The sequence below is a fragment of the Bradyrhizobium hipponense genome (assembly GCF_008123965.1).
Taxonomy (GTDB): domain Bacteria; phylum Pseudomonadota; class Alphaproteobacteria; order Rhizobiales; family Xanthobacteraceae; genus Bradyrhizobium; species Bradyrhizobium hipponense.
The window spans coordinates 1-57,671 of the sequence record NZ_VSTH01000052.1 but is presented as its reverse complement, the minus strand read 5'-3'; the positions used below and the strand labels follow the sequence as shown (position 1 = coordinate 57,671).

The window sequence follows — 57,671 nt, the reverse complement described above, 5'->3', positions numbered from 1 at the left end:
CGGCTTCCTGTAGTACCGCGATGGCCCAGCAGCGCGGCGTCCGGACCGGCGGCAGTCTCTCTTTATTCATCGGCATCGAACCACTCCTGCCGAGCGAATCTCTTTCGGCCGCCCGTGTATTCTCGGCGGGTAGCACGGAGCAGGGGTTCCGAATTGCCAAAGCAGGACTTGTGCACGTGTTCCTTGGCGGGCATTTCGCCTCCGATAGCCAAGACGCGCCTCTCCCGCGGTCGAGCCGTCGGGCTTGACCTTTTCCGATAGAAAGATGCGTTTGCGGATCATTTGATGGTTGAATGGTATGCAAACGGATCAATTAGTTGACAGCTTTGACCTGAAAAGATACCTTTGCGTTCCCTTGCTGGAAGAAAGATACGAAAACAGATCATGGAACGGAACTCAGAAGCGACCCATCACCTAGGACGGCTTCTCCGGGACGCGAGGAAACAAGCGGGCCTGACTCAACAGCAGGTGGCCGAACGCGCAGGCATTTCCAGGCCACGTTACCGGGATATCGAGCAAGGCGATGCTGCTGCGCGGGCAAACACGCTTATCAACGTCGCGCGAGCGCTCGGCATGGAGTTGATGCTGATCCCACAAGCAATGGTCCCTGGCGTCAACGCTCTGCTTCGCCCTTCCGACGACGAAGACCGACCGGCATTCACAACCGACGCGGATGATGAGTACCCAATTCCGCGCCCCTAATACCATCCAGTCGCTGGACGTGTTCCTTCAAGACCTCAAGGTCGGAACGGTCGTACGTACGCCAGGCGATTTTAACGCCTTCAGTCTCGACCCAGCCTATCGAGCCATGGAAGGGCCTCCGATCTTGAGCCTCTCGTTGCGCTCCGCCGATGGAGGCCTTCGCAAGGACCCGAAGCCTGCAGCGCACATGCTGCCGGCGTTCTTCGCAAACATGTTGCCCGAGGACAAGCTCCGCGAGGCGATGGAAAAACACCATGCGGGATTCGTGAGGCAGGGAAACGACTTCGATCTATTGGCGGCGCTCGGCACGGACTTGCCAGGCGCGGTGCGCGTCGTACCGAGCGACGGCAGCACTACGATAGCGGCTCGAGAAAATCCACGCGAGATCAAAGCTCGGTTTTCCTTGGCGGGAGTTCAGATGAAGCTTTCCGTGATGAAGAACACGGGCAAGGGGAGCGGGCTGACTTTGCCAATCGGCGACGAGCAAGGTCAGTACATCGCAAAATATCCTTCGACCAATCTGGTAGGATTGTCGGAAAACGAGTTCGTCATCTTAGCGTTGTCCGCCGCGCTCGGAATGGATGTACCGGAACGCGAGCTTGTAGAAAAATCCGATTTCGAGGGAATACCCGAAGAGTTCAACACTCTGTCGACCGGCAAGGTCCTGCTGGTGAAACGTTTCGACCGAGGACCCGCAGGCACCCGAATTCACATCGAAGACTTCGCTCAAATCTTCGGCCGGCAGCCGTCCAAAAAATATGATGACGCTTCGTACCACGACATCGCCTCCGCGCTGAACGTGGCGGTGTCGACAGGCGCCGCACTAGAATTCGTTCGCCGAGTGGCCCTTGCCGCGCTTGTCGGCAACGGCGACATGCACTTGAAGAATTGGTCCACGATATATCCGGGCGACGGTTGCACTCCGGCGATCGCCCCCGTGTACGACGTCCTATCGACCACCGCATATTTTCCAAAGGACGATATGGCCTTGTCCTTGGGAGGAGAGAAATCGTTCAAGGCGCTTACTGCAAACCGCTGGCGAAAGTTTGCCAATCGGGCGCGGCTGCCCGAACCGGCGGTCATCTCGGCCGTCGAGGAAGTCGTGTCGTCGACGAACGATCATTGGTGGAATCTCCCGGAGCGGGATGTCGTCCCGACCGCCGTCCTCGAGAAGATCGATGCCAAAATCAGGGAGATGAGCTTGGTTCTAGATCCCGGCCACGCTCCGAAGTCTTTGCCTACTCGCTGAAGAGTCGCGCGCATTCAATTTGACGAGTTTCGGCGAAGAGCGGGGCCGGCTCGAAAAAATCCACTACGAACGCGGTGTGCGGGTCGACCGGCCCGTTCAGCACGACCTCGATCCGATAGGAATGACCGTGCATCCGATGACAGCGATGTGTCTGGGGGAGTTTTGGAAGTCGGTGCGCTGCCTCGAACTTAAATAAAGCCCGGCGGATAGTTCGCCCACTCGGCCAGATGGATGTGACGGGTACTCTGTCGGTGGTCAGGACGGCTGGCGTCCCAGTCGCAGTTGAACCACCCGAGGTCGTATCCCGCGTTGCAGAACACGGTGCTGCCCCGGGGCCGGTGGATGATAGACTTGACCCAGCGGCCGACGGCCGACCGCATCAACGAGCCGTCGCCGACGATGCCAGCCGACGTAGCGGTCGAGCGTCTCGACGGTCTGCCGGATGTCGCCGGTGATGATCCCGTCGAGATCGATGTCGGACGGCGAGCCGTCGCTCGATCCGAACGGCCGCCACACGTGCTGATGGAGGGCAAGAACATGAGTGACGGCATAGTCGACGTCAAGTGCGCGCGCGCCGAGACCGGAGGCGAGACCATTGCGGATCGAGGTGATGGTGACCAGCCGCGAGGAGGACCGTGCATCCGAGCGCGTTCGCTACTCGCTGCTGAAATCCCCCGGCCTCAGTCAGCATGTCGCGCATCGTCAGCATGGTGCCCGGGTCGTTACCGAACGCCGGGAGCTTCGCGCATTCGTGCCTGATGTTGCCCTTGGCCGTGATCATGGAGTACATGGCCCGCGCGTCCTCCAGCGATATCTGGGTCGATCACAAAAGTTATGCACAGCCCAAGGTTTCGCGCGCATCGCCAGACCTGTTCGTGGTAGAATGGGTTACGGCGGCGACCGCAGCACGCGTCAGGTCTCTTGCCACGCCTTTCGCGCTGGTACGAGAGGAACTTCGGTCCGGGCTTGGTCCTGGACTTCCTCGGACTCACTAGAACCTCCAGGTTGATTTCCCGGGCTTCGTGTCGTGCATTCGCATCACAGCCTCGTACTGCGGCTGCGGCTCGGTCAGGTAGCCGTTCGCCTCGTAGTAGTCGGACAGCGACGCGAGGAACGTAACGGTGCTCAGGTCGGTCTGCGCTCGGTCCGTGCCTTGAGATAGGTTCCGATGTTGCCGTCGTATATCTTCTAGGGCTCGGTCTTCGGCCTCCGCTTGCTAGGCGGAGTTCGGTAGTCGGACGAGGCGGGGGAGCCGTAGGACATGGGCGCCCGAGCCGCGAAGCCGGACACGACATCCTCCCACGTCTTGCCTGCGGAGCGTATCAGCTTGTTGGCCATGCGCATGGCGGCGATGGCCTCGCCGTCGTGGTTGGACTCCGTGAGCCTCAGAATCTTGAGCAGGCGCTCGCGGTCTATTATCATCCCCTCTTCCCCTCTTCGATGGCCATCGCGAGCCACGTCCTGATCTGCGCTAGGTTCTTGTGACCGACACCCGGAAGAAGCAGCATGTCCCGGTCGGACATCGCCGCCACCGTCTTCAGATCGATTAGCTCGATCTCGAGATGGCGCATGATGGCGTGACCGCCGCGCATCTGCCACAGCGGTATGAGCACCGGGCTGAAGAAGTCCAGAAGCACGCCAGTCGGCGCGCCGATAATCGGGATCGACAACTGCAGAGGCCCCGAGCGGTCAGTGACCAGACGACACGTGGCGCAAAATGCGCACGGAGATCGAGGAGGCTGGCGGCAACGCACAAGCAGATAGCGAGTATCTTCATCTGATGCCCGATGTTTGTGGGTTTGCACCTGAGTCTCCATTTCGAATGAGCCAGGCAGTACGCGACGGCCTGCCGCGTCTGGTCGACCTCGTCGGGGCCCGGTCCCGGCCGGCGTGCGGGTCGGCGACCATCCCGTGCAAGCGCTTGATGAATCTCATGCAGACGCTGGAGCGTCCACTACAAGATCCCGTAGATGCCAAAGCCAACTTAAGGCCCTGGGGTCCCGCCCTGTTCCCCGCCGAAGGAAGCAGAAGTGAACGCAAACGACGAGAAGCCAACAAGGGGCAGAGCGGCACAATATGACCGGCAGAACCTAGGTGGCCACGCCACGCACACCTCAATCGGGGTCCTCGCTATTCTGTTAAGGGCCCCAGACGGTTACGATAGACGGGAGGCGTATGCCTACGGAAAATCGACATGGCAAAAATCAGCTTGTGAAAAACGTCAACCGGTCGACGCGATCACGGCGATCGACCGGCGCAGACGAACTTACCCGCGGCCGTGCAAGATCGGATCCGGAGAGGGTTGCACTGAGTACGCGATTCAGCGAATTTGGAACAGCTCGCGACACGTTCATCCATGAATGAGCCGGACACGGAATTCGCCATCGACAGCGAGCGCAACGTGATGCCCAAGAAAAACAGCACGTCGATTTATCGGACCCGAATCTCTCGGCGTTATCCTGCGGCTCGCCATTCCATCTGTAGTTGGGTTATCGATTCATGCGCTGCAGCAGCTCGTCAACGCGATCTTTGTTGCCGCACTTGGCGCACTTGGCACGCAGGCGATCGCAGCTGTCAGCATGACCTTGCCGATCGTGGTCCTGCTCGCTGCAGCCGGACAGGGGATCGGGGTTGGAACAGCGTCGTTCATATCTCGTCATCTGGGCGCTCGTGAGTACTTAGAGGCGAGTCGAGGCGCAAGTACAGCACTCGCGCTCACGGCTCCGATCGGCATAGCTACCGTCGCTCTGCTTCCAAATCTGCCAGGGATATTCGCAACGCTCGGAGCAACTCCAACCATCATGCCCGTGGCGCTCGACTACGCGGGAACGCTTTTGTTTGGGTACACTCTCATGCTTCTAAATATCGTCAGCGGGTTTATTGTCAGAGCCGAAGGCCGTCCACGATTCAGCATCTGGGCGATGATGACCGCGTTCTTACTGAACGCTGTGCTTGATCCCGTCTTCATATTCTTGCTTGACCTTGGTGTGCGAGGCGCAGCCCACAGCAACGCTGGTATCGCAGATCGCTGCTATTGGAATCTATATCACGTATTTTACGAAGCTTGGAGGGACAGTTCTCGTCAGGATATCTCACCTATCGCTGCGAGAAGATCGCATCAGACAGCTCGCGTTGGTGGGCGCGCCGGCGACAATAGTATTTTATCTGCGCTTGCCGTTATGCTCTTGTACGGAGCTGCTGCGCCGTTCGGCGATGTTTCCATCGCCGCGGTTGGAATAGCTGTGCGAATCTTGATGGTCGGGGCACTATCACCGGGTTCTGTATAGGCGCTCAAGCTATCCTGGGGGCCGGTTGGGGCGCACGCGACTATGCCCGTATTCTGAAGGCAGCGAAGTTCATGCTCTTCGTGACGGTCGCATTCTCCGTGGTGTATTCTGCGGCCGTTGTCATTTTTGCAAGGCCTTTGGTGAGCCTATTTAGCGATAACGAGAAGGTCACGGAAATTGCCGTCTCGACCTGCATCGTGTTCCATCTCTTCTTTGGACTGTTTGGGATTCAGAGTTTCGTGACGGCAATGCTTCAGTCTTTTGGGAGAGCACGCCTCAGTGAAATTGTGTCCCTGGCGAGGCAGCTTCATACCGGCCGTACTGTTATTCCCGGTGGTCGCGGGTATTAACGGACTGTTAGCCAGTCAAGCAATCGCTGAGCTGGGCGCCGGAATGATCGCTCTGTTCGTCATGTTCTACCAGTTCGGTGAGCTCAGACGAGCGCTCCGGCGCCGTCCTTCAAGAGCGATCGGGATAGCGGGTTGACCTGAGAACGTATGTCATCGAAGCCCAGAGCATTGGGCGCAAGCCTCCTGGGAAGCTCGCGGCAAGATGCGCTGCCAGTGGGCACGGATTTGCCGCGCAATCCGCGCAACGTGCTGGCCGCGCTTGCATCGATGTCGGCGCGCCGCGGCTTGGCTGTCAGCATATGCCGGCTCCAGAACACGCACACCAGCACATATATCGAGCAGCGTAATAGCCTTTGAAGACGCCTCTCTCCTGATGCCCCGTGCATGGGGGGCATCGAAATCGAGAATGATCTGCGGCGGATCACTTGGGCGCCTCCAGGAACAGCTTCAGGGGCGCTCCACCACTCCAAGCTGATCTGGCACTACACTCTGTCGTCTTCAGGGCATTCCTTGAACCACCAAAAAATCCGGTTGCAAAAGAACGCCTCGCCCATGCGCGCTCCGATGCGCCTCAACAATGTGAGAAAAGCACGCTACGCTCAGGAGAGGTCCTTGCGGTACCCGCTGAGCTGTGCGTCATAAACAGAACGCTGCCATTGTAGCTCAGCGCTCGCTTGCAGGCAGCAGACCAATCAGCGCTTTAGCCTCGGACTTCAGAACTTCAATCGCAGCCTTCCGAGCATCTGCATCAAAGCGAGTCCGAATGGCGGAGACCGAGAGGGCGCCGCGCAATTGGCCATGTATGTCGATCACGGGCACAGCTGCGGCCGCGACCTCAGGATCCCGCTCGCCGATCGAGACGTAGAAGCCACGATCTCTGATCTTCTTTCCATCGGCTGATGCAGAATCGCGGTAGGCGGTAAGAACACGGCCGGCAGCGCCGCGGTCAATCGGCAATCGCTGACCCTCTTCGAGGTGATGCCGGACCGAACGCGGAGAATTGACGCGATAAAGACAAATGCGCTCGTCGCCCTCCGCGATGTAGAAGGATGCGGTCTCTCCAGTTGCCTCGACCAGACGATGGAGCGAGGGTCTGATCAGATCAGCAAGGTCGAGCCCGCGCTGATAGAGCGCCCCAAGGCGCCATAGCTCCGGTCCGGGTCGAAAAAGTCGGTCAGTACCCCGCACCAGGAATCCATCCGCCTCCAGAGATGCGGCAAGGCGAAGGACTGTGCTCTTGTAGAGGTCAGTCGCATCCGCAATCTCCGTCAGAGTCATCGCGGCGCGCTCGGGGTCGAACGCCTTAAGGATTGCCAGTGCCCGCGCCACCGCATCAACCCCTGTTCTTACCATCAAATTCTCCGGTTCTGTTGTGCAGAAGCTATAAATCGGAATCCGCTCCGGAGTCCAGCCAGCTAGTAGAAGCGCCATTCTGCCCACCAGAATACGATTGACTGCTCACTAGACGCGGTGCTACCGCAGTTTCGAAACATAGAACAAGTTCTATGGAGTGAAACAATGGACCGGCCGGGAGTTGCCGTGGACTTGCGCGACGTGATGGTTCGCTTCGGCGACTTCACGGCCGTGAAAAGCATGAACCTCCAGGTGGGCGAGACTGAATTCGTTGCAGTGGTGGGGCCGACCGGCTGCGGGAAATCGACCATTCTCAACACAGTCACCGGACTGCTGAAGCCCGCCGCGGGAGATGTTCGCATCTTCGGCAAGTCGCTTACGGGCCTGAACGATCAGTCCGGCTACATGCTGCAACAGGAAGGCTTGCTGCCCTGGAAGACGGCCCAGGACAATGTCGGCCTCAGGCTCGTGTTTCAGGGCAGCTCGATCGCGAAAGCGCGCGAGCAGGCAAAGCCCTGGCTCGCCAAGGTCGGATTGAAGGGATTCGAGGAGCGCTATCCGAATCAATTGTCCGGCGGCCAGCGCAAGCGCGTTGCGATGGCACAGACCCTAATCATGGAGCCCAAGATCGTTCTCATGGATGAGCCGTTCTCCGCGCTGGACGTTCACACACGCCGCCTCATGCACCGCATCCTGCTCGACCTCTGGCAGGCGGACCGGCGCTCGCTCGTCTTCATCGCCCATGATCTCGATGAGGCGATCACGATGGCGGACCGCGTCGTTGTGGTTGCCGACGTCAGGATTACGCTGCCTCGTCCACGCGACGTTTCGGCGCTGCAGACCACCGACGAATTCGTCGCGCTCTATCGTGAAATTTGGTCGCTGCTCGGCGCCGAAGTGGAGAAAAGCTATGCCACGCGGGGTAAGGTCGCTCTCACGCAGTTCGTCATCGTCCTTGGCGTGATCCTGATCTGGGAATTGGGCGTGCGGGCCGGACTGATCGATCCCTTCTTCTTTCCGGCACCGTCGACACTTGTAAGGATCGGGGAGTGGATGTCGACGGCGGACTTTTGGACCGATGTTGGCATAACATTGCTGGAGACGGTCCTGTCGTTCCTGGTTGGTATCGGGATCGGCACAGCACTTGGTATTTGGCTGGGCCTAAGCCCCTTCGCTGCCGAAGTCGTTCAGCCCTTCATCAAGATGTTCAATGCGATCCCGCGCATCTTGCTTGGACCTATTTTCGTCATCTGGTTCGGATTGGGCCCCACCTCCAAGGTTGCGCTCGGCGTGACGCTGGTTCTGTTCGTCGCATTCTTCAACACGTTCCAGGGCGTCCGCGAGGTCAATCCGGTCGTGCTGGCGAATGCCCGCCTCCTGCGTGCATCGAAGTCCTCCCTGCTACGGCACGTCTACCTGCCATCAGCCACGACCTGGATTCTGTCGAGCCTGCGGGTGTCCGTCGGCATGGCCGTTATGGGATCCGTAGTCGCCGAATATCTCGGCTCGTCCGCAGGATTGGGGCACTTAATTGCGCAGGCCGAAGGTGTCCTCGATGCGACCGGAGTGTTCGCAGGAATCATCGTCCTCTCCGCCTTCGTCGTTGCCCTCGACGCCATCGTCGACCGCGCGGAAAAGCGGCTCCTCGTCTGGCGGCCGGCGCTTGCCCAGGAAAGCTGATCGTACGCTCGCCCATCAATCATGGAGGTTCGCATGCACGTTTCCATAAGACTGATGCCGGTCGTGGCGCTGGCCGCTTTCTCGGTCATTTCGGCGCACGCCACCGAGCCCGAGAAAACAAAATTGAAGATCACCGTGGGGTCACAGATCCTGAACTATATGCCTCTCGAACTTGGCTTGAAGCTTGGCTCCTTTAGGGAAGAACGCCTTGACGTTACCGTCGAGAACTTCCAGGCTGGTGGCTCAAAGGCTCTGCAGGCCCTGATCGGCGGCTCCGTCGACGGGGCCATCGGCTTTTACGATCACACCATTCAGATGCAGGCGCAGGGCAAGCAAATTTCCTGCGTGTTCCTGCTCAATGACATTCCCGGCGTCCTGCTCGGTGTCCGCAGCGACCTCGCCGACAAGGTCAAAACCGGCGCCGACCTGAAGGGTCTCAGGCTCGGGATCACGGCGCCGGGGTCATCGACGGATACTATGGCGCGTTACTACATCAAGAAATCAGGATTGGGTCCACGCGATGTGAACATCATTGCGGTCGGCAGCGGCGCACCGGGCATGGTGGCGCTTGAGGCCAAGAACGTCGATGCCCTGGTCTATTTCGATCCTATCGCGACGCTTCTCGCGCGCACGAAGAGCGCGACAGCGTTGTTCGATGCGCGCACGATCGAAGGCTCAAAGCAGGCCTTCGGCGGATCCTATCCGACCGCGTGTCTCTACCTCCAGCAGTCCTTCATCGACAGAAATCCCGAAACGGTCCAGCGCCTGGTCAACGCCTTGCTCAAAACTCACCGCTGGATCAACGCAACGCCGACGGAGCAGCTCGTCGATACGATTCCTCCTGGTTACAAGACTGACAATCGCGAGGTGAACATCGAAATCATGAACGCGTCGAAAGCGCTGTTCTCGCCAACCGGGCAGATGGACATCGAGGCGGCCAAGGTCCCGCTAGCTGTCCTGAGCGACTTTGATCGAAGAATCGCTGCCGCAAAGATCGACCTGAGCAAAACCTTCACCAATCGCTTCGCGGAACGCGCCGCGCAACAACTGAAATAGCTGCCCGCAGACCAAGCCCTCACCTTCGGATCACCTAAAGGAAGGCTTTTTCAGATGTCTCTGCCGCTAACCGGCGTCCGCGTCCTGGACCTGTCGAACGTACTGGCCGGTCCGTTCTGCGGTTATCATCTCGCGCGTCTTGGCGCGGAGGTCATCAAAGTCGAAAACCCAAACGGCGGCGATCTCGCGCGGCGCCTCGGCGCCGATCCGCAAAGAGCAGAACGCCTGCAGGGACTCTCCTTCGTCGCGGTGAACGCCGGCAAGCAATCCGTGGCGCTGGACTTGAAGTCGGAATCGGGCCGCGAGGTATTCCTGCGACTCGTCAAGGAAGCCGATGTGGTGCTCGAAAACTTCCGGCCGAAGGTAATGGAACGGCTTAGCCTGGGCTTTGATGTGCTCAGCAGGCAGAACCCGCGTCTCGTCTACTGCGCGATCTCCGGCTTTGGGCAGAGCGGACCGTGGTCCGCCCGTCCAGCCTATGACCAGATCGTCCAGGGTCTGTCTGGTGCCATGAGCGTCACCGGCGATACGGCCTCGGCTCCCCTGCGCACGGGCTTTCCGATCTCAGACACGATTGCGGGACTGACTGCTGCCTTTGCCATTGCCGCGGCTCTGGTCGAACAGCGGCATAGCGGCCGCGGTCGGTTCATCGACGTGTCCCTGCTCGAAGCCACCGTTGCAGCGATGGGATGGGTGGTCTCCAACCACCTCAACGCTGGTGTCGAGCCGCAGCCCATCGGCAACGAGAACTTCACCGCGGCTCCCTCCGGCACGTTCCGCACCGCAACAGGCCCACTGAACATTTCCGCCAACGAGCAGAAGCAGTACCAAGCCCTATGCGACCTGATTGGCCGACCGAACCTGAAGACGGATCCACGCTTTGCTGGGCGCGAGATGCGCAAGGTCAATCGCGCAGCGCTGAACGCGGAGTTGAACAAGGCGTTGAGTTGCAAGCCCGCTGAAGAATGGGAGGCCCAAATGAATCTGGCTGGAGTCCCCGCAGGCTGCGTGCTGACGGTCTCGCAACTTTTGCAGCAGCCACAGCTCCTCGAGCGCGGATTCGTCGAGACTTTGGCCCCAGAACAAGACGGTGCGCAGCCGTTACGAATCACGCGGCCGGGGTTCCGGCTGGATGAGGAGTTTTCGGTGCCTTCACCACCTGCGACGCTCGGTGCAGACACCGAGCGATGGCTGCAGCGGCTCGGCTATTCGTATGCGGAGGTTGAGCAACTGGTCTCAAGCCGGGCTGTCGGGACGCCAAAGCAACGAGAGGCTGATTTCCTGCCCGTCCGCGTAGCCGCGGACGGACCGATATCATGATATCCGATGGCTTGCGGCGGTTGCCGATCGGCAGGTTGAATGGACGAACCGGAAATGAACGAAGAAGAATTGCGACAGCAAGCGGCCCGTTGGTGGCGAACCTCCATCTGCGATATCGCGCCCGGTCGCATCGCCTATCGAGGCTATCCAATCGAAGAGTTGATAGGCCGGATTTCCTTTCCCGCCATGATCTGGCTGATGTTGCGCGGCGATCTGCCGACGCCAGCGCAGGAGCGGTTGCTGCAAGCTGCGCTGGTTGCGTCCGTTGACCATGGTCCGCACGCGCCCTCCATCGCAATTGCCCAGATGGCGGTGAGCTGCGGCCTGCCCCTGAACGGTGCCATGGCCTCGGCGATCAATACGCTCGATGACGTGCATGGCGGAGCAGGGGAGCAGGCTATCGAACTCTACGAAGATGTGCTGCGACGGCGCGAAGGGCGAGAGATCGAGCAGGCCGCTGGCGCCGCAATCGACCATTTCACCGCAACACGCAGCAAATATCTGCCGGGCTTCGGCCACCGGTTTCATCCAGTCGATCCGCGCGCGGCGCCGCTGTTGGCGCTGGTGGATGCCGCAGCCGACGAGGGCCGTGTCGGCGGCGATTATGCCAAGGCCGCTCGCGCGATCGAGCGCGTGATGCAACAGCGCAAGAGCAAACTCATTCCGATGAACATTGATGGCGCGACCGCGGTCATCTACGGCGAGCTGGGCTTCGCCTCTCCGCTCGCGCGGGGGGTCTTCTGCTTGTCGCGCGCGGTCGGAATCCTAGCGCACGCCTGGGAGCAAGCTGGGCGCAAGGATCGCAACAAGGGCCCGATGCCCAAGCAGTTCGGCTACAACTACGAGGGCCAGCCGCGCCGCGGGCTGGAAGGCGCATCATGATGTATCTCGAAAAGCCGCCCAAGCTGATTGAGACCCGCATGTTCTCGTCGATGCCGCCGGAGTTTCGTCGCCCGGGTGTTTCCTCGGAATGGGCAGACGCGAACCGCGGGGACATCCAGTAGATTGTTTCATCGAGGGACCATCGTTTGACAAGTCCGGGAATCTCTATGTCGTCGACATCCCCTTCGGCCGCATTTTACGGATTTCACCGGATCGCGCCTGGTCTCTGATCATCGAATATAGCGGCGGCCTAATGGACTGAAGATCGCGCCGGATGGCCGGATATTGGTCGCCGACTACATGAACGGCCTCATGGAACTCGATCCGCAGCGGGTACTATCAGGCCCTTTCTGGGGCACCGCAATTCCGAGTCCTTCAGAGGCTGCAACGACCTGCATATCGCGACCAACGGCGACATCTATTTCACCGATCAGGGGCAAACTGGATTGCACGATCCGACCGGCCGAGGTTGCTTGATTTCCAACGGGCCGAGTCCGAACGGCCTGGTGCTCAGTCCGGACGAGACCGTGTTGTTCGTTGCAATGACGCGCGACAACAGCGTCTGGCGCGTGCCGCTGATGCGTGACGGCGGGGTTGCGAAGGTGGGACGCTTCAGCTTGTTCTTCGGGACGAGCGGTCCTGACGGACTGACGATGGATCAAAAAGGGCGGCTCTTTGTCGCGGATGCCTCCCTTGGCCAGGTCTTCGTCATGGCGCCGAACGGCGAAACGATCGCCCGCATCAAGTCCTGCGCTGGGGTGACCTGCACGAACCTCGTATTGTAGGCGGCAAACGGCACATTGCTCATTACGGAATCCTCTACCGGATCAGTGTTGATGGCTGATCTCGCTCACCTTCCTTGAACGTTCGCCAGCAGGAGTGACAAGGTCCTACCGAATCCTTTCACGACGGTCCGCCGAATTAAGATGCAGGCTTTTAGCCGGGCAGGTCTCGGCTCGCGGTCCACGAGCCTTGAGAAGACCATCGTATCGCTTCGCACAATGAAGAACGATTTGATGGCTGATATTTTGAACGTTGCCGCCAAGAAGGTCGAAGAGGTAACCGCTCGCAGTGGGAGTAAACACCGCATCAGCGTCGAGGTTCTCGATCATGCTCGGCCGCGACGCACGCGTTGGAGCGTTCGTTTTGAGAACCAACAAGCCGCAGGATCTGCTGCTTTGAAAGATTTTACTGATAGCACGCTAGCCCAGGAGCGCTTTAACTCTGTGGAGCAGAGATCGCAGTACTGTCACAGCCTCTTGCGCGCGCGCAATCCTGCAACCCGATATCCCCTCTCCTCGTAGAAACGGCGTACCCGTTCTAAGGCCGGATAGCCATCCGGAGGCAACGTAACCTCAATCATCTGCCAGCCTCGGCGCTTCGCCTCCGAATGTACCGCATCGAGCAGATGCCGACCGTGGTGAGAGCTTCGGAAATCGCGAGAAATCCATAGCTCCTGAAGCACACCGTACGCTCCGGCTGCTCTCACGGCCTGAACGGCCGAGACGGTAGCGACCCCTACAATCTGCCCCGTGGCTTGTTCCTCGATGACAAAAATGAAGCCGTCTTCGGGATCCCGAATCAGGCGCAACGCTGCCTGCTTCGTGCCTTCAAGGCTGAACTCTGGTCCGGGGCCACCTAATTCAGAAAGTAGCTTTTCGACCGCTTCTGCGATCGCGTTCTCATCTCCTGGCAGGCCTTTGCGCAAAGCCATGCCCCCGTGGGGCAGGCCTTGCGCTTCAGCGCGAACCCGAACACCCGTCACGTTAGTCCCTCGTGAAGAAATCCAGACTCAGGAGGATACAGAAAACGCAACTGAGAGCAACTATCAAGCTCGGTAGGGAATAGGACGTCCGCACTCGCTATAAGCAACAGAGGTGAGGTAATTGCAAGCTGTTGCCGTTCTCAGAATCGACTGCGGCTTGACCAGCTCCGAACTCATGATGGACTTCCTTCGATTGGAAACAAATCCACCAGACGGCACATTCGCGCGTGGGCAGGCCGGCCATGCCAGATCAAACATTCGTAAGAGTGATTGCCGATCGTCACTCACGAGCTACTTCATTCAGTAGTAGATCTTGCACCATGATGATCGCCGCGCCGTAGGGCGCATCAGCTCGGCGCGTCCGAACGTGAGAGTTCCCACACTCGCGTGCGTTACTCGTACAAAGTTGCGCGAAGCGCGACAGGTATCATAAGCGTGCGCCCGACAAAATCGTCTGAACAACATCGCGAAAGAATTTGCACGCTAATGCACTATCTTAAGCTTACCTCGAAGAATCGAAAGATATTGGGAAGCACGGCTTGTTTGGACCTCCGCTCCTCGTTTAAGGGACCGTCACGGAGCGGGAGTGGTTGCGATGGAGCATGGGCAGGCCGAACTGGTCGGAGGGAAACCTGTAATCTTCGGACAGCGTAAGGTGCGGCCGCGAGCGTGCGTGGCCGTCGGCAAGCGGCATCTGCGCGCCTTTCTACGGGATGTGCTGGAGGATATGGGGTTTGTTATCTGCGAATGCAGGACTGCTGACGAGCTGCCGCACGTACTTTGCACTGAGTTCCCTGATCTGATCCTGCTCGGCATTGGCTCGGATCGCATCGAGCCTGGACGATTGCTCGAGATACTCGTACGCGAAGAATTTGCAGGCAGAGTGCTGGTGTTCGGCGCCCGCGAGTCGATCGTCGTGACGGCAGTGCAGCAGGTTGGTGGGGAATATGGACTTGCTATGCTGCCGCCGCTGAGAACGCCGTTTGCAGCCGAGACGCTGCGCGATCGGGTCGCCATGCTCTTGCCCAGAGAGCCGGCGCCCCGACCCGCGGTCCATGTCGGAGAAGCCTTACACGCCGGCTGGCTTGAGCTCTGGTATGAGCCGACGTTTGACGCGTGTACCCTCAGCCGCCGGGGTGCCGAGGCGCTTGTGCGAATGCGGCACCCGACCTGGGGCGTTGTTCCACCGGCCTATTTCATCTCGGAGCCTCACGATCCACATTTTAGGGAGTTGTCGCAGTTCGTGATCGACCGCGCGATCAAAGATTGGCAGTATCTTCTGGAGCAGCAAACTTCGATCGATCTCTCCATCAATCTCCCGGCAGCATTCCTGATTGACCCGCAGGCGGTACGCGATCTTTGTCAACGCATGCCGTCGCACCCCGCTTTCGGCGGCTTGACGATCGAAATCGAGAGCGAGGAAGCCATCCAGAACCTAGATCTCCTGATCGAGGTCGCGCGTGAGGTTCGCTTTCACAACATTGGCCTTGCAATCGAAAATGTCGGCGACAATTGGCCGCAGCTGATGGGGGTGGAGAAATTCCCGTTCATGAAATTGAAAGTGGACCGGCAGTACGTCGCCGGTTGCGGAAATGGGCCCCTGAAGCGAACGGTGTGCCGCCATATCGTCGATCTAGCCAATGAATACAGTGTGCGCACCGTCGCCGAAGGTGTGGAGAGCCATGCCGACCTGATCGCTGTGACCGAACTCGGCTTCGACCTTGCGCAGGGCCACCTGTTCGGAAAGGCAATGCCGCTGAAGCAATTTGCACAGTCATCTTTCAGCACTGCTCCACTTCTTCCAAAATAGTTGCATGAGGAGTGGCTGAGCACAGTCAAGCAAAACGTAGCAGCGCTCGCCCACACCGCCATGCTTACTCGGCACCAGGCATGAGGCTGACTGCAATTCTCGGTCAGTTTGCAAAGCCAGTGTCGCTCGTCCCGGCGCGACTTCATTTCCCTCCGAAGCGACGCCGAAGCTTATTGTAGCACAAATCCGTTTTGGCAAGCCTCCAGCGAGTCAATCCGCGGAGGTAACGTTGCAGCCATGAGCGAGGCTTGCACAAAACCTCCAGTCAGGGCGTGTGCCGGACGTTTGCCGAGATCCGGCGTAGACGTGCGTCGGCTTGCGGCTTTTAGTCGCGGCGCCGGTTTCGGAATCGTCGAGCGTCGCTTGGCCCCGCGCTGCCGTGCCGGACAAACCGACGGAAGCTCGCAGCGCTCGAGTCGCGACTGGCTCTCGGAGTAGGGCCCGAGGGCTCTCATAGCTTGAAATTGAAGCGGCCTGTTGTGTCGCAGGTGCAACATGGTCTCAGACCCGGGACAGCACAATTGCGCAAATTGCCCGCCATTGAGCGCGTCTGTGTTTGGCACGGCATTTGAAGGGGATCGCCAATGGCATCGCTCGCCTAAGGAGTCGGAAGGCATGGCTTACAAGATCGTCGCTTCGCAATGCACCGTTTGTGGTGCATGTGAGTTCGAGTGTCCCAACGCGGCGATCAGCCTCAAGCGCGACATTTACGTTATCGATGCCAAAAAGTGTACGGAGTGCGAGGGCCATTCCGACACGCCGCAATGCGCGGTCGTCTGTCCGGTGCCTGACACCTGTGTCCCGTCTAAGACAGCATAAGCAGCCCGCGTCCATAAGGCTTCATCTATGTCGCGAACGAAGTAGTCTATGTCGACTCCGAGAAGCTCTCGAAGGGCTCTGTCGGAGGACACCGTCAAATTTATCTCGAATAAGGACAAGGCCGCTTCGATGCTCCAATGGCCGCGTTGAGGCTTGTCGTCGCTGGCTGACGAGCCGAGGCGAGGTGGACATGCAGAATATCTAAAACTACGTCACGCCGAAGCCGAAGAGACGGTCTCCTCGCGCGACGAGATCGTTCCGGAGATCCTGAAGACGTACGAGAAGCTCGGCCTCCGCTTGCCCGTGGTCACCTGCACGAGTGCATGGAGCGTAGGGTCATAGCGCGATCCCGCCGCCCGCGCTCTCGCCGCTTACTCCAGTTTCGCAACTCAGCATGCATCCTGAGGTCAGGAACTGTTCCTGCATATCGCCCGGCCAGCGTCCAGGCTCCACTTGCCAAGCGGCGACGGACGCATCGAAGGCGCGCGCCAAAGTCGCTCAGCACGTGAATACCTGCCGCACCGAGGAGATCATCTTGACCAACGTCACGGAGGCGATCGAGCTCATGGCTCGTCGCGGGGCCAGCCGAACACCAAGCAGTCCGACCTGATCATCCGTGCGATCCTAGAGTAATCCGTCATTGGCAATTCCTAAGCCCGTCGCGATCACACAGATATCGAAGCGGCCCGGGTTCGTTCCGGTCGCGGAGCTCATCCGGTTACCCGAACAGGGTATTGAACGCGAACGCATTCACAGGCGGAGCCTCCACAGATCCACGCGTGTTCACCAGACCGGGAGCAAGGACCGTCGTAGCCAACCTGGTCCAGCTCGCAATCACTTGGGCAATATCGCAGTGACAATCAGTAGGTTGACGCATCGATCCTCGTGCGCATAATGCCAGCCGTCGTGGTCTTCGGATTTCGTTTGATCCGGAGCTAAGAGGGAAGCCGGTGCAATGCCGGCGCTGCCCCCGCAACTGTAATCGGCGAGCCGCTGTCCAACGAAGTCACTGAAGCCATGCAGCTTCGGGAAGGCCGGACGGCAGCGACGACCCGCGAGCCAGGAGACCTGCCTCGACAAGATATCGTCCACGGGCGGGGTGTCCCGGTGTGCGCCAAGCAGCTATCGCTCACGCGACATTCGCTGCATGCGTCCGCCATGGCCTTTGCCCCAATCGTGGGGTCTAAGCTATGTCTATTCTTTCGCTTCCCGTTGCCACACTGGGGACGTCACGCATCGGCCCACGACGCGAACTCAAATTCGCGCTCGAGAGCTACTGGGCGGGAAAGTCCAGCGAAGCCGAGCTCCTCGAGGCCGGGAGTGGACTTCGTGCCGCTAATTGGGCACGGCAGAAATCCCGCGGTGCGACCGTTATTCCTTCGAATGACTTCTCGCTCTACGACCATGTGCTCGATACCAGCGTAATGGTCGGCGCCATTCCCGACGTCTGCGGCTGGACCGAAGGTCCTGTGTCGCTCAAGACCTACTTCACCATGGCGCGTGGCGCTCAGGACGGTGGTCACGCTCAGCATGGGCCTGGCGTAGCGGCACAGGAGATGACGAAGTGGTTCGATACCAACTACCACTACATGGTGCCGGAATTTCACCAGGAACAGATTTTTAAGCATTCCTCTCGGAAGCCGATCGAGGAGTAGGAGGAGGCGAGAAGCCTCGGCTACCAGACGCGCCCCGTCCTAGTTGGCCCAGTCACTTTCCTGAAGCTCGGCAAAAGCGTAAATCCCGCATTCAATCCGCTGTCGCTGCTTGATCGTCTCCTCCCAGTCTATGTCGATGTTCTCCGCGAACTAGCCTCGCGCGGTGCTGAATGGGTTCAGCTCGACGAGCCATGCCTAGTGATGGACGTCGACGAAGCATCTCGGGCGGCTGTCCGCCGAACCTATGCTCATTTCGCTAAGGCCGTGCCGGCCCTTAAAATCATGCTGGCCACATATTTCGGGGCCGTTGGCGACAATCTTGAAACAACCTTGGCCTTGCCCGTTGCCGGGCTTCATGTCGACCTGGTTCGGGCACCCGACGAGTCGGATGCGATTGTCGCCACAGCCCATAGAGATCTCGTAGTCTCGCTAGGCGTCGTTGATGGTCGCAACGCGTGGCGCTCCAATCTCCCGGCGCTGCTCGACCAACTTGATCCTATGGTCAAGAAACTGGGCAGGGACCGTGTTCAGATTGCTCCCTCCTGCTCGCTGCTTCATGTTCCGATCGACATTGAGCTAGAGACCGATCTCGATCCCAATCTGAAGACGTGGCTGGCGTTCTCAGTTCAGAAGATCGAGGAACTTTCGATATTGGGCAAAGCGCTGGCCGGCCATGCTGCCGAGGTGGCCGATGAACTCGCGCTCTCGGAGGACGCAGCCGTCACCCGCGAAACATCGCCCAAGATCCACAATGCGAATGTCGCCGGACGAATGGCCGCGATCGACGATAGCATGCGTCGCCGTCGCAGCGCGTTCACCCAGCGTGCCGACGTCCAGCGCGTCGCGTTCGCATTGCCGATTTTCCAACGACAACCATCGGATCATTTCCGCAAACGGCCGACGTCCGGAATGCGCGTGCGGCTCATGCGCGGGGAGCGCTGAATGACACGCAGTACGAGCAGCTTCTGAAAGCGGAGACAGCCCGTACCGTCCAGTGGCAGGAAGATATCGGCCTGGACGTGCTCGTACACGGTGAGTTCGAGCGCAATGACATGGTTCAATACTTCAGCGAGCAGCTGTTGGGTTTCGCTTTCACCAAGCACGGTTGGGTTCAGTCTTATGGCTCGCGGTACGTTCGTCCGCCCATCCTGTTCGGAGATGTCTCCCGGCCGAAGCCTATGACCGTTGAATCGTGGCGCTATGCGCAGTCTCTGACCAAAAAGCCCATCAAGGCTATGCTGACCGGACCGGTGACGATCCTGAACTGGTCGTTTGTCCGTGACGACGTCTCGCGGAGCGAGACATGCCGACAGATCGCTCTCGCGATCCGAGATGAGGTCATCGACCTTGAGGCGGCTGGAGCGACCATGATCCAGATCGACGAGGCTGCGTTGCGGGAGGGATTGCCGCTACGCAAATCGCAGTGGAAGAACTATCTCGATTGGGCAGTAGACAGCTTCCGCGTTTGCTCCTCCGCTGTGGCCGACGGAACCCAGGTCCATACCCATATGTGTTATTCCGAGTTCAACGAAATCATCGATGCGATCGCAGCAATGGATGCCGACGTCATTTCAATCGAGACCTCGCGTTCTAGAATGGAATTGCTCGACGCCTTCAAGAGCTACAAATATCCTAATGAGATCGGGCCCGGCGTCTATGACATTCATTCACCGCGCATTCCCGCAGCGGCGGAAATCAAGCAGCTGATTGTGTTGGCGCGGCAGCGAGTGTCTGATCGGCAACTCTGGATCAATCCCGACTGCGGACTGAAAACTCGAAAGTGGGAGGAGGTGCGTCCCACGCTCGTCAATATGGTGGCCGCCGCACGCGAGTTGCGGGCTGAGCCATGATGATGCGGAGCGTTTCGCCACGCTTTTGTGAATGAGATGCACACGCTTTGGGGGCCTGCGATGTCCTTGCGAGCTTCCCAAAGTTCCCAGAGACGGGGAATGCCGGCTGGCATTGGCCGAGGCGGTCGCATACAGCCGGCGACAAGCTCGATTCTCGATCCGACGGCCGATAGCCTGCCGGCGATGCCGATCGAAGTCATTAACGCTCGACGCTAGCGTTAGCCCTACTTTTTCATTTATCCATCGCGTGGATGCGTCCCATCACAACAATCTATTTTACCGCCCTTACGGAATGTCATACGAAATTGGCGCCTTGGCACGATCTTCGGGAAGATAATCGAGCGTTGCTGGTGTTTTGGGGATGCCAAATGCTGCTGCGCGACGGCAAGCGGCCGCTTGAGTTTCAGGGCGCGGCGCCCAAGCCGCTTGCGCGAAGGATCCCAGTTCGATCAAGGCACTGCCTTGCCAGCCGGACGCGGGCGAGTGGTCGGCAAGTCCTGAAGTGTCCCACAGGAGCGGAAGGCAAGCGGCTCCAGATTTCGCTGAGGCGATATCCGCTTCTCGTTGTTTGACGGCGAATGCCCTCGCCGTAAAGCGATCGCCGGTAGTCCTCCCTACCGACGAAAGCTGGTGCGATGCGTAAAGCAGCGTCGCTCCTGCGTGACTTTCGCCCGGCCTCCCGAGTAGGCCGGGCGCTTTTTTATGTGCCTGGTTATGAGTGACAGCACGGGATCATTCATTTTGACGTCATTGCGGGACGCCGGGTACGTGCATCGCATCTGCTACAGCAAAGCATGAGGCCGGTGCTGTTAATCCTATCTGTCTATAGAAGGCTTTGGCGTCGTGTTCGTACGCGTGGGTAGTATCGGATACTCGATCTTAGATACCCGCCCGGTCAGCGAATTCAGAAACGCTACGATATCGTTCTCTTCCTCATCGCTAAGCTTGGCGCCGAGCTGGATTTCACTCATCAGGGCAACAGCTTGCTTCAGGCTCCAAACTTGGCCCGAATGAAAGTAAGGGGCTCGCAACGCGACGTTCCGCAAGGGCGCCGCGCGGAAGACATATTCGTCACCGACTGCCTTGGTGACCGCGAACCGGCCCTTATCGGCGGCCGGAAGCAGGCTTGCGTCAGGCTTTTTCATCATGCCGAATGGGAAGTAGGCCTGTCCACCGATGTTGATTCCATTGTGGCAAGCGGAGCATCCCTTCTCTATAAACAGCGCCAACCCTGACTTCTGCTGATCATTGAGAGCATGTGTATTGCCCTCCAAATACTGATCGAATGGGGCCGCAGGTGTAATGAGAGTCGCTTCAAAAGCCTCGATTGCCTTCGCAAAGTTTTCGAAGGTGACTGGTCTGGCTTCGTTGGGGAAAGCGTTTTTGAACAGGGCGACATAGGTGGCCATTGAGTTCAAGGTGTCGAGCACATGATCCGGAGTCGCATTCATTTCGGCACTCGCCTGCACAGGGCCGGTGGCTTGCGCCTTGAGGTCCGCGGCGCGTCCGTCCCAGAATTGCGCCGCATTGAACACTGCGTTGTAGACGGTTGGGGCCCGACGTAGGCCGACCTTCCAGCCGTGACCGACGGAGGTCGGACCGGCATCGACTCCGCCGCTGCCGAGATTGCGGCACGTATTGCAGCTAATGATCTCGCTTGCCGATAGCCGCGGATCGAAGAACAGCAACTTGCCAAGCTCGACCTTTTCATGCGTGACTGGATTGTCCTTTACCGCAGGAATGACTGAGGGGATCGGATGGAAGATCTGCTTGGCGGTTCTCATCAGATCATCGTCCGCGTTAGCTCCTGACGACATCAGCAGCCCAATCGCCAAAACAGATGCTTCAGCCACAAGCCGAAGCTCCCGGATCGATTTGTTCATTCACCCGCCTCATCAGTTCTGATTGTTAATCAAGGAACAGTCGAAAACGATGCCACCCTCCGTTGCTTCAACCGGTCGGCGCAGCATGCACCGGATCGTCTGCAAGCGAGACTGCATCAAATGTGCGATTTCGAGGTGCTCACTGCCGGCGTTCGCCCACGAAGCTTTCGGCCCTTATTTGATTGGCGAGTTCGCTTTGAGCGAGATCACGACGTTCGTGTTGGTAGATCAGACTCGCGCCTCAACCTTCGGCGTGATGATCGATCTGACTACAACAGGTGTGCCGCAAAAGGGTAAGCTGTCCGGTGGCCGCATCGGTGCTCCATTAAGCGATTGGGTGGCCAATACGCTCCCGCGAAGTTGATGTTCCGTCTTACACCGCTGGTCGCGCTCACGGTGTGGCTGGACAATAGCAACCGCGATGCCAGTTGCATCTGACATGCAATCTGCTGATTTAGTTGCAGAACGAGTCCGGGCGAACAAACAACGTCGGATGTCTTGCTTTGATGACTACATGCGGTGTCACAGATGCGACAAGCGCCAGTCCCGGCTAGACATCATCGCACAGAGACTTTTGTGATGAGATCCGATTGCCAGCTTGCGGGCCGCACGCGGGAACGGCGGTAATAAGATCTACGCAGGTGTGGCGAGACACTGAGCCGAGGCGCCCGGCGGTTCGCATCGCTCAAGATTTCGTTGAGCCCTATCCGGGCTGCTCTGGCGCGCCGCCGCCGCGAAATCCCGCTCGTTTGTAACAGACGAGCCCTCGAGCCTGAACATGGCTTGTCTTCAATCTCACCTGAGGTTCGCTGGCATGGCAATTGCTGACCTCAAATCTGAAAGGCGCGGTTACCAGAGCTTGACGGTGCGACCGTCCGATTAGTCGATACTCCCATTCGGCACGCGCTTAAGTGGCCGGCCTGACACGTGATCCGGCCGGGTGTTGGTTGGAACAAGATAGCCATTCGGTCCATCCACGGGCTAAGCCGGCTTTTGAAATCCTGCGCGCTCATGGCAAAAAACGCTGAACTTCTGCAGAAGCAACCGTCACTTCGTGCTCTTGCGTTGAAAGACTGCGATACAAGAGGACTTGCTGGGAGCAAGATCGTGACATCATGTCCGCAGATGGCCAGGTCGTGAGATCTCATCGGCGTCTTACCGAGGAAGGACGTGTTGACCAGTTGTCCATGGCTGGTTCAAGTTGGATACGGTATCCGTGATGGCTTCGATTGACGATCGCTTGAATGAGATCAGATACGTGCGGAATGACATTTGGCGCTATCGCAGAAGGCTTCAAAGCGAGCTAAGTGATCTCGAGCGTAAGATCCTCGAAGAGCGTCTGCTTGAGCGGCAGTCTGCCTTTGAACGGCTCCTAGCGACCACGTTTCCTTTTACATTGACACTGTGAAGCAAAATTCCGGACCTGCGCCGCGGGGTCATTCCGCGGAAAATGGCGTCCGCTACAGAACGCCTGCGCCTGCGTCAGGAACGTAGCGCTCCGGCGCCGCGGGCCGTCGCGCCCCTCATGGCCGCCGCCGAGCTGAAAGGCGTCGGTCCACAGCCGTGGTTCACCGACGTGCTGGCCCGGCTGCGCACCGTGAGGCCGACAATGAAACCGTTCGAGGCGCCCATCCAGGCTACTCACGGTGACCGCGGTGTCGCAGAAACGGGGCGATCTGTATCCCTCCGGCGGTGGCCTGTCATCCGACAGAACGATCGAAGAAGCTTGAATCGGCCGTAGCGTCAGATTGTACAGAGCAGGCGAACGATATTTCCAGACCAGGTGTAGCCGAATGACAAAACCCGTTCTCGCTTTTGTATTATGTTCCGCTTTCGAGTTACTCGGGCCAAGCACGGGCGCAGTTGCGGGCACAAGGCGGTACGCATGCACCATCACTGCCGCCGATCGAGAGCCGGTCGGAGTTCGGAATGAGCGGGCCATTCTTACGGTTCAATATGGCTGTCGGATCGCGGATGGTCTCTTGAGCGACGCGGGGATCACAGCAGTGTCGGTCAGCGAGTGGGCTGCTGACAAAGGAACATACTTGGCCTCCCTGGAATTTCACCGCGCGCTGGAGGGAGTTGCAATTGGGCAACTCTCCGAGGCGACCGGATTCTCTAGCATGGAAGGCGAGCAAGGCGTTGCGGTCGCAACTTCCGGCACGGCAGTATTCAAGTTCGCATCTGGCTCATTGGCCGCCCTTTCAGGCAAGACCCTTAAATTCACGACCAAACTCACTGGCCTACGTAGCTTCGAATTGGAGTTCACAGATTGGCCAGAATCTCTTCTATGGAAGTGACTCGTGTCTTACTCTGATTTCCGCTGGCGCTCGGACGCACCAATTACTGTCCATACTCTTCGCCTCACACAATACGTGCTCCCGGCCTGTGTGCCGTCCTCCAAGACGAGCACCCGCAACAAGTTAACCTAAAACTCCGAAGGCACTCGAGCGCGGTAGAGCGTTCAAATTAACCTTCACCCGAGGCGATCAGCAGCTCTTTAGGGCACCGATCAGCATCAGGGACGAACTGGCCTCGCAGAAGGGGGCATCTCTTCGGCAGAGCCTGCGCGGCACCGAAGCTATCCACAAGGAAAAAAGCCAGCCCGATGATGAGCACGAAGAAGAAGCTGCCCGCCCACAGCCGGGGCTCCGGCAACATTTTTACTGATCTCGGCCTGCCGAATGCCCACGAGCACCAACTCAAGGCTGCCCTCGTCGTACAACTGAAGCGGTTGATGGCGGAGCGGGAGATCACGCAGACCGAAGCCGCGAAGCTGGTGGGCGTGAAGCAGCCCAATCTTTCCAAGCTGCTTCGGGGGCAGTTCAGGCTGGTTTCGGTGGAAAAGTTGCTGCGTATGCTGACGGCGTTCGATCAGGACGTCGAAATAACGGTAAAGCCACGTCGGAAGAGTGGCAGAGCGGGCCGGATCACGTTTATTCCGGCCTAGGAGCTGCCGAAAGGGGAGGGTTCATGACATCTAACGCGACGGCGGCCAAAACCGCTCATGAACCCACCCTGTAGTGCCCGAACTGCAATGATAACATTCGGCTGACTGAATCCCTCGCCGACCCTCTTCTCGCAGAGACCCACCCGCGTTTCCAGGAACAAGTGGGCGAGCAAGGACGCGGAGGTCGCCCGAGAGACCGAAGCGCCCCAGCAGGAGCGCGAGAAGCTCCAAAGGGATCGTGAGCAGGTCGAACGCCAGGTCGTGAACCGACTGGCGGCTGAGCGCAGCCAACTCGTCGCTACAGAAGCGAGGAAGGCGCGCGCGGCAGCTTGATGGATTCGGCTGATTCCACCGGGGCTCCCTCTCTCTCGAAGAAGATCTCGGCTTGCAAGACGGGCATCTTCCATCCGGAGCGCAGATCGTAATCGGACATCGTTAAAGCGGGATCCCCGGCTGGAGTCTTCGCCAGGCCGAGTGCCGAACGCTGTGACATGGCGTCCAATGCGGATTTCCTAGGACCAATCAGCGCCCACACGAAGAACCCAAGCCAGCCGAGCACGGTGAAGCCAAAGACGACGTTCAGGATGGCCAACACCCAGGCGTAGTGATGCCGAACCTAGAAGGCGATGATGGTTGGCAGAAGGTACGCCGCGGCCAGCGGGATCATTCCGACCAAATCCGACGGACATGCTCATCAAAGCGGAAAGCGCGATGATGGCGGCGATGAGTCCGATCCCGAAATGCAGGTGCTCGGTGATGTTCGAGGTGAGCGATGTCTCCTTGGCGATATCTTTCTTCGTCCCTGACTCGACCTTCGATGCAGCGAATAACCGATCTTTGGCGGCGTCGATTTCGCGGAGAGCGCAACTGATTGTTTTGTTTCAGACAGGGCGTTAGCGGGTATGCCTGTCGGTGCCAGACAGGGTCAGGTTTCTAACAATCCGCATCCTGCCAGCTATCTATCTCTACAGACGTGGGTTTTTGTATTCAACCAGCGCTGGCACACTCGTTGCAGACCCCTGCGCAAGAGGCGGCTGTTAGCCCTTTGCATCAACATGCAGAGGGCCACGCCCCTGATGGCAGGCAGTGAGTAAAGAAGCCGATATGACCAACCGCTGGAGAGCAGGCATGACTTCACCGAGACGCGTCTTGGTCAGCGATCCCGTCGACAAATCAACAGCGTCACACACACCGCGCTCGCAAGCGCTCAGCCGAGATGAACTACAAGATCGTGAACGACCGCTGCCGCATGGTCCAGAAGGCTGCGAAGTTGCGATCGGTAGGACCGGTCACGGAGATTCCACGCTTTACACCTGAACGCCGGATCGGAAATCCGTCGGTCTACCGGAAAAGCGTCGCTTCTTGATTTGAGACGACAATCGAAAGGAAATTTGTATGAGCCGAGCAACTACCCAGAGCGTCGCTGAGATCAAGGCGCGCAACAAGCAGCTAATCGATGAGGTGTTGAAGGTCTACCCAGAGAAGACCGCCAAAAGGCGCGCCAAACATCTCAGTGTTCACGAGGCGGGGAAGTCGGATTGTGGCGTCAAGTCGAATATCAAGTCCATTCCGGGCGTGATGACCATCCGTGGCTGCGCCTACGCAGGGTCCAAGGGCGTGGTCTGGGGGCCGATCAAGGACATGATCCACATTAGCCACGGTCCGGTCGGCTGTGGTCAGTACTCATGGGGCTCGCGGCGCAACTATTACGTCGGCACGACCGGCATCGACACCTTCGTGACACTGCAGTTCACCTCCGATTTCCAGGAAAAGGATATCGTGTTCGGCGGCGATAAAAAGGTCACCAAACTCATCGATGAGCTCCAGGAGCTATTTCCTCTCAACAGGGGCATCACCATTCAGTCCGAATGTCCGATCGGTTTGATCGGCGACGATATCGAGGCGGTCTCCAGAGAAAAGTCAAAGGAATATGGCGGAAAAACCATCGTGCCTGTGCGGTGCGAGGGTTTTCGTGGCGTGTCACAATCGCTCGGCCATCACATCGCGAACGACGCAGTTCGAGATTGGATCTTCGACAAGAGCGCCCCAGAGGCCAGCTCTAGATTTGAGCCGACGCCATATGATGTTGCGATTATCGGCGACTACAACATCGGCGGCGATGCCTGGTCCTCACGGATCCTGCTCGAAGAAATGGGTCTGCGCGTCATCGCCCAGTGGTCCGGGGATGGATCTCTGGCTGAATTGGAGGCGACGCCGAAGGCGAAGCTCAACATATTGCATTGCTATCGCTCGATGAACTACATCTCACGGCACATGGAGGAAAAGTTCGGGATTCCCTGGTGCGAGTACAACTTCTTCGGGCCTTCAAAAATCGCGGAGTCGCTGCGCAAAATTGCAAGCTTCTTCGATGATAAGATCAAAGAAGGCGCCGAGCGCGTCATCGCGAAATATCAGCCGCTTGTCGACGCGGTGACCGCGAAATACCGGCCGCGGCTCGAAGGCAAGACCGTAATGCTGTTCGTCGGCGGCTTACGTCCTCGCCACGTCATCGGCGCCTACGAGGACCTCGGCATGGATGTTGTCGGCACAGGCTATGAGTTCGGGCATAACGATGACTACCAACGCACCGCTCAGCACTACGTCAAAGATGGCACGCTGATCTACGACGATGTCACCGGCTACGAATTCGAGCGCTTCGTCGAAAAGATCCGGCCAGACCTCGTAGGTTCCGGTATCAAGGAAAAATACGTCTTCCAGAAAATGGGCGTGCCGTTCCGTCAAATGCATTCCTGGGACTACTCGGGTCCCTACCACGGCTACGACGGCTTCGCGATCTTCGCCCGCGACATGGACATGGCGATCAATTCCCCGATCTGGGGGAAGACCACGGCACCTTGGAAGGACGCTCCGCGGCCGAGCCTCATGGCGGCGGAATAGGAACGCCGACGCCCGGGCCCTTTCTTCCGCAGCGGAGGGCAAGGGCAGGAGAACGAACACAAGAACCCAAAGAGTGCCATGATGACACAGAACGCCGAACACATACTCGACCACTCTGAGCTTTTCCGGGGAGACGAATACCAGCAGATGCTGGCCAATAAGAAGGCGCTATTTGAGAATCCGCACGATCCCGCCGAAGTCGACCGTATCAAAGAATGGTCCAAGACGCCCGAATACCGCGAGAAGAACTTCGCCCGCGAGGCGCTAACCGTTAATCCGGCGAAGGCTTGCCAGCCGCTAGGTGCGGTGTTCGCCGCGCTCGGGTTCGAGAGCACACTGCCGTTCGTCCATGGCTCACAGGGCTGCGTCGCGTATTATCGCAGCCATCTGTCACGGCACTTCAAGGAGCCGACCTCATGCGTCTCCTCGTCCATGACGGAAGACGCGGCTGTGTTCGGGGGCCTCAACAATCTCACCGACGGGCTTGCCAACAGCTACAACATGTACAAGCCGAAGATGATCGCGGTCGCGACGACCTGCATGGCGGAAGTCATCGGCGACGACCTCAACGCCTTCATCAAAACATCAAAGGAAAAAGGTTCAGTCCCCGCGGACTACGACGTACCATTCGCTCACACTCCTGCATTCGTCGGTAGCCACGTTACGGGCTACGACAACACGCTCAAGGGCATCCTCGAGCATTTCTGGGATGGCAAAGCCGGCACGGCGCCAAAACTCCAGCGCAGAGCGAACAACACGATCAACTTCATCGGTGGCTTCGACGGCTACACTGTCGGCAACATCCGTGAGATAAAGCGCATCTTCAAGCTGATGAGGATCGGCTATACGATCCTCGCGGATAACAGTGACGTGTTCGACACCCCCACCGACGGCGAGTTCCGCATGTATGATGGCGGCACCACACTGAAGGATGCCGCGAACGCAGTCCACGCGAAAGCAACCATTTCCATGCAGCAATATTGTACGGAGAAGACGTTGGCCTTCATCAAGGGGCACGACCAGGAGGTCGTCGCCTTCAATCACCCGCTGGGCGTCAGCGCCACGGACGAGTTCCTGATGACGCTGTCGCGTATCACCAACAGGGCAATTCCAAATGCCCTGGAGCGGGAGCGCGGGCGTCTGGTAGACGCAATGGCTGACTCCAGCGCGCATGTTCACGGCAAGAAGTTCGCGATCTACGGCGATCCGGACCTCTGCTATGGCCTGGCCGCATTCTTGCTGGAGCTCGGCGCTGAGCCGACCCACGTGCTGTCGACGAACGGGAGTAAGGCCTGGGAGCAGAAGATGCAGGCGCTGTTCGCGAGCTCGCCGTTCGGTAAAAACTGCCGCGCCTTCCCAGGCAAGGATCTCTGGCACATGCGTTCGCTCCTGTTCACAGAACCGGTCGACTTCCTGATCGGTAACACCTACGGCAAGTATCTCGAGCGTGACACTGGAACGCCACTAATCCGCATCGGGTTTCCCATCTTCGATCGCCATCATCACCATCGTTATCCAGTGTGGGGCTATCAGGGTGGCATGAATGTGCTGGTCAAGATTCTCGACAAGATCTTTGATGAGATCGATAGAAAAACCAGCTCGGTTGGCAAGACAGACTACAGCTTCGACATCATACGCTAAGGCGAGCGCCCCGCCTCATCGTCCGCAGGAACAGCGGCGCTGTGGCGGGGATCACAGGTTATCCGCCGGCCATCCTCTTGGTCTGTGCGGTGTCTTGACATCCCCGAAAGAGACACCATGACTTCGCTTCCCACGACCATACAGGACGTCTTTAACGAACCGGGCTGCGCCAGGAACGCGAGCAAGTCGAACGTCGAGCGCAAGAATGGATGCACCAAGCAGCTGAAGCCGGGCGGCGCCGCCGGCGGGTGTGCCTTCGATGGCGCCAAAATCGCACTGCAGCCCTTCACCGATGTCGCCCATCTTGTGCATGGTCCAATCGCCTGTGAGGGCAATTCCTGGGACAATCGCGGTTCCGCCTCCTCCGGCTCCGATCTGTGGCGCAGAAGCTTCACCACTGACATGAGCGAGACCGACGTCGTGTTCGGCGGCGAGAAGCGGCTGTACAGGGCAGTCAAGGAGATCACAGAGAAATACAACCCGCAGGCCATCTTCGTCTACCAGACATGCGTGCCCGCAATGATCGGTGACGACATCGATATGGTCTGCAAGGCGGCCTCTGCCAAATTCGGCAAACCGGTCATTCCCATCAATGCACCGGGATTTGTGGGGTCGAAGAACCTTGGTAACAAGCTCGCAGGCGAAGCACTGCTGGAGCACGTCATCGGTACTGGAGAGCCCGATTACACCACTCCGTATGACATCAACATCATCGGCGAATACAACCTGTCCGGTGAGCTCTGGCAGGTCAAGCCGCTGCTCGATGAACTCGGAATTCGGATCCTGTCGTGCATCTCGGGGGACGGCAAGTATCGCGAGGTCGCTTGTTCGCACCGAGCCAAAGCCGCGATGATGGTCTGCTCAAAGGCAATGATCAACGTCGCAAGCAAGATGAAGCAGCGCTACGGCATCCCGTTTTTTGAAGGCTCGTTCTACGGTATTGAGGATTCCAGCGATTCACTGCGCCAGATTGCGCGCATGCTGATCGAACGTGGCGCGCCGGCTGAGCTGATGGAACGAACGCAAGCCCTGATCGCACGCGAAGAGACCAAAGCCTGGACTGCGATCGAACGTTTCAAGCCGCGGTTTGCCGGCAAGAGGGTCGTTCTCATCACCGGTGGCGTGAAATCCTGGTCGATGGTGGCCGCTTTGCAGGAGGCCGGGCTCGAAATCGTCGGCACGTCCGTGAAGAAATCGACCGAGAAGGACAAGGAACGTATCAAGGAATTAATAGGCCAGCACGCCCATATGATCGAGGACATGTCACCTCACGAGATCTACAAGATGCTCAAGGGCGCAAAAGCCGACATCATGCTCTCGGGCGGCAAGTCGCAATTCGTCGCACTAAAGGCGGCGACGCCATGGCTCGATATCAACCAGGAGCGCTGCCACGCCTATATGGGCTATGTCGGGATCGTCAAGCTCATGGAGGAGATCGAGAAAGCGCTCTACAATCCGATATGGCATCAGCTCCGCCAAGCCGCGCCCTGGGATGAGTTCGATTGGAAGCGTCAGGCAAAGGCGGTTGCGCAGATGCATGCGCAAGCGGTTGATCCAGTTCGGGGCGCGAACACGAACGGCGTCAAGACGATAAGTTTCTCCAACAAAAGTGAGGTCGGCGATGGTGAGAGCGCGATTGCGGCGCATGGCCCGAACCTCGTCGAACCCGCCAAGTCGTGCACCAATTCCACCGCAAGGTGTCTTGCTTGTAAGGACATTCATTCCGATCTCCAGCCCCCGGCGCTGCAGGCGGCGGAGTAGGAGAACGACATGGCGATCGTCACTGCCTCGAAGAAAGCCTGTTCGGTCAATCCGCTCAAGATGAGCCAGCCGATCGGCGGCTCATTTGCCTTCATGGGCCTGCGCGGCGCGATGCCGCTTTTGCACGGCCCGCAAGGTTGCGCCTCCTTCGGGCTGACGCTGTTCGTGCGCCATTTCAACGAAGCCGTGCCGATGCAGACGACCGCCATGAGCGAGGTTGCCACCGTGCTCGGCGGTCACGAGAATCTCGAACAGGCGATCCTCAACATCTACAATCGCGTCGAGCCCGAGATCATTGGTATCAATTCGACTGGCGTCACCGAGACCAACGGCGATGACGTCGAGGCCTTCATCCGGTTGATCCGGCAGAAGCATCCGCAGCTCGAAAAGCTTCCCCTTGTCTACGTCTCGACGCCGGATTTCAAGGATGCCTTTCAGGATGGCTGGGGCAAGACAGTGGCGCGGATGATCGAGGTGCTCGTGGCTCCCGTCGACGCAGCGAGACCGCGCGATGGCTCCCGCGTCAACGTGCTACCTGGCTGCCACCTCACGCCCGGCGATCTCGACGAGCTTCGCACGATCTTTGAGGATTTTGGGCTCAAGCCCTCCTTCCTGCCGGACGTTGCCGGTTCGCTTGATGGCCACATCCCCGACGAATTCACGCCGACCACGATCGGCGGCATTGGATTGGACGAGATCGCGACCATGGGGCAGGCGGCCTGGACGATCGCGATCGGCGCGCAAATGCGCCGTGCGGCCGAGATCATGCGGGCGCGGACAGGCACGCCGTTCCGTCTGTTCGAGCGGCTCTGCGGCCTTATTCCAAATGACGAATTCATCGCGTTTCTGAGCGAGATCAGCGGCCGGTCGGTGCCTTCGAAATATCGCCGGCAGCGTGGACAGCTGGCAGACGCCATGCTGGATGCCCATTTCCATATCGGCGGCCGCAAGCTCGCGATCGGCGCCGAGCCGGACTTGTTATTCGATCTCTCCAGCTTCCTCCACGAGATGGGGGCGCAGGTAACGGCTGCGGTGACGACGACGAACTCACCGGTGCTCCAGCGGGTCAGGACCGAGGACATCCTGATCGGCGATCTGGAGGATCTTGAAGAGCTTGCAAGGTCACGTGACTGCGACCTCTTGATGTCGCATTCACATGGTCGGCAGGCCGCTTCGCGACTCAATGTTCCGTTCCTCCGGGTGGGCTTTCCGATGTTCGATCGCCTTGGCGCTGCGCACCTCACGACCGTTGGCTATCGCGGCACGCGCGATCTGATCTTTGATATCGCCAATCTGATCATCACCGACCGCGAAACCAACCATGGGCCGACGCCCGACACCTGGCCATCACCTGCGGTGACCTGCAGGTCCATCCGCCCCAGTTGCATTGAGCAGGGAGAGAGAAAACACGGATGAAAGTTGCATTCGCCACTCAGGACTTGAAGCACGTCGATGCGCACTTTGGCTGGGCCAAGAACATCGCGATCTACGAGGTCGGCCCGGACGGGCATCGGTTTATTGAGGCAGTTCAGTTCGGCGGTGACCTCACGGAAGACGGCAATGAGGATAAGCTGGCGCCGAAGATCGAGGCGATCAGGGACTGCGCAATCCTCTATGTTGCGGCGATCGGCGGCTCGGGTGCTGCGCGAGTCGTCGCGAGCAACATCCATCCGATGAAGGTGCTGCAACCAGAGCCCATCGACGACCTTTGCGTCAAACTCGAAACCGTGCTGAAGGGGTCGCCGCCGCCCTGGCTGCGGAAGCTGCTCACCAAAAGCCCGGAACGTACGGTGGATTTCGAAGCCTGAAGGAAAGAGGATGCCCGATCGGTGTGAAATCACTCCAGCCGCCGCCGCGGCGGAGCGGCCATTTCTCAAAGAGCTCATCAAGATCTGGCGCGCCCAGGACACCCACGGCGCCTGGGAGGGCAAGAAGGACCTCGACCTGCTAGAACCCTACATTCTCGACAAGCGCAAGCGCCGTGCGCTGCCGATCGTCGGCAATCCCGACCCCGCCACGACATGGCGGCTGCAGTTGTTCTTTGACGCCATTGCGCTTTCGATCGAGAAGGCGACGGGTGTGATGATCTCGCCAATGCTGAAGATGCATCATGAAGGGTTCGGCCGGATCGTGCTGATCGGGGGCCGGCTCGTTGTCGTGAGCAAGCAGCTACGGGACGTGCATCGCTTTGGTTTCAACGATCTCTGTCATCTTGCGGACCAAGGCGACAAAATCGTCAACAGTGGTGTTGAGATGATCCGCGAGTTCCCGGAAGTGGCGAATTATTGAGGCAAGTATGAGCGATGTTGAAAGCCTGAAAGCGGAAATAAAGAAGCTGTCGGCCAAAGCGACCCAGGCCAAGATGGACCTCCACGACCTCTCCGAGGAGTTGCCTGTCAACTGGACCGCGATCCTGAGCGTGGCGCAGAAGGCCCACGACGCCTTCAGCGAGCTCGAAAGCAAGCGCCAGGATCTCCAGGCGCTACACAAAGCATAACGGACCTCAAGCCATGTCATTCAGGACCCGCGACGGCCGCGATTGGAGGCCGGATTACCTGGTTTGGATCGATCCAAACAAGTGCATCGGCTGCGGCCGCTGCTACAAGGTCTGCGGCCGCGAGGTCATGACGCTGAAGGGTCTGAGCGAGGACGGCGAGATGATCGATCTCGATGAGGACGACGATGAGGTCGAAAAGAAGATCATGGTGATGAAGGACGAGGGGGCCTGCATCGGCTGCAGCGCCTGCGCCCGGGTCTGCCCGACAAACTGTCAGACCCACGCGCCAGCTGCTTGAACCGACTTTTCTCTCGCTATGAACAGGGGTGGTTTGCCAGAGACAAAGGTAGCTCGGGAGATCCGGCATCGAGCCGACGACATGTACGGCGCGAAGCCTTGAACCCTGTCGAAAGTGCGCGTCAATGCTAAGCTTGGAGTGAATCATGGTCAAAAAAGGTGTGCCGTTGAAGTCGCGGATTGAAAGGCCAACGGCCTCGACTCCAGATGATGATCCCTATCTATGGTTGGAAAAGATCGAAGGCGGACGGGCGTTGAACTTCGTCGAGCGGCAGAATAGCAGAACGGTACGGGTGTTTGGCGGAGCGGCGTTCGAACGCGACCGCGATACGCTCGCCGCGATCTACGATCGGCCCGACAAGATCCCCTATGTCAGCCGGCGCGGCGAGCATCTGCACAATCTCTGGAAGGATGCCACGAACCCGCGCGGCCTGTGGCGGCAAACCTCGCTCGCGGAGTTTCGGAAACCGCGGCCGGCGTGGGAGACCGTGCTGGACATCGACCGGCTTGCGGCGAGCGAACGTGAAGACTGGCTGCTGAGTTCTATCAGCTCGCGGCCGGGAAGTTCGCGAGTCATCTTGAGCCTGTCGCGCGGCGGCAGCGACGCCGTCACCCTGCGGGAATTCGACGTCGACACGAGGAGCTTCGTCGCGGACGGCTTCGCACTGCCGGAAGCCAAGGGTGGCGTCGATTGGCTCGATCCGGATACGCTGCTGCTGTCCAGCGCTTATGGCGAGGGCATGGTCACGAGCTCCGGATATGCGAGGACCGTTCGGTTGTGGCGGCGCGGCCAGCCTGTCGATCAGGCGCAAGTGATCTTCGAGACCACGGCCGATCGTATGATGGTCTATGGCAGCGCCGACGACACCGGAGCTAGGCCGCGCACCTGGATCACCGACCAGATCGACTTCTTCCACTACGCCATCTGGCTGCGCGATGAAGCCGGCACCACGAAAAAGCTCGACCTGCCGACCGGCATCTGGCTGCAGGCGCATAGCGACTGGTTCGCGATCAAGCTGCGCGAGGCCTGGTCGAGCGAAGGACGAACCTATGCCGCTGACGCCGTGCTCGGCATTTCGCTCCCGGCGTTCATGGCCGGCAGCCGCGACTTCACGCTGCTGTTCGAGCCGGGACCGCGGACCGCGTTACAAGGCTTCTTCTGGACCGCTGGGAAGCTCGTGCTCTCGATCCTCGACGAGCTCAGGCCGCGATTCGAGATTTGCACGCCGTCAGCCACAGGCTGGAGCCGCGAGACACTCGGCGGCCTCCCCGACATCGGCGTCGTCGACGTCTGGCCGCTCGATCGTCATGCATCCGAGAGCAATGGCGATTTGCTTGCCAATGTGCAGGGTCCCCTGACGCCGCCCTCGCTGCTATTGATCGAGCGCGGCGTCGAAAGCCCGACCGTGTTGAAGCAGGCGCCGAAGACGTTCACCGCCGATGGCCTTGTCGTGACGCAGCACGAGGCGATCTCGATCGACGGCGAGCGCATTCCCTATGTCCAGACCGGCCCCGCCGGCGAGACCGGCGATGCGCCGGTCTATATGAGCGCCTATGGCGGCTTCGGCCATTCGGTCAAGCCTTACTACGATCCATCGCTCGGCAAGCTATGGCTGGAACGCGGCGGTACCTCGGTGCAGGCGAATTTGCGCGGCGGCGGCGAGTTCGGCACGCGCTGGCACGATGCCGGCCGGCTCGCCGGCAAAAAACTGTCGCACGACGATTTTGCAGCCGTTGCCGCCGACCTCGTGCGCCGTGGCGTCACGAAAGCAAAGCGCATTGCAGCCGAAGGCGGATCAAATGGAGGCATCCTGATCACCAACATGCTGGTGCGCTACCCGGAGCGTTTTGGCGCGCTGTTCTGCACCATCCCGCTGATCGACATGCGCCGCTACACCAAGCTGCTCGCCGGCGCGAGCTGGATCGCGGAATACGGCGATCCCGACAAGCCGGAGGAATGGGACTGGCTGAAGACCTACTCCGCCTATCACAACGCAAAACCCGGCCAGCCCTATCCGCCGATCCTGATCGCCACCACGCGGCGCGACGACCGCGTCCATCCCGGCCACGCGCGCAAGATGGCGGCAAAGCTGCAGGCGATGGGTTACGAAGCCTGGTTCTACGAGCCGGCCGCCGGCGGCCACGGCTACGGCAAGGACAACAAGGAGCGCGCCGGCTTCGAGGTGCTCGGCTTTGAATTTCTGAAGAGCAAGATTGGCTGGTAGGACGGGGAGGCGTCAGCCAGCTGACGCAATTGCCAAATGACATTCGTACGATATCGACCAGAGCGAGGGCGATCTGACCGACGTCCAGAACTCCCGCACGACCGATTCGAGATCCTGCGCGCTTGAACCAACGCATGGTGGAGTTAGTGTCTCGCCGGGACTTTGATAACGACCGTTTCTCTTCACCAACTCTATCACCTCACTTGCGTGCTGTATCTCAGCCCGGTACTGCGCGTGATCTTCCAGGACCGTGACTGGACTGCGTCTTGTCTGCTTCTTGTCTGCCCTTTAGAATGTATCCTCACAAAAGCTCGCGATTTAAAGTTCGAATTGCCTTTTGTACGTTCCGCAGGCGCTCAATTCGGCGACAGGATTATCTTCCAGCAGCCGCGGCCGCGCTTTCTTTAGGAAGCAGGAACACCGAGTAGGAGGAGCGCAATCAGACGGACAAAGCGAGCGAGGCTCATACTAACAGCTATTTGCCGGTGCCGCGCGCCGGCGGTTGCGGCAGCGATCATCAAAACGCCAGGAGCGATCGTCGTGATGGGCGGGCCACAAACCCCGCGGCCCGAAGCGCACGACCCGCGTCCGATGTCTGACATCGAACGAGACCGCCAGCTACAAACGCACGTCGTGTTGAGCCGCCGAGGCAATCTTAGACCGAATCAGGTGCGTGATGTTCGTTGCTGGCGTTGGCACGGCCATTGCTGCTGAGATTGAGCACGGTGTCAGGCGGAGTGCATGCAGACGTGCTCTCTCGTTCATTGAACTCGTGCCGCGTTTCTTAGAGACAAACGAGCTTGCGCAAACAATCGCGACAAGGTTTGGGCAGCTTTGGAGAACAACATGATTCTTCGTATGGAGTCGCCAGCTCCTCCGATCAGGGTGGAAAGCTGGGTACGTGGCGAGCCCCTCACCAACTTTAAGCTGGGTACGCTGTATATAGTCGAGTTTTGGGCAACTTGGTGCGGCGGATGTGTGGCGGAGATGCCCCATCTCGCGCAGCTGCAAGAGAATTACAACGATAGCGCAGTTGAGGTCATTGCAGTTGCAGCTTCCGAGCGAGGCTCAACGGCCGAGGAGGCGCGAACAAACTTGGACGCGTGGTTGACCAAGAAAGGCTCCAAGCTGAACTTTCGGATAGCGTTCGATTACGCGGGAAAAATGAAGAAGTCTTGGATGGCGCCCAGTTTTTCTACCACTATCCCCACCTCATTCGTCATCGACCGTGACGGTCACGTCGCCTTTATCGGTCACCCTATGCAACTGTATGACGTGTTTACAAAAATCGTAAATGGCACCTGGCGCACCAGCGATGAAGCCAAAGCAGCGGATGCGGAGCGAATCGCTGAAGCAGAATCTAAAATGCGCGAGAAAGCCCGGATGCAAGCATTCTGGGGCAAACTTGGACCGGCGCTGAAGGCGCAGGATTCGTCGACGGCGCTTTCGGCCGCTAAAGAGGGCGTCGCAGTGATGCCGGACGACATCGACGTTCACCTAGTTCATGAGGATCTAGCCCTGCACAAAGTCCATGACATGCAGACGGGATTACCCGTTATGCGTCAATTGGCTCGCGATGCGATCGAAAAACAATTCGAGTTGTGGAAGGTGCAAGCGATCCGCCAACTCTCTAATCCAGCGGAGAAGAACTCTGATGTCCCGCATTCTGATCGCTTTGCGATTGGCAAGGACTTGGCCGAACACATCCTCGCGCTGAACTCTCCAGAAGGCCGGGCCGGCCCCAAGTTTCTGTCTTATGTGGCGGTCGCTCAGTATTATTTCGAAAGCGGCGACAACGATCGTGCGGTCGAGTTAATTGAGTCGGCGGTGAAGTCGCTGGACGGCCCGCGGCCCATGGGGGCTGAACAGAAGGCGCACTACCTGCGGCTGTTGCTTGAGGCCTTGGCCAAGTACGAGGATGAGGAGGCAAAGCCGTTCTCGGGGACGAAGAGCGCCTTGGCCTGAATTCTTGGCCTGAATTTAAGAAAATGCGGCTCGCTAGCGGACGAGCGGTGACCCAGAAGCGGGTGCCGCGGAACGCCCAAGGTGCGCCGAAGATAGCGGTGAGGCAGCTTGCCGCATGGAGAGGACGAGGACATGAACGGGTCGCAATTCGAGCGCGCAAACATCGTGGCAGAAGAGCTGTCGGCGACGGTCGCCTCGAAAACGACCGATCCGATTCAGGAACACAGTTCGCGTCCGCCGGCTGAAGGCCTTTACGATCCGAGCCTGGAAAAGGATTCCTGCGGCGTCGGCTTCATCGCCAACATCAAGGGCAAGAAGTCTCACGAGATCGTCTCGGACGCGCTGAGCATCCTCTGCAACCTCGAGCATCGCGGCGCAGTCGGTGCCGACCCGCGCGCCGGCGACGGCGCCGGCATCCTGGTGCAGATCCCGCACGCCTTCTTCGCCCGCAAGGCCAAAGAGCTCGGCTTCGCGCTGCCCGACCCCGGCGAATACGCCATCGGCGCGCTGTTCATGCCGCGCGACACCGCCTGGCGCAACGTCATCAAGAGCATCATCGCCGACCAGATCAAGGAAGAAGGCCTGACCCTGCTCGGCTGGCGCGACGTGCCGACCGACAATTCCTCACTGGGCGTCACCGTGAAGCCGACCGAACCCGCCTGCATGCAGGTGTTCATCGGCCGCAACGGCACCGCCAGGACCGAGGACGAGTTCGAGCGCCGGCTCTACATCCTGCGCAAGTCGATCTCGCAGGCGATCTACCAGCGCCGCGACCGCGGACGTGCCGGTTACTACCCCTGCTCGATGTCCTGTCGCACCGTGATCTACAAGGGCATGTTCCTCGCCGACCAGCTCGGCAAGTACTATCCCGATCTGCACGAGAAGGATTTCGAGAGCGCGCTGGCGCTGGTGCATCAGCGCTTCTCGACCAACACCTTGCCGACCTGGTCGCTAGCGCATCCCTACCGCATGATCGCGCATAACGGCGAGATCAACACGCTGCGCGGCAACGTCAACTGGATGGCGGCGCGCCAGGCCTCCGTGAGCTCGGACCTCTACGGCAAGGACATCAACAGGCTTTGGCCGATCTCGTACGAAGGACAGTCGGACACCGCCTGCTTCGACAACGCGCTCGAATTTCTGGTGCAGGGCGGCTACTCGCTGCCGCACGCCGTCATGATGATGATTCCGGAGGCGTGGGCCGGCAATCCCTTGATGGATGAGACGCGCCGCGCCTTCTACGAATATCATGCCGCGCTGATGGAGCCGTGGGACGGCCCCGCCGCGATCGCTTTCACCGACGGCCGTCAGATCGGCGCCACGCTCGACCGCAACGGCCTGCGGCCGGCGCGCTATCTCGTCACCAAGGACGACCGCATCGTGATGGCGTCCGAGATGGGCGTGCTGACCATCCCCGAGGACCAGATCATCACCAAGTGGCGGCTCCAGCCCGGCAAGATGCTGCTGGTCGACCTCGAACAGGGCCGCCTGATTCCCGACGACGAGATCAAGGCCGAGCTCGCCCGGAGTCATCCCTACGAGGAGTGGCTGGAGCGGACCCAGATCGTGCTGGAGGAGCTGCCGAAGGTTGCGACCACCGGCGTTCGCTCCAACCTGTCGCTGCTCGATCGCCAGCAGGCGTTCGGCTACAGCCAGGAAGACATCACCATCCTGATGACGCCGATGGCCTCGATTGGCGAGGAAGCGGTCGGCTCGATGGGCAACGACACGCCGATCTCGGCGCTGTCGGCCAAGGCCAAGCCGCTGTTCACCTACTTCAAGCAGAACTTCGCCCAGGTCACCAATCCGCCGATCGACCCGATCCGCGAGGAGCTCGTGATGAGCCTGGTCTCGATCATCGGACCGCGGCCGAACCTGTTCGACCTCCAGGGGATGGCCACCACCAAGCGTCTTGAAGTGCGTCAGCCGATCCTGACCGACGCGGATCTCGAAAAGATCAGCTCCATCTCCGACGTGGCCGAAACCCACTTCAAGTCGCGCGCGCTCGACACCACCTTCCACGCCGGTCTCGGCGCGGCCGGCATGGACCAGGTGCTGGATGAGCTCTGCGCGCGCGCCGAAAGCGCCGTGCGCGAAGGCGTCAACATCATCATCTTGTCCGACCGCATGGTCGATACCGACCGCGTCCCGATCCCGTCGCTGCTCGCCTGCGCCGCCGTGCATCACCATTTGATCCGCACCGGCTTGCGCACCTCGGTCGGCCTCGTCGTCGAATCCGGCGAGCCGCGCGAAGTGCATCATTTCGCCTGCCTCGCCGGCTACGGCGCCGAAGCGATCAATCCCTATCTCGCGTTCGAGACCATCATCGCGATGAAGGACCGCCTGCCCGGCTCGCTCGACGATTACGAGATCGTCAAGCGCTACATCAAGTCGATCGGCAAGGGCCTGCTCAAGGTGATGTCCAAGATGGGCATCTCGACCTACCAATCCTATTGCGGCGCACAGATCTTTGACGCCGTCGGCCTCAAGGCCGACTTCGTCGGAAAATTCTTCGCCGGCACGCATACCCGCGTCGAGGGCGTGGGCCTTGCCGAGATCGCGGAAGAGGCCGTGCGCCGTCATGCCGACGCGTTCGGCGAGGCGCGGGTCTACAGGACCGCGCTCGATGTCGGCGGCGAATACGCCTATCGCAGCCGCGGCGAGGACCATGCCTGGACCGCCAAGTCGGTGAGGCTGCTTCAGAACGCCGCGCGAGGCAATTCGCTGAAAGACTATCACGACTTCGCCAAGATCCTCAACGAGCAGTCGGAACGCCTGTTGACGCTGCGCGGCCTGTTCCGGGTCAAGAGCGCCGAGGAAGAGAAGCGCAAGCCTGTAGCCCTCGACCAGGTCGAGCCGGCCAAGGACCTCGTCAAGCGGTTCGCCACGGGCGCGATGAGCTTCGGCTCGATCTCGCGCGAGGCGCACACCACGTTTGCGATCGCCATGAACCGGATCGGCAGCAAGTCGAACACCGGCGAAGGCGGCGAGGAAGTCGATCGCTTCAAGCCGCTGCCGAATGGCGACAGCATGCGTTCGGCGATCAAGCAGGTCGCCTCGGGCCGCTTCGGCGTCACCACGGAGTATCTCGTCAACTCCGACATGATGCAGATCAAGGTGGCGCAGGGTGCCAAACCCGGCGAAGGCGGCCAGCTGCCCGGCCACAAGGTCGACGCCACCATCGCAAAAGTCCGGCACTCGACGCCGGGCGTCGGCCTGATCTCGCCGCCGCCGCACCACGACATCTACTCGATCGAGGATCTGGCGCAGCTCATCTACGACCTCAAGAACGTCAACCCGGACGGCGCGGTTTCGGTCAAGCTCGTCTCCGAGATCGGCGTTGGCATGGTCGCGGCCGGCGTTGCCAAGGCGCATGCGGACCATGTCACCATTGCGGGCTTCGAGGGCGGCACCGGCGCTTCGCCGCTGACTTCGATCAAGCATGCCGGCAGCCCTTGGGAGATTGGGCTGGCCGAAACCCACCAGACGCTGGTGCGCGAGCGGCTGCGCAGCCGCATCGTGGTCCAGGTCGACGGCGGCTTCCGCACCGGGCGCGACGTCGTGATCGGCGCGCTACTGGGCGCAGACGAGTTCGGTTTCGCCACCGCGCCGCTGATCGCGGCCGGCTGCATCATGATGCGCAAGTGCCACCTCAACACCTGCCCGGTCGGCGTCGCGACGCAGGATCCGGTTCTGCGCAAGCGCTTCACCGGCCAGCCCGAGCACGTCATCAACTATTTCTTCTTCGTCGCGGAGGAAGTCCGCGAGATCATGGCGAGCCTCGGCTTCCGCACCTTCAACGAGATGGTGGGCCAGACCCAGCTGCTCGACCAAACCAAGCTGGTGGCGCACTGGAAGGCCAAGGGCCTCGACTTCTCCAAGCTCTTCGTCCGCCAGAAGGAAGAGAAGGGCCAGAAGATCTACCATTCGGAGCGCCAGAACCATCATCTGGAAGCGGTGCTCGACCGCTCGCTGATCGAGAAGGCGCAGCCCGCGCTCGACCGCGGCGCGCCGGTGAAGATCGAGGCCGGGATCAACAGCACCAACCGCTCCGCCGGCGCGATGCTGTCGGGCGCGGTCGCCAAAATCTATGGCCATGCCGGGCTGCCGCATGACACCATCCATGTCAGCCTGAAGGGCACCGCGGGCCAGGCGTTCGGCGCGTGGCTGGCGCAAGGCGTCACCTTCGAGCTCGAGGGCGAAGCCAACGACTATGTCGGCAAGGGCCTTTCGGGCGGCAAGATCATCGTCAAGCCGCCGAAGAACAGCGGCATCGTGCCGGAAGAGAGCATCATCGTCGGCAACACCGTGATGTACGGCGCGATCCAGGGCGAGTGCTACTTCCGCGGCGTCGCCGGCGAACGGTTTGCCGTGCGCAACTCCGGCGCGGTCGCCGTGGTCGAGGGCGCGGGCGATCATTGCTGCGAATACATGACCGGCGGCATCGTGGTCGTGCTCGGCAAGACCGGGCGCAACTTCGCAGCCGGTATGTCCGGCGGCATCGCCTATGTGCTGGACGAGACCGGCGATTTCGACAGATTGTGCAACCTCCTGATGGTCGATCTCGAGCCGGTGCTGTCCGAAGAGCTGATCAACGCCGGTACCTATCATCACGCCGGTGACCTCGAGGCGCATGGCGGGGTCGACGTGTTCAACAACCTGCTCGATTCCGACGTCGAGCGGCTGCACGTCCTGATCACGCGCCACGCCAAGGCGACCGACTCCAAGCGCGCCGCCGACATCCTTGCCAATTGGAAGGATTGGCTGCCCAAATTCCGCAAGGTGATGCCGGTCGAGTACCGGCGCGCGCTGCGCGAAATGGCTGCTAACGCGGACGCCGAGCTCGGGAGCCTGAGATAGTACCACTGACGTACCGAACACCGCACGCGCCCGAAGATGGGCAGATATAGCGCTAATAGCGCTTCCACACGCGTCCGCCAGCGCAACCCGAAGCAGATCCTGACGAGGTAGGGCCGGCTGAGACGTTCCTGCCGGGTGATCACGCGAGATCGTTTTGACGTCCCCACGCGTCGTTCTGAGGAAGGTACGGGATCGGGGCCCCTGGAGCGCAATGACAGTGAGGGTTGCACGACGGCAGGTGAGGGCTGCTATACGCTCGCCGTCGCCTAGTCAGTTGAAGTCCATCGAAGATCGACAAAAAGACGCATGATTTGATCGTCACTGCGCTGCTGATTGCATCAATCAAGATCAATTGTCGCTTACTGTAGGCAATCCCGACGAAGGCGCTTGGAATAGCGCGCGCCGCTTGCCAGGGAGGCGCACACCAGAGTCACACTCTGGCGCCGGTGGTCCGTACATGCCGCAAGCATCGCAATTGGCGACCCGCAGTTGAAGTGCGTGCGCCGTGTCGCGGAAATGGGAGATGCATGGGGAGATTCCAGGTAACGCCGACAGGAAGGCGAGAATGCGCAATGACTATCATGCTTCCGACCACGGGTCAGCGAGGTTCTGCGCGGTATGCGGTGGAAGATTAGGGCTTATCCGCTGCTACTGCTGGAAAACGGCGCTTTGTTCTAGGAAATGCGTCAACCGCTTCAACGCGCGGCGCGAGGCCGACCACAAATGGCTTCGCTTCTTGCGAACAGCTTGATGCGTGGTACCCGACTAGCTGTAGCTGCGGCCGTGCTCTCGCAAAGATGGACGCCGGCAGAATAGTTCTGCTGCGATCATGGACCTAGGCGTGACGCTTTCAAGAGTGAGTGGACGAATCAGATGACAGAGACCTCGGCAACAATCATCGACTTCACTGCTTACAGGATGAAGCGCGCTGCGGCCAAGCTGTCATCCGACACGGTCGGCTCGATAGCGCCCTATGAAGCGGTCGCATCTTTCTATTTCTTCTGGTGCTTGCTAGCCTTGATCCCGTTTGCCTCGCTCGATCTGCTCCGCATCGAAACAGCAACCTTCGTGAGCAATCCTTAAGGACGCCGCGGATGGCCGAAGCCGAGGCTGAAGGAGAAATCCACCCGCCTGCTCGACCTCTAGCGCGTGCTGTTGATTATAGCGGCGGGCACTCGGGCAGGTATCTCCGATCGAGTCCAGCACCTCCACCAGTTCAGCGACAGCTTCGCCTCCTGGCGCGCATGCGGGTCGGCGCGGTCCTGCGTCCAGCCGTGCTCCTCGCACTCGAGGATGGCGCCGGCTTTCCGCAGCACGGAGCTCGCCCAGCCGCTGAGCGTGCCGATCGCCGGCGGTCTTTCCTCGAACATCAGCATAGTGATCGCTCCTCGCGCGACATCTCAGCGCCGCTCAGGCCGGCAAAGGCCTGGAGCACAACGCCAAAGCTGATCCATACACCGTCGATCAGCCCTCTGAAATATGACCGCGATCATGAGCCGATCATCATTTGGAATGTTCGGATCCCGATGGACGCAGTCAGCCGGACCCTCGCGGCCAGCCGCCCCCTCGGTGTAATTGACGACAGTACTCATGGCCAACACACGATTAGCAGAGCGGCCGTGTGATCTCCCAAACGTACGCCGAGAAGTCCATCACGAGGGTTTGTCAGAGCCAGTCCCAGGCGAAGCGGTACAGCGACTCACTCTGGGTGCAGTGACTCTCTCTGCGGCAGACTCGTCGAGCTGGCGAGGGGGGTCTGAGGCGATGCCTCAGACGGGGCGGTTTTCGCCTCTGTTCTTCACCGGCTCCATTTTGGCCAAGCCGTCCTCGTATGAGATCTCGGTGTATGATCCATCGATGTCCTTGGCCGCGTCGAGCAAGTAGTCGAGCCTACCGGCCGTACCGAGCGTCTTGATGTCATTCTTGTCGACGCCGGCGAGGTCCATCATCTCCTTCCACACAGTTGATTCGTCGCAAGGCAGAATGCGGAAGGTGATGTCGCCTATCTTGATCCGGTACTTCGCGAGCAGATCAATGTTGTTGCAGAAGATGAAATAGCTGCCTTTGGGGCTCAGCCTGCCATCCAGCACCTTTGCGGCCTCGGGTAGATACGCCAGGGAATGCAAATATCCGGCAAGGACTGGGATGGTCGGTTCGCCTTCCTGCGCAATCGCAAGAACTTGTTCGATGGAATAGTCCGGCGGTCGTTTTTCGTCGGCGAGCTGGGCTTGGAACTTCAGCGCGATGTCGCCCCGGAATCCAAATCGCCCCGACTTCGTTGTTTCACTCTTAAGCACCGCATTCAGTAACCGCCCCTCCTTGTCCAACGGGCCAAGAGCGGTGTTGTCGATCGACGTCATGGAGGGCTCCTCATCAATGCCTGGTGTGCATGCGTCGCGCAATGCGACGTCCGCTACACTCATGCAAGTTGTTTGCCGTCCCGCTATCTCTGCGGCGTAAGCGGCGGCTTGGCGCTATGTGCATGGATACGTGCTGGCACCGTCATGAGGTCTCGGCCGGATGACGTCGGGACGCTGGAAAACCGCCTGTCGCAAACCCGACAGGTCGCAAATCGACTGGTCGGCGCCCGCAAAACCAACTGTGTTCAGCTGTATCTCGACTGGCATGGGATTTGCGAATCGTGCCTTGCGACAAGACTTGAGAGCGAGCCAGAGATGATCAACCTAACGGATAGCGCTATAAGCGTACTGAAGGCTGCAATCGCCTCGACGACGCAGGCCGCAAGCGGTTTGCGGATCACGGTCGAAGGTGGCGGCTGTCAAGGGTTCACATACAAGATGGATCTTGCTCATGAGCCGAGCTCCGAGGAGACCGTGTTCGAACAAGGCGGGGTTAAAGTCTTCGTCGACAACGCGAGCCGAGCGCATCTGAGCGGCACCACGATCGATTTCGTGGTCTCGCTCGAAGGATCAGGATTTCGCTTCGATAACCCAAATGCCAAATCGAGCTGCTCCTGCGGCAAATCGTGCAGGTGAGCCGCGTTCGGACGAGTCCGCAATGGAAGAACATCGAACATGGGCCTGAAGGATGAGCCAACGAACCAGTCTTTGACTGTTGAGCCTTCGATCGCGAGCGGATTATCCGCGCCGTGCTCGATGAGTGCGGCCGAGTCCCGCTCCCCGGCTCCAAAGTAGGACGTTAAGTGCAGAGGGGAGAGCCCGTGCGGCCGATCTACCTGGACAACAACGCGACGACCCGTGCAGATCCTTTGGTGGTCGCGGCAATGCTGCCGTTCTTCTCTGCGCAATTCGGCAATGCGTCGTCCCCGCATGCATTCGGCAGTTGGTGCGGCTCCCTGCGACGAGCCGTTCAAGCCCTTCGGAAACCAGTCGTGTAGGGATGCTCAGAAAAATGGGGCAACGGCGAGGCGGCGAGTTGTCGTCCGCGTTCGTGTGCGATGTCGTGTTCGCAACATGTTAGCGGATACCAAACAAAGTGCGGGTTGGCTTTCGGAGAGAAGGCACGCGTTCGCGGTTCGCTTGCGTGCAGTTGGCCGCGCAGCGGCCCGTGCGCAGAGGTGTCAGGCGATTGGCCCGACATTTGCTCCGGTGCTTGCCAACGGCGTGCGGCTCACCTGCTTTGTCGCGATGTCCGCTGCAGAACGTGGATCTCTACTGACCAAAGGCCATGACATGAAGAATTCCAGGTCCCTGACAATCAAGGTGCTAGGCACGGCCATTTTTGCCTTGGCCTTGATGACGCGTACCGCGCCGGCGGTCGAGTCCAAAACGGAAAATAGCCCAGATCCGAGCTCCCCGTGCGCTGCCGTGAACAGGAGCGTTCTTTCCCAGATCACACCCACCTGGGAACGACCAGCGAGCTTCATGCTTCAGAACGGTCTGCAAGTCGTGGTGATCCCCGACCACCGCACGCCGGTGGTGACGGAGATGATCTCGTACAACGTCGGCTCGGCCGATGAGACACCGGGCAAGTCGGGGCTCGCCCATTTTCTCGAGCACCTGATGTTCATGGGCACGGAGAAGCACCCGGTGGGCGAGTTCTCCCAGACCGTGCTCCGCGTCGGCGGCAACGAGAACGCCTCCACCTCGGTCGACTACACCAACTACTACCAGCGCGTGCCGCGCGAGCAGCTGCCGACCATGATGGAGTTCGAGGCCGACCGCATGACCGGCCTGATCCTCAAGGACGAGAACGTGCTGCCCGAACGCGACGTCGTACTCGAAGAGTACAACATGCGCGTCGCCAACAATCCCGACGCGCGGCTGAACGAGCAGATCATGGCCGCGCTCTATCTCAACCATCCCTACGGACGGCCCGTGATCGGCTGGCACCAGGAGATCGAGAAGCTCGATCGCGAGGATGCGCTCGCCTTGTACCGCCGCTTCTACGCGCCCAACAACGCCATCCTGGTCATCGCCGGCGACGTCGAGGCCGCCGAAATCCGTCCGCTGGTCGAGCGCAATTTCGGGCCGATCGCTGCCCAGCCGGCGATCCCGGCGCGGCGCGCCCGCCCGCAGGAGCCGGAGCCGGCCGCACCGCGCACCGTCACGCTGTCGGATCCGCGCGTCGAGCAACCCAGCGTGCGGCGCTACTATCTGGTGCCCTCGGCCGCGACCGCCGCAGCCGGCGAGAGCTCCGCCCTCGACGTGCTGGCGCAGTTGATGGGCAGCGGCAGCAATTCCTATCTCTACCGCGCCCTCGTCGTCGACAAGCCGCTCGCGGTCTCCGCCAACGCCAGCTATTCAAGCATCTCGCTCGATCCGACCCAGTTCGCGATCTCGGCCGCGCCGAAATCCGGCGTCAGCTTCGCAGAGGTCGAGCAGGTGATCGACGGTGTCATCGCGGACGTAGTGCAGAACCCGATCCGCGCCGACGATCTGGAGCGGGTCAAGACCCAGCTGATCGCGGAAGCGATCTACGCCCAGGACAACCATGCGGCGCTGGCACGCTTGTACGGCGGCGCGCTCAGCACAGGCCTCTCGATCGAAGACATCCGAAGTTGGCCCGACCGCATCCGCGCGGTCACCGCCGAACAGATTCGCGCCGTTGCACAGAAATGGCTCGAGAAGAAGCGTTCTGTGACGGGATATCTGGTCAAGGACACCACCACCGCCAAGCGCGAGGAGAAGCGTTCGTGACCCATCCCTTCCTTCGCGCGCGGCGCGCTGCATTGTCCGTTGCAACCGGCGCGGTGCTCGCGCTGGCTACGATTTCGCCGTCACAAGCGGCCGCAAAGATCCAGCACCTGATCTCGCCGGGCGGCATCGAGGCCTGGTTCGTCCAGGACGCGACCGTGCCGTTGATCGCGATGGAATATTCCTTCGCCGGCGGCTCGGCGCAGGATCTCCATGACAAGCCCGGCGTAGCCAATCTCGTTGGCGACCTGCTCGACGAGGGCTCCGGCGATCTCGACTCCAAAACCTTCCACGAACGCCTGGACCGCCGCGCCATCGAGCTCAGGTTCAGTGCCGGCCCCGACACCTTCCACGGCAGCCTGCGCATGCTGCGCGACAACAAGGACGAAGCCTTCGACCTGTTGCGGATGGCGTTGACCTCGCCGCATTTCGACACCGCCGACGTCGAGCGCATCCGCTCGCAGGTCATGTCGGGCCTGCGCCGTGACACCACCAACCCGACCTCGCTCGCGAGCCGGAAATTCCTGGAGATCGCCTTCGGCGATCATCCCTATGGCCGGCAGACCAACGGCAAGCTCGACAGCGTGCCGACCATCACGGTCGCCGATATGAAGGATTATGTCGGCCGCGTTCTAACCAAGGATGGGCTGAAGGTCGCGGTGGTCGGCGACGTGGATCCGGCCACGCTCGGCAAGCTGCTCGACCACACGTTCGGCGCCCTGCCCGCCAAGGGCAATCTCGTCGCGATCCCCGACATCGATGCCGCCAAGCCGCCGCAGCTCGCCTTCGTGCCGCTCGACGTGCCGCAAACGGTGATCACCTTCGGTGGCCCTGGCGTCAAGCGCAGCGATCCGAACTTCATGGCGGCCTATGTCGTCAATCACATCCTGGGCGGCGGCGGATTGTCCTCGCGACTCTATCGCGAGGTCCGCGAGAAGCGCGGGCTTGCCTACTCGGTATCCGAGTCGTTGCTCTGGATGGAGCACTCGGCGGTCTTCATCGGCAACACCGGCACGCGCGCCGACCGCGCCGGCGACACCATGGATGTGATCGAGAAGGAGGTGTGCCGCATTGCCGAGGAGGGTCCGACCCAGAAGGAGCTCGATGAGGCCAAGTCCTACTTCAAGGGCTCCCAGATGCTGGCGCTCGACACCTCCTCCAAGCTTGCGCAGGCGCTGCTGCAATATCAGCAGGACAAGCTGCCGATCGACTATATCGAGAAGCGCAACGCCATCGTCGATGCGGTGACGCTGGACGATGCCAAAGCGGCCGCCAAGCGCCTGTGGGGCCAGGGGCTCCTCACCGTCATTGTCGGCCGCTCTCCACGAGCAGCAGCCGAGTAGACCAGCGCGCCATCGGCCGCGAAGTCGGCGACGCCCAATTAACTTTTCAAATAGCTCGGGGCGGCATAGCCCCGAGTCCGGCTTTGCCGAGTCCCCCCGCTTGCACTGTTCGCGCTGGCCGTGTGGTTGTTCCTGGAGAGCTTGGCACGCTCCTCGCGCACCCAGCTCTGCAGCTCGATAATCAATAGGCGGCGACGCTCGTGACAGGCGCCCAGGCGCTCCCGCGAGCTCTCCAGAACGAGTTGAGCTTCTCGTGCTTGGACCAGCGTCGTCGGCAACCCGTCTCAACGGCTTCGAGTCGCCCCCCACTTGGGCCCTGACCTTACCACCTATCCATCTTACCACCTATCCATAATGACAGTTCACCGGATCCGCACCCCAGATCGAGTACCGCCGCGCCGGGCTCGATATGCCACTTCGAGATCAGTGCGTCCGGTGCGTGAACTACCGGCTGTTTCCAACCATAAGATCGAGTGCGATCCCGGGTTACGCTGATCACAAGCAACCTAATCGTGAGGTCACATCCCTCGCCACCAGCTTCGTTCAGCGCCAAACTACGAACCTGAAGGTCGGACCGTCGAATCCTTCCGGGCGCGCCAGCTAACCTCCTGAATAAACAATCTTTTTCAGGATCGACCCGCGGCGGCCCCAGACTGAAATTTCCGTTTAGTCTGCGGAAATTTCTTGAGCCGGCCCGTTTTCCGACGCCTATATGCGTCCGGCTCTCTCGAAGCGGCGCTGGGTTCGAGCGGCGAACATGACGCAGTTTCGATCCGCACGTGATCGAGGCCATTCGCTCAACGATGCCGGGCGCCGGGTCTGCGTCCAACCCTTTCTTCGTCGTCCGTGAAGAACCCTAATTTCGGGCTGGATTGACCGCCGACTCCGCGAGGAGAGCGCTGAGGAGTTGCCACAACAAAAGCCTGAGCCAGCGGATGAGGCGGCGGAAGTTGTAGCCGACGGCGGCGAGGACGGCGTTGTTGGCATCGCCCCGACGGGACCAGAGATAGTTGCGGCCCATGCGGTGCTCGGCTTTGAGATCGCCGATGACGGGCTCGACGGCGGACCTGCGGCGGAGTTCGCGCTTGATCGCGGGCGTTACCCCTCGCTTCTGGCTGGAGAGGAAGACCCTGAACTTGTAATCGGGCGGCGCATTGTGGCCGCGATACCCCTTGTCGGCGAGGATGCGCGCGATGGTGCTGCCGACCAGCGCCTCCATGTCCGGAATCACGGTGGCCAGCGTGTGACCGTCATAGGGGTTGCCGGGCAGCACCTTCACGTGGGTGACGAACTGGCCGCCCTTCGCGCGGCTTATCTTGGATGCAACGGAGACTTACACGCCAAACTTGTAAGGCCGATGGGCCTTGCCCTTGCCGATGCATTCGACTTCCGGCGCGTGCAGGGAATAGACCTTCGGCCCGCGTTGACGTTGCTGCTGCTCGCGCACGCGGCGTGCCAGCATCAGCAACGTGGTGAACGTCGCTTCGAGCCCGCTGTTGCCCTCGATCTTGCGGCCGATGTCGCGGATGACGCGGCCGAGATAGGTCCGTAGCGTCTTGAGCGCCCGGTTGGCGCGCTTAAACTGCTTGGCGTGGGCATAGCGCTGATGCTGGATCAGGGCGAACTTGCCCACCCTCGCATAAGATTGGCGCAGCCCCGTTCCAGCCGCACCACCTTCTCGCGCCCGGTTCAGAAGCTTGGCATCATTGGGGAACGTCACGTTCTTGGGCCTCCGTGGTGTCGACAATTACCCGTGATAGCTCGGATGGCTTGAGTGCCTTGGTCCTGGTGGCAACCGACAGGCTCTCCTGCAGCAACGCTTGCAGCCGCGCCTCGCCCATCCGGTTGCGGCAGCGCGTCAGCGACGAGCGATCGATCACCAGCCGGTGCTGGAAGAACTCCTCGCCGCAGAAGTATTGGTAATAGGGGTTCTCGACCCACCGCTCGCACAGCACCTCGTCGGAGAGGTCGTAGGTGTGCTTGAGGATCGAAAGCCCCGCCATCAATCGCGTCGGCAGTGGTGGGCGGCCCGGATCATCGGTGTAGACCGCCCCAAACTCCCGCTCCAGGAACTCCCAATCCACCGTGCGCCCCAGCGCCACCAGCGGATGCTTCAGGTCGATGATCTGATCGAGCCGAGAGCGGAACAGATCCTGCTCTCCCGTCTCCCGCCGTTCCGGTGGCCGCATCTGGTCCCCCGCCAAAAACACCCAAAGGCGAGTGAATCACAGATCAAGTTTGCAAGGAATCTGGAGGGTTCTGTGAGGTCGCGCTCACGCGCCGGCGCGGCATGCGCAGTTACGCGACCTCATTGAAGCCGGATTGAACGAAGGCGCGGGCGGGTATGCGTGGTTTTGCAGCTATGGGGATTGTTGGAGATCGCAAGGCCCGGTCTGCCGGCTCGGCACGTGGGGCAGAGCTGCGAGATGTGTGCATCGGGGAAGAGTTGAGATCAGGCGCGCTTTGCCGGAGATCGCGACAGGCGTTTTGCTGCATCGGACGGTTGTTGTCGCGCCGTGTGGCAGCACGGATTCGACATGCGGATATTGCGCAATGCCAACTCCGATTGGAGGTAGCTCACGAATGCCTGCGAGGTCTTTGAAAAGAAGAACCCGTAGATGGCCAGGATAGCCAACGCCAAGGCACAGAGCGCAGATACGATTTGTGAAATGTTTCCCCATTCGGGGCGATGTGTCTCCTGGCCCAAGCCTTACCTCCGCCAATTCTGGCCAAGTTCATCGTCGAACCACATCTCGGCATCGTAGTCGGCTCCCATGCGAGAACGGAAATGCAAGTAGTGCGAGTAGTGGTTGTTCAAAAGCCACGTTTTGAATTCGGAGAAGCTCGGATGCTCACGCCTCTCTTCGGCAAGCGTGTCATACCACGTCGTTGCCAAAGCTCGGATCGCGCGCTCTGATTCGGTCTTTGCCATGAACCATCTTAGCAAACTGGATGCAGGCCGATCGAGCCTGAGCGTCCGGTCGCCACACCCGTAACCCTACGGTGCATTCACATCCCGGGCGGCCTGCACAGCCGCATCGAAAATCTCGACTTGCAGTATGGGAAATCGACGCTTCAAATCCTTGGCCCCGATCTCCACGCCGTCCGTCGTGGCGAACTCGGTTTTCACAAGACCGTCGACGATGATCGCATACCCGCTCGTGGGCAGATTTAGGCCTGGTTTCGACATCTTCAGATCGCCACGAATTGCACTCTCTTTCGTTGCTTAGAGTGAGTCTCCCAGTGGGAGCACCCCCTCCGCGTCTTGTCTTGCGGAAGCCAAGTAGCCATCCCTGTCATCTTCGAAGTGGACGCCTTCCCTGACGAGTTCCTTTGCCCAATGGTCGTGTAGTCGTCATGAGCATCGCCCTGATCATGAGCGCGCCCCGGAAATTCGATGTCGTGCGCGATCGTGCCCGCGACCTCGATCAAAACAAGCGTCCGAATATATTTCTTCTTTCGCTCGGACTCATCGAAATGGCGAAAACCGCCCGGAGGGGCATCCTGCTCAAATTCCGACTTGCCCACGGCGCCCTTGACGTCCGCCACGATCGACACCGAAATCGGAAGACGTTCAAGCAAGCAGCCCATAACCGCATGTCCCGCTTCGTGATAGGCCGTCTCTATCTTGTTTTCTTCCATTTCATCCGACACGGTCGCGTTTCTGCCAGTTGGCCTGCGAGACCATTGTAACCTGCGACCATCCTTGAAAACAGCCGGCTCGCGAGCCTGAGCGGCTGTGTTTTGCTGCGCGTCCAGATCCACCAGCCTCCGCTTCAGATCGTTGTTGCGGCGTGGTGACTCAGGCCAAAATCTACGCGATCGCCTGCCGTGGCAGCGTGAGCACCGTGAGGATCTCGTCGTCCGGCAGAAGGAACGACTGCTCTTCTACCTCGTACCGATCGCATCCCTTGAAATCGAACCAGGCATCGGCCGGATTCTTTCGGGGGAAGTTTTGTTCGTCGGCGCCTCGGAGCAGCATGTCGGCGGCGAACGTCTGATCGTCCAGTGCCCTGACGGGCCGCCACCATTCCGCGATCATCGGTGACGTCTTGTACCAGACGCGATCCCGCCTGTTGTGGCAAACAATGACCATGGGGAAATGGTTCAACGCGATCATCTTCACGAGCGTGGCCGTGAGACCGACGTCGAACTCATCGGCCAACTCCCTGGACGCCGCCAAAGTGAGGCGCTTCATCTTCCGAAGTCGCGGAAGAACCATAAAATTAGGAAGAATCAGATCGGAGGCGAAGTCGTCGGCACGCCGCTCCGGACTGAGCGCGTCATGCCTGAAATTGCAGACGTCGTTCTCGCCGCAGAAGAGAACCTTTCCGCGATCGTAGTGCCAATGCCCAAGCTCGTGTCCAAGGGAGAAGCGGCGACGCTGTCGCATGCTGAGGCTATTGACCGAGATGACGGCGCGCTTCTTCGATCCCAAGATCGTGGCTTCGCAGTTGTCGATCGGCCTGTAATTGACCACTGCGCCCTGCGTCCATGCGATGGCATCGAGGTCGATATCCTTGGGCTCCGCGATCCCGAGCCCGACAAGCAGGCGCTCTGCCGGGGTCATTCTTCCCATTCTTCCTTGTCCTCGTTTTCAAGCGCCTCGAGCTGCGCCAGATCCTTCAACAGGTTTTCCTCATCGCGCTCAGAAAGTTTGCCACCCTTGCGCGCGGCCATTATTGAATCAGCGACCTCACCGGATCGCATCCCATCGAAACGACGACGCGCTTTCGCAAGGTCGAAGCTCTTGACGTTCTCCTGCTCACGGTATGCCTTCGATTCATCCTGAGCCCGCTCGAAACGCATCCGAGCGGCACGCGCCTTCGCCTGCTCCAAAGCGCGGCCGGCGCGGGCCACCGCCTTCTCGAAATCGTCACCCGCTTCCTTGAAGTCTTCGCGCAGATCGGCTTCCGAGGCTTCCAGTATGCTGTCGTCGATGGCCCGGTCGAGCTTCGACAATTTCTCGCGGTCTGTCGGATCTCTGCTCATCGCCGCCATCCCTTCGGATACTCCCGACGGGCGATGCGCCGGATTTTCTTGATCACGTAGTCCAGGCGCGCCTGGTCGACGCCAAGAAAATCCCGCAGCGTCTCGCCCCTCATGTCATTCTCCCAGCCGAGTAGCACCATGCTCATCTCCTCGTCGGCGCCGTAGTGCACGTTCAGTGCCGCACAGACCTCCGATGCCCCCCGATCCTGTTCCGCCCGGATCGCCGCGTCCTCCGGGCTCGGTCCCGACGCTTTCAATTCGAACTTCGACTTGCGCTCGCCGGTCGTCACGTCCTCTATCGGAACCTGCTGCTGCAGACGATCGCGCCGGTGGCCGGCGATGTTCCGCATCGACTGGACCAGGAAGGCTATGAACCTGGTGATCCGCGGGCAGCGCTTCTCCTCGAAGAGCGCGGAACACATCGCCTCCTGCAATAGGTCGCCCTCGGCGAAGTCGGTCCCACCAAGGTAACGGCGTTCGACGGCGTCCAGACGAGCGAGGTCGAGCGGTGTCAGCCCGTCCAGCGCCGACGCCACCTTATCGTATGTGAGGTGCTCGGTCGCGGAGGCCGATACTTCGGGAGGCGGCACGCTGATGTCGTCCATAGCTTCACGCATCCTATGCCGGCCAAAAATCTCTTTCGGACAAAAAAATCGAGTCCGAAACGCGCAGCTGGCCGGCATGCAGGTGTAGAGGCGACCGGTTTCGATGGGAACCGGGGGCAACCATTCGAACCGGTGATGAAACAATGAATTACATAACAGAACGGGCGCAGCTGCGCCAATCGCAGCTGGCGGACCTCATCGAGGAGGCCTGCCAGCATCTCGAGCCGTCGTCCTATCAGCGCGAGGTCGCGCAGCAGCGCTATGAAGGCGTCGGCGACTGGCTCTCCCAGTACGACGACCCGCTGCTGGCCGAAATCGCCATCCGGCTTCCGTGGCGATCGGCACGACGGTCAAGCCGATTGGCATCGCCGAGTACGACGTCGATCTGGTGGCGCACGTGCCGGATATCGACACCGCCGCCCGCGATGCTTAAGGCGCGCATTGGGGACCGTCTTCGGGCGAACGGCCACTACGCCCCCCTGCTGCTGGAGATGCCCCGCTGCTGGCGGCTCAACTATGCCAACGAATTCCACCTGGACATCCCCCCAGCATCCCCAACCCCGGCTGTACGCTCGGTGGCGAACTCGTCCCCGACAAGACATTGAAGTCCTGGAAGGCATCCAATCCCATGGGGTACCGCGCGAAGTTCGAGCGTCGCGCCAAGCTGCGTGCCCGCATCCGCTCCGCCTTCGGATGGACCCTCGCCAGCACCATCGCGAAGGACTCGGTAGAGCCCTATCCCGAGCAAATGAAGCTGAAGGGCCTCTTGCGCCGGACCGTGCAGATCGCAAAGCGCCATCGTGATCTCGAATTTATCGACGACACCGACGGCCTGGCGCCGCTGTCGATTATTGTCTGCGCTCCAACACGATCCCACCGAGCAAGTCGGCGTTGCCGCCGAGTTTGCGGTCTATGTCGCGGATGATGCGGCCGAGATAGGTCTTGAGTTTCTTCGAGGCCCGGTTGGCGCGCTTGAACTGTTTGGCGTGGGCGTAGCGCTGGTGCTTGGCCGATGTTGCAAGCTTCTGGGCAGTCAAAGCCAGAAAGCTTGCAATCTCAAAGCCAATCTGGCCCGGAAAATCGATTCTTGATCAACCGCTTGGATGGTTCTTCACGAACGACTAACTAGACACCCAGCAAAGACGCAGGGCGTCGCATCGCTCGTTGTGGGCTAGGCCTTTGACTTGCGTGTTGCAATCGCCCTGAATGATTCTGCTGGTCGCGAGCACTTCGAAGGCGCTTACATAGCCCCGATCGTGCATTTCCGATTAACATCTCTCTTCATGTCTCCTCCTGCGGCTGCACTTTGGGAGCTCCAGGAGACTTTTCCTGCGAAATCGAACAAGACCCGCTGCAACAAACCTACTCGCCCCTGTAGGTGGCCAAGGTTTGGAGCAGCCGCGGCATATAATACTGTTTTGTATCTTCCGGCACGATTTCCGGATCGTCTAGCCATGTCATTGCCCGCTCGATCAGCTCGATCGCGCGTTGCTTGTCACCACTCTCGTAGTAATACTGAGCGACCACTCTATAAGAAGTAAAGGTGGGGCCGCCGCTGTCTTGCACTGAATTGAGGATATGTTCCGACACCTCCCTGCCGATCGCAAAGCGCTCGGCACGCGGAAGGTGGGCCTTATCGTTCTCCGGATCAAAGAGTTGCTCCATCACGGCAATCAGCCCACGCACAGCGTCTGACCGTTTCTCAATCGCATCTCGAACCAGTTGGCGCAAGACCTGGAACCCGGTCGCCGTGTCGCGCATTTGAAGCAACAGACCCGCCTGAATCTCGCGGAAGTGTCGATCGTCCGGCATCATGGCAATGCCCTCTTCGGCCGCTGAGAGCGCTGCCGGCCAATCCTTTGCTTCCATCGCCGATCGAATTGTCCGCTGGATTGAGGATACGCGCACTAGGCGTTGGTCTTCCGCAATCCGTTTCGCATCAGCGGCTTTAGCGTCATCGCTGCCGCGCCAAGTGCCGTTGATAATTTTCGGCAAGACGTTGTCGATGTCGATCGGATCACCGATAAAGGCAATGTGGCCGTCGCGGTCGACGACGAACGATGTCGGAATCCTAACAGAAGAACTGGCATCCATCCAAAGCTTGTTCATTGCGCCGGTACTGTCGAACCCGATTCGATAGTTCAGATTTGAGAACTTTTCGGTCAACCATGCGTCCAACTTGGTGCGAGCCTCATCCGCCGTTGGTGCTTTTTCATAAGCTGCGACTCCGACGACCTCAAGCCCCTCGTCTTTGTATTTTGCTTGCAGCTCTATCAGATGGGGCATCGCCTCCACACATGCGTCGCACCAAGTTGCCCAAGATTCGACGATGTACACTTTCCCTGGCTCGAATTTCGTGAGGCGCTCGCCACGCAGCCAGTTCTCGACTTTGAGCGAAGGAGCCGCGGACTCGATGCATAGCGCCATGATTGTCTCCAAAGTGACCTGTTGCGCGACCTTGTCGCGTCACCCGAATAGCAATCACCTGCCACGCTGTCCACGCGCGCTAAGCTACATGACAAAGATTTGAAAAACATCCACACGCCCAGTAGGTCCCTGTATGAAACCTGACAAGCGTTGCGTCGGCGTCAGATTTCGGGCACGCATCGCGACCTTCGTGCCGTCAGAAGATCGTCTTGCGAATGCGCATTGCGAGCCGCGCTGCGCCAGTAGGAGGTACGCGAGAAGCCGGATGGTGCCCGCTGACCGACAAGTGAGATGCGCCCTCTTTCCAAAGCCATTCGCAAGCTGGCGAGGAACAAGTCGATCGGCGAGGCCGCATGAACGAGGCGGTCCAGGATAGCGTCGCCGAGGGGGCAACCCCTCGCTTTTGGCTGGAGAGGAAGACCCTGAACTTGT

The 57,671-nt window shown here is 59.9% G+C and carries 47 protein-coding genes, 8 pseudogenes and 1 riboswitch; of the genes and pseudogenes, 33 read left to right on the top strand and 22 right to left on the bottom strand.

Features of this window, described 5'->3' with window-relative positions; genetic code table 11:
* Positions 1-384: 384 nt before the first annotated feature.
* Both FXV83_RS17065 and FXV83_RS17060 read left to right on the top strand, forming a co-directional pair.
* Positions 385-702 (top strand): helix-turn-helix domain-containing protein, encoded by a 318-nt coding sequence (locus FXV83_RS17065; protein ID WP_148740563.1) that lies wholly within the window; start codon positions 385-387, stop codon positions 700-702.
* Entirely contained in the window at positions 677-1,951 is a 1,275-nt protein-coding gene (locus FXV83_RS17060; RefSeq protein WP_148740562.1) for a type II toxin-antitoxin system HipA family toxin, read from the top strand. Before FXV83_RS17065 ends, FXV83_RS17060 begins: the two co-directional genes overlap by 26 nt.
* 34 nt (positions 1,952-1,985) lie before the next feature.
* Here the strand turns inward: FXV83_RS17060 and FXV83_RS17055 are convergent.
* The 4 genes and pseudogenes from FXV83_RS17055 to FXV83_RS17040 all read right to left on the bottom strand — a co-directional run.
* Positions 1,986-2,159: pseudogene (locus tag FXV83_RS17055) on the bottom strand (6-pyruvoyl trahydropterin synthase family protein); the annotation flags it as partial.
* Positions 2,160-2,510: 351 nt separating this feature from the next.
* Complete coding sequence (locus FXV83_RS17050; RefSeq protein WP_148740561.1) at positions 2,511-2,741, bottom strand: hypothetical protein; 231 nt, start codon at positions 2,739-2,741, stop codon at positions 2,511-2,513.
* Between the two features lie 398 nt (positions 2,742-3,139).
* Positions 3,140-3,373, bottom strand: coding sequence for a hypothetical protein (locus FXV83_RS17045; RefSeq protein ID WP_148740560.1), 234 nt, complete (start codon positions 3,371-3,373; stop codon positions 3,140-3,142).
* Positions 3,370-3,621 carry a hypothetical protein gene (locus FXV83_RS17040; RefSeq protein ID WP_148740559.1) on the bottom strand — a complete coding sequence of 84 codons (252 nt, stop codon included), beginning with the start codon at positions 3,619-3,621 and terminating at the stop codon, positions 3,370-3,372. The genes FXV83_RS17045 and FXV83_RS17040 overlap by 4 nt, the downstream gene beginning before the upstream one ends.
* A 762-nt stretch (positions 3,622-4,383) precedes the next feature.
* Between FXV83_RS17040 and FXV83_RS44090 the strand changes: the two genes are divergently transcribed.
* Both FXV83_RS44090 and FXV83_RS44085 read left to right on the top strand, forming a co-directional pair.
* Positions 4,384-5,238 carry an MATE family efflux transporter gene (locus FXV83_RS44090; RefSeq protein ID WP_347341066.1) on the top strand — a complete coding sequence of 285 codons (855 nt, stop codon included), beginning with the start codon at positions 4,384-4,386 and terminating at the stop codon, positions 5,236-5,238.
* Positions 5,220-5,588 carry an MATE family efflux transporter gene (locus FXV83_RS44085; RefSeq protein ID WP_347341065.1) on the top strand — a complete coding sequence of 123 codons (369 nt, stop codon included), beginning with the start codon at positions 5,220-5,222 and terminating at the stop codon, positions 5,586-5,588. Before FXV83_RS44090 ends, FXV83_RS44085 begins: the two co-directional genes overlap by 19 nt.
* 83 nt (positions 5,589-5,671) lie before the next feature.
* On the opposite strand, the gene FXV83_RS42800 is transcribed toward FXV83_RS44085, so the two are convergent.
* Together FXV83_RS42800 and FXV83_RS17030 are read right to left on the bottom strand one after the other, a co-directional pair.
* Positions 5,672-5,887, bottom strand: a complete 216-nt coding sequence (locus tag FXV83_RS42800) for a hypothetical protein (protein WP_187435964.1) — start codon at positions 5,885-5,887, stop codon at positions 5,672-5,674.
* Between the two features lie 364 nt (positions 5,888-6,251).
* Positions 6,252-7,019 carry an IclR family transcriptional regulator gene (locus FXV83_RS17030; protein ID WP_235939750.1) on the bottom strand — a complete coding sequence of 256 codons (768 nt, stop codon included), beginning with the start codon at positions 7,017-7,019 and terminating at the stop codon, positions 6,252-6,254.
* An 87-nt stretch (positions 7,020-7,106) separates the two neighbouring features.
* Between FXV83_RS17030 and FXV83_RS42795 the strand changes: the two are divergent.
* The 6 genes and pseudogenes from FXV83_RS42795 to FXV83_RS17005 form a co-directional block, all read left to right on the top strand.
* Positions 7,107-7,865: pseudogene (locus FXV83_RS42795) on the top strand (ABC transporter ATP-binding protein); the annotation flags it as partial.
* A complete protein-coding gene (locus FXV83_RS42790; RefSeq protein WP_187435962.1) occupies positions 7,839-8,621 on the top strand; it encodes an ABC transporter permease in 783 nt (260 codons plus the stop codon). The pseudogene FXV83_RS42795 and the gene FXV83_RS42790, both read left to right, overlap by 27 nt.
* A gap of 54 nt (positions 8,622-8,675) precedes the next feature.
* Positions 8,676-9,677, top strand: a complete 1,002-nt coding sequence (locus tag FXV83_RS17020) for an ABC transporter substrate-binding protein (protein WP_235939736.1) — start codon at positions 8,676-8,678, stop codon at positions 9,675-9,677.
* Between the two features lie 54 nt (positions 9,678-9,731).
* On the top strand, positions 9,732-10,997 hold the full coding sequence (locus FXV83_RS17015) for a CaiB/BaiF CoA transferase family protein (protein WP_148740556.1): 1,266 nt from the start codon (positions 9,732-9,734) through the stop codon (positions 10,995-10,997).
* Between the two features lie 54 nt (positions 10,998-11,051).
* On the top strand, positions 11,052-11,879 hold the full coding sequence (locus FXV83_RS17010) for a citryl-CoA lyase (protein WP_148740555.1): 828 nt from the start codon (positions 11,052-11,054) through the stop codon (positions 11,877-11,879).
* Positions 11,876-12,742, top strand: a pseudogene (locus FXV83_RS17005) (SMP-30/gluconolactonase/LRE family protein). Before FXV83_RS17010 ends, FXV83_RS17005 begins: the two are co-directional and overlap by 4 nt.
* A gap of 386 nt (positions 12,743-13,128) precedes the next feature.
* Here FXV83_RS17005 and FXV83_RS17000 read toward each other — a convergent pair.
* Positions 13,129-13,644 (bottom strand): GNAT family N-acetyltransferase, encoded by a 516-nt coding sequence (locus FXV83_RS17000; RefSeq protein ID WP_235939727.1) that lies wholly within the window; start codon positions 13,642-13,644, stop codon positions 13,129-13,131.
* Between the two features lie 595 nt (positions 13,645-14,239).
* Here FXV83_RS17000 and FXV83_RS16995 point away from each other — a divergent pair.
* From FXV83_RS16995 to metE, 3 genes and pseudogenes are all read left to right on the top strand, one after another.
* Positions 14,240-15,454 carry an EAL domain-containing response regulator gene (locus FXV83_RS16995; RefSeq protein WP_148740554.1) on the top strand — a complete coding sequence of 405 codons (1,215 nt, stop codon included), beginning with the start codon at positions 14,240-14,242 and terminating at the stop codon, positions 15,452-15,454.
* A gap of 615 nt (positions 15,455-16,069) precedes the next feature.
* Positions 16,070-16,273 (top strand): 4Fe-4S binding protein, encoded by a 204-nt coding sequence (locus FXV83_RS16990; RefSeq protein WP_148740553.1) that lies wholly within the window; start codon positions 16,070-16,072, stop codon positions 16,271-16,273.
* An 890-nt stretch (positions 16,274-17,163) separates the two neighbouring features.
* A riboswitch (cobalamin riboswitch) is annotated at positions 17,164-17,363 on the top strand.
* A gap of 100 nt (positions 17,364-17,463) precedes the next feature.
* Positions 17,464-19,778, top strand: a pseudogene (metE, locus tag FXV83_RS16985) (5-methyltetrahydropteroyltriglutamate--homocysteine S-methyltransferase).
* 815 nt (positions 19,779-20,593) lie between these two features.
* On the opposite strand, the gene FXV83_RS16980 reads toward metE, so the two are convergent.
* Positions 20,594-21,661, bottom strand: a complete 1,068-nt coding sequence (locus FXV83_RS16980) for a cytochrome-c peroxidase (protein WP_148740552.1) — start codon at positions 21,659-21,661, stop codon at positions 20,594-20,596.
* 85 nt (positions 21,662-21,746) lie between these two features.
* On the opposite strand from FXV83_RS16980, the gene FXV83_RS16975 reads away from it, so the two are divergent.
* The 3 genes from FXV83_RS16975 (at position 21,747) to FXV83_RS16960 (ending at position 24,611) form a co-directional block, all read left to right on the top strand.
* The gene (locus FXV83_RS16975; RefSeq protein ID WP_148740551.1) at positions 21,747-22,025 is read left to right on the top strand and encodes a hypothetical protein; all 279 of its coding nucleotides are present in this window, start codon (positions 21,747-21,749) and stop codon (positions 22,023-22,025) included.
* A 1,618-nt stretch (positions 22,026-23,643) separates the two neighbouring features.
* Positions 23,644-23,961 (top strand): hypothetical protein, encoded by a 318-nt coding sequence (locus tag FXV83_RS44080; RefSeq protein WP_235939725.1) that lies wholly within the window; start codon positions 23,644-23,646, stop codon positions 23,959-23,961.
* 308 nt (positions 23,962-24,269) lie between these two features.
* Positions 24,270-24,611 (top strand): helix-turn-helix domain-containing protein, encoded by a 342-nt coding sequence (locus FXV83_RS16960; RefSeq protein WP_148740549.1) that lies wholly within the window; start codon positions 24,270-24,272, stop codon positions 24,609-24,611.
* A gap of 298 nt (positions 24,612-24,909) precedes the next feature.
* Here the strand turns inward: FXV83_RS16960 and FXV83_RS16950 are convergent.
* Positions 24,910-25,212, bottom strand: a pseudogene (locus tag FXV83_RS16950) (superinfection immunity protein); the annotation flags it as partial.
* A gap of 794 nt (positions 25,213-26,006) precedes the next feature.
* Between FXV83_RS16950 and nifD the strand changes: the two are divergent.
* From nifD to FXV83_RS42785, 12 genes are all read left to right on the top strand, one after another.
* Positions 26,007-27,509, top strand: a complete 1,503-nt coding sequence (gene nifD, locus FXV83_RS16945; protein WP_148740547.1) for a nitrogenase molybdenum-iron protein alpha chain — start codon at positions 26,007-26,009, stop codon at positions 27,507-27,509.
* Between the two features lie 81 nt (positions 27,510-27,590).
* Positions 27,591-29,150, top strand: a complete 1,560-nt coding sequence (nifK, locus tag FXV83_RS16940) for a nitrogenase molybdenum-iron protein subunit beta (RefSeq protein ID WP_148740546.1) — start codon at positions 27,591-27,593, stop codon at positions 29,148-29,150.
* A gap of 117 nt (positions 29,151-29,267) precedes the next feature.
* The gene (gene nifE, locus FXV83_RS16935; protein WP_148740545.1) at positions 29,268-30,911 is read left to right on the top strand and encodes a nitrogenase iron-molybdenum cofactor biosynthesis protein NifE; all 1,644 of its coding nucleotides are present in this window, start codon (positions 29,268-29,270) and stop codon (positions 30,909-30,911) included.
* A 9-nt stretch (positions 30,912-30,920) separates the two neighbouring features.
* Positions 30,921-32,327, top strand: a complete 1,407-nt coding sequence (nifN, locus tag FXV83_RS16930; RefSeq protein ID WP_148740544.1) for a nitrogenase iron-molybdenum cofactor biosynthesis protein NifN — start codon at positions 30,921-30,923, stop codon at positions 32,325-32,327.
* Positions 32,324-32,719, top strand: a complete 396-nt coding sequence (gene nifX / locus FXV83_RS16925) for a nitrogen fixation protein NifX (RefSeq protein ID WP_148740543.1) — start codon at positions 32,324-32,326, stop codon at positions 32,717-32,719. Before nifN ends, nifX begins: the two co-directional genes overlap by 4 nt.
* Positions 32,720-32,729: 10 nt before the next feature.
* Positions 32,730-33,200 (top strand): NifX-associated nitrogen fixation protein, encoded by a 471-nt coding sequence (locus FXV83_RS16920; protein ID WP_148740542.1) that lies wholly within the window; start codon positions 32,730-32,732, stop codon positions 33,198-33,200.
* 7 nt (positions 33,201-33,207) lie between these two features.
* On the top strand, positions 33,208-33,408 hold the full coding sequence (locus FXV83_RS16915; RefSeq protein ID WP_148740541.1) for a CCE_0567 family metalloprotein: 201 nt from the start codon (positions 33,208-33,210) through the stop codon (positions 33,406-33,408).
* Between the two features lie 13 nt (positions 33,409-33,421).
* The gene (gene fdxB, locus FXV83_RS16910) at positions 33,422-33,706 is read left to right on the top strand and encodes a ferredoxin III, nif-specific (protein WP_148740540.1); all 285 of its coding nucleotides are present in this window, start codon (positions 33,422-33,424) and stop codon (positions 33,704-33,706) included.
* Positions 33,707-33,851: 145 nt separating this feature from the next.
* Complete coding sequence (locus FXV83_RS16905) at positions 33,852-35,930, top strand: prolyl oligopeptidase family serine peptidase (RefSeq protein WP_148740539.1); 2,079 nt, start codon at positions 33,852-33,854, stop codon at positions 35,928-35,930.
* Between the two features lie 846 nt (positions 35,931-36,776).
* Positions 36,777-37,895, top strand: coding sequence for a TlpA disulfide reductase family protein (locus FXV83_RS16900; protein WP_148740538.1), 1,119 nt, complete (start codon positions 36,777-36,779; stop codon positions 37,893-37,895).
* Between the two features lie 132 nt (positions 37,896-38,027).
* Complete coding sequence (gltB, locus tag FXV83_RS16890; protein ID WP_148740537.1) at positions 38,028-42,755, top strand: glutamate synthase large subunit; 4,728 nt, start codon at positions 38,028-38,030, stop codon at positions 42,753-42,755.
* An 873-nt stretch (positions 42,756-43,628) separates the two neighbouring features.
* Positions 43,629-43,838: a hypothetical protein gene (locus tag FXV83_RS42785; RefSeq protein WP_187435963.1), complete on the top strand. Its 210-nt coding sequence runs from the start codon at positions 43,629-43,631 to the stop codon at positions 43,836-43,838.
* 93 nt (positions 43,839-43,931) lie between these two features.
* On the opposite strand, the pseudogene FXV83_RS16880 reads toward FXV83_RS42785, so the two are convergent.
* A pseudogene (locus FXV83_RS16880) lies at positions 43,932-44,131 on the bottom strand (hypothetical protein); the annotation flags it as partial.
* Between the two features lie 393 nt (positions 44,132-44,524).
* On the bottom strand, positions 44,525-45,115 hold the full coding sequence (locus FXV83_RS16875; RefSeq protein WP_148740535.1) for a hypothetical protein: 591 nt from the start codon (positions 45,113-45,115) through the stop codon (positions 44,525-44,527).
* A 315-nt stretch (positions 45,116-45,430) separates the two neighbouring features.
* On the opposite strand from FXV83_RS16875, the gene FXV83_RS16870 reads away from it, so the two are divergent.
* Positions 45,431-45,751: a HesB/IscA family protein gene (locus tag FXV83_RS16870; protein WP_148740565.1), complete on the top strand. Its 321-nt coding sequence runs from the start codon at positions 45,431-45,433 to the stop codon at positions 45,749-45,751.
* 185 nt (positions 45,752-45,936) lie between these two features.
* Positions 45,937-46,098: pseudogene (locus FXV83_RS44075) on the top strand (cysteine desulfurase NifS); the annotation flags it as partial.
* Between the two features lie 198 nt (positions 46,099-46,296).
* Here FXV83_RS44075 and FXV83_RS16860 read toward each other — a convergent pair.
* On the bottom strand, positions 46,297-46,602 hold the full coding sequence (locus FXV83_RS16860) for a hypothetical protein (protein ID WP_148740534.1): 306 nt from the start codon (positions 46,600-46,602) through the stop codon (positions 46,297-46,299).
* Between FXV83_RS16860 and FXV83_RS16855 the strand changes: the two genes are divergently transcribed.
* Positions 46,601-47,875: a M16 family metallopeptidase gene (locus FXV83_RS16855; RefSeq protein WP_148740533.1), complete on the top strand. Its 1,275-nt coding sequence runs from the start codon at positions 46,601-46,603 to the stop codon at positions 47,873-47,875. The two genes, FXV83_RS16860 and FXV83_RS16855, sit on opposite strands and share 2 nt — an antisense overlap.
* Positions 47,872-49,215 carry a M16 family metallopeptidase gene (locus FXV83_RS16850; protein ID WP_187435960.1) on the top strand — a complete coding sequence of 448 codons (1,344 nt, stop codon included), beginning with the start codon at positions 47,872-47,874 and terminating at the stop codon, positions 49,213-49,215. Before FXV83_RS16855 ends, FXV83_RS16850 begins: the two co-directional genes overlap by 4 nt.
* 856 nt (positions 49,216-50,071) lie before the next feature.
* Here the strand turns inward: FXV83_RS16850 and FXV83_RS16840 are convergent.
* The 8 genes and pseudogenes from FXV83_RS16840 to FXV83_RS16805 all read right to left on the bottom strand — a co-directional run bounded on the left by FXV83_RS16840 (position 50,072) and on the right by FXV83_RS16805 (position 54,812).
* Positions 50,072-51,404, bottom strand: a pseudogene (locus FXV83_RS16840) (IS5 family transposase).
* A gap of 263 nt (positions 51,405-51,667) precedes the next feature.
* Positions 51,668-51,922 carry a hypothetical protein gene (locus tag FXV83_RS16835; protein ID WP_148740530.1) on the bottom strand — a complete coding sequence of 85 codons (255 nt, stop codon included), beginning with the start codon at positions 51,920-51,922 and terminating at the stop codon, positions 51,668-51,670.
* A gap of 3 nt (positions 51,923-51,925) precedes the next feature.
* Complete coding sequence (locus FXV83_RS16830) at positions 51,926-52,147, bottom strand: hypothetical protein (RefSeq protein ID WP_148740529.1); 222 nt, start codon at positions 52,145-52,147, stop codon at positions 51,926-51,928.
* Positions 52,148-52,213: 66 nt separating this feature from the next.
* Positions 52,214-52,405, bottom strand: a complete 192-nt coding sequence (locus FXV83_RS16825) for a hypothetical protein (RefSeq protein ID WP_148740528.1) — start codon at positions 52,403-52,405, stop codon at positions 52,214-52,216.
* Positions 52,406-52,407: 2 nt separating this feature from the next.
* Positions 52,408-52,980 (bottom strand): hypothetical protein, encoded by a 573-nt coding sequence (locus FXV83_RS16820; RefSeq protein WP_148740527.1) that lies wholly within the window; start codon positions 52,978-52,980, stop codon positions 52,408-52,410.
* Between the two features lie 49 nt (positions 52,981-53,029).
* Entirely contained in the window at positions 53,030-53,794 is a 765-nt protein-coding gene (locus FXV83_RS16815) for an ImmA/IrrE family metallo-endopeptidase (protein ID WP_148740526.1), read from the bottom strand.
* Positions 53,782-54,216, bottom strand: a complete 435-nt coding sequence (locus FXV83_RS16810; RefSeq protein ID WP_148740525.1) for a hypothetical protein — start codon at positions 54,214-54,216, stop codon at positions 53,782-53,784. The genes FXV83_RS16815 and FXV83_RS16810 overlap by 13 nt, the downstream gene beginning before the upstream one ends.
* The gene (locus tag FXV83_RS16805) at positions 54,204-54,812 is read right to left on the bottom strand and encodes a hypothetical protein (RefSeq protein ID WP_148740524.1); all 609 of its coding nucleotides are present in this window, start codon (positions 54,810-54,812) and stop codon (positions 54,204-54,206) included. The genes FXV83_RS16810 and FXV83_RS16805 overlap by 13 nt, the downstream gene beginning before the upstream one ends.
* 143 nt (positions 54,813-54,955) lie before the next feature.
* On the opposite strand from FXV83_RS16805, the gene FXV83_RS42780 reads away from it, so the two are divergent.
* Positions 54,956-55,417 (top strand): hypothetical protein, encoded by a 462-nt coding sequence (locus FXV83_RS42780; protein ID WP_187435959.1) that lies wholly within the window; start codon positions 54,956-54,958, stop codon positions 55,415-55,417.
* A gap of 243 nt (positions 55,418-55,660) precedes the next feature.
* Here the strand turns inward: FXV83_RS42780 and FXV83_RS42775 are convergent, their stop codons facing one another.
* Together FXV83_RS42775 and FXV83_RS16795 are read right to left on the bottom strand one after the other, a co-directional pair.
* Entirely contained in the window at positions 55,661-55,849 is a 189-nt protein-coding gene (locus FXV83_RS42775) for a hypothetical protein (RefSeq protein ID WP_187435958.1), read from the bottom strand.
* A 325-nt stretch (positions 55,850-56,174) separates the two neighbouring features.
* Positions 56,175-57,239, bottom strand: coding sequence for a TlpA disulfide reductase family protein (locus FXV83_RS16795; protein WP_235939721.1), 1,065 nt, complete (start codon positions 57,237-57,239; stop codon positions 56,175-56,177).
* Positions 57,240-57,671 lie beyond the last annotated feature (432 nt).

Excerpts from the sequence above, each read along its gene's own strand:
- gltB (WP_148740537.1), top strand. The coding sequence starts at position 38,028 with ATGAACGGGTCGCAATTCGAGCGCGCAAACATCGTGGCAGAAGAGCTG.
- FXV83_RS17030 (WP_235939750.1), bottom strand. The coding sequence starts at position 7,019 with ATGGCGCTTCTACTAGCTGGCTGGACTCCGGAGCGGATTCCGATTTAT.
- FXV83_RS16805 (WP_148740524.1), bottom strand. The coding sequence starts at position 54,812 with ATGGACGACATCAGCGTGCCGCCTCCCGAAGTATCGGCCTCCGCGACC.
- FXV83_RS16980 (WP_148740552.1), bottom strand. The coding sequence starts at position 21,661 with ATGAACAAATCGATCCGGGAGCTTCGGCTTGTGGCTGAAGCATCTGTT.
- FXV83_RS42785 (WP_187435963.1), top strand. The coding sequence starts at position 43,629 with ATGACAGAGACCTCGGCAACAATCATCGACTTCACTGCTTACAGGATG.
- FXV83_RS16915 (WP_148740541.1), top strand. The coding sequence starts at position 33,208 with ATGAGCGATGTTGAAAGCCTGAAAGCGGAAATAAAGAAGCTGTCGGCC.
- FXV83_RS16815 (WP_148740526.1), bottom strand. The coding sequence starts at position 53,794 with ATGGGAAGAATGACCCCGGCAGAGCGCCTGCTTGTCGGGCTCGGGATC.
- FXV83_RS17015 (WP_148740556.1), top strand. The coding sequence starts at position 9,732 with ATGTCTCTGCCGCTAACCGGCGTCCGCGTCCTGGACCTGTCGAACGTA.
- FXV83_RS16855 (WP_148740533.1), top strand. The coding sequence starts at position 46,601 with ATGCTTCAGAACGGTCTGCAAGTCGTGGTGATCCCCGACCACCGCACG.
- FXV83_RS16875 (WP_148740535.1), bottom strand. The coding sequence starts at position 45,115 with ATGACGTCGATCGACAACACCGCTCTTGGCCCGTTGGACAAGGAGGGG.
- FXV83_RS16825 (WP_148740528.1), bottom strand. The coding sequence starts at position 52,405 with ATGTCGAAACCAGGCCTAAATCTGCCCACGAGCGGGTATGCGATCATC.
- FXV83_RS16905 (WP_148740539.1), top strand. The coding sequence starts at position 33,852 with ATGGTCAAAAAAGGTGTGCCGTTGAAGTCGCGGATTGAAAGGCCAACG.
- nifD (WP_148740547.1), top strand. The coding sequence starts at position 26,007 with ATGAGCCGAGCAACTACCCAGAGCGTCGCTGAGATCAAGGCGCGCAAC.
- FXV83_RS17060 (WP_148740562.1), top strand. The coding sequence starts at position 677 with ATGAGTACCCAATTCCGCGCCCCTAATACCATCCAGTCGCTGGACGTG.
- FXV83_RS17050 (WP_148740561.1), bottom strand. The coding sequence starts at position 2,741 with ATGTACTCCATGATCACGGCCAAGGGCAACATCAGGCACGAATGCGCG.
- nifK (WP_148740546.1), top strand. The coding sequence starts at position 27,591 with ATGACACAGAACGCCGAACACATACTCGACCACTCTGAGCTTTTCCGG.
- FXV83_RS16960 (WP_148740549.1), top strand. The coding sequence starts at position 24,270 with ATGATGAGCACGAAGAAGAAGCTGCCCGCCCACAGCCGGGGCTCCGGC.
- FXV83_RS17020 (WP_235939736.1), top strand. The coding sequence starts at position 8,676 with ATGCCGGTCGTGGCGCTGGCCGCTTTCTCGGTCATTTCGGCGCACGCC.
- FXV83_RS16975 (WP_148740551.1), top strand. The coding sequence starts at position 21,747 with ATGCACCGGATCGTCTGCAAGCGAGACTGCATCAAATGTGCGATTTCG.
- FXV83_RS16870 (WP_148740565.1), top strand. The coding sequence starts at position 45,431 with ATGATCAACCTAACGGATAGCGCTATAAGCGTACTGAAGGCTGCAATC.
- FXV83_RS16795 (WP_235939721.1), bottom strand. The coding sequence starts at position 57,239 with ATGGCGCTATGCATCGAGTCCGCGGCTCCTTCGCTCAAAGTCGAGAAC.
- FXV83_RS42800 (WP_187435964.1), bottom strand. The coding sequence starts at position 5,887 with ATGCTGACAGCCAAGCCGCGGCGCGCCGACATCGATGCAAGCGCGGCC.
- nifN (WP_148740544.1), top strand. The coding sequence starts at position 30,921 with ATGGCGATCGTCACTGCCTCGAAGAAAGCCTGTTCGGTCAATCCGCTC.
- FXV83_RS16920 (WP_148740542.1), top strand. The coding sequence starts at position 32,730 with ATGCCCGATCGGTGTGAAATCACTCCAGCCGCCGCCGCGGCGGAGCGG.
- FXV83_RS16860 (WP_148740534.1), bottom strand. The coding sequence starts at position 46,602 with ATGAAGCTCGCTGGTCGTTCCCAGGTGGGTGTGATCTGGGAAAGAACG.
- FXV83_RS16810 (WP_148740525.1), bottom strand. The coding sequence starts at position 54,216 with ATGGCGGCGATGAGCAGAGATCCGACAGACCGCGAGAAATTGTCGAAG.
- fdxB (WP_148740540.1), top strand. The coding sequence starts at position 33,422 with ATGTCATTCAGGACCCGCGACGGCCGCGATTGGAGGCCGGATTACCTG.
- nifE (WP_148740545.1), top strand. The coding sequence starts at position 29,268 with ATGACTTCGCTTCCCACGACCATACAGGACGTCTTTAACGAACCGGGC.
- FXV83_RS17045 (WP_148740560.1), bottom strand. The coding sequence starts at position 3,373 with ATGATAATAGACCGCGAGCGCCTGCTCAAGATTCTGAGGCTCACGGAG.
- FXV83_RS17010 (WP_148740555.1), top strand. The coding sequence starts at position 11,052 with ATGAACGAAGAAGAATTGCGACAGCAAGCGGCCCGTTGGTGGCGAACC.
- FXV83_RS16990 (WP_148740553.1), top strand. The coding sequence starts at position 16,070 with ATGGCTTACAAGATCGTCGCTTCGCAATGCACCGTTTGTGGTGCATGT.
- FXV83_RS17065 (WP_148740563.1), top strand. The coding sequence starts at position 385 with ATGGAACGGAACTCAGAAGCGACCCATCACCTAGGACGGCTTCTCCGG.
- FXV83_RS16995 (WP_148740554.1), top strand. The coding sequence starts at position 14,240 with ATGGAGCATGGGCAGGCCGAACTGGTCGGAGGGAAACCTGTAATCTTC.
- FXV83_RS42780 (WP_187435959.1), top strand. The coding sequence starts at position 54,956 with ATGAATTACATAACAGAACGGGCGCAGCTGCGCCAATCGCAGCTGGCG.
- FXV83_RS16830 (WP_148740529.1), bottom strand. The coding sequence starts at position 52,147 with ATGGCAAAGACCGAATCAGAGCGCGCGATCCGAGCTTTGGCAACGACG.
- nifX (WP_148740543.1), top strand. The coding sequence starts at position 32,324 with ATGAAAGTTGCATTCGCCACTCAGGACTTGAAGCACGTCGATGCGCAC.
- FXV83_RS16900 (WP_148740538.1), top strand. The coding sequence starts at position 36,777 with ATGATTCTTCGTATGGAGTCGCCAGCTCCTCCGATCAGGGTGGAAAGC.